The organism is Paenibacillus arenilitoris, assembly GCF_014705655.1.
GTDB lineage: Bacteria > Bacillota > Bacilli > Paenibacillales > Paenibacillaceae > Pristimantibacillus > Pristimantibacillus arenilitoris.
Window position 1 is genome coordinate 1 of sequence record NZ_JACXIY010000006.1, and the last position, 57,671, is coordinate 57,671.

Here is a 57,671-nt window from a genome sequence, read left to right on the forward strand (position 1 = left end):
GAAGAGCATCGGAAAGCCGTATGCGGGAAAACCGCACGTACGGTTTGATGAGGAGGGGCTGGTCACCCCAGCCCTTTACTCTACTAAAGTCGGCATAAGCCGCTCAGCTGAGCGGCGTTGTCAAACCTGGGCTTGCGATGGTGCGATGGTGCCGAAATGCCGGGTAAGTGAAGACTTTCTCCAATATTTCTGCCGTTTTCTGCCGTGACGAGCATAACTTCCGCCAGCTCGCATACGATTAGGCGAAGAACGCATGAGACGGGGAGGGTGCCAACATGGCTGTTTACGATCCATCGAAGCTGATGCAGCTGGCCAGCGCTCATTTGCCTGACGGGGCGAGGCTCATGATGCTGGGCGGGCGCTCGGCGCGCGCGGCGGTGATCGCCGCCGACATCGCCGGGGACAGGGTGCCGGAAGTTGCGGCAGCCTATTGCTTGAACGGCGAGCTTTATATGCAGGTGTTGAAATGCGTGGACGGCGCTTGGGCGGCGAAAGCGAATGCGAGAGGCTCTGGATGCGGCGTGACGCTGCTGGCGGCGGCTCCCGTAACGAGAGCCGGCCGGAACAATTTGATCGTCGGCTGGAAGACGGGCGAGGCGCGGTCGAAGCTGTCGGTGTACGAGTGGACGAGGAAGGGGCTGGAGGACGTTGCGCCCGCCGATTTGAGCTACACCTTCCTGGAAGCGGGCGATATGCCGGGCGCCGGCGGGCGCGACGGCAAAGCAGAGATCGCGCTTTGGTCCCGCGATGCGGGCGACGCTTACCGCATCGAGGTGATGCGGTGGAATAAGGGGGCGTTCATGACCGCGCCGGACGTCTATCCGTTTTATTTTCCGGGCGTCGTTCGCTACTACGAGCGGGTCATGCGCGGCAATCCGGACTTGACGGCTTACGGGGATTTGTTAACGGACGCGCGTAACCGTGCGGTGATGGGGCGGGCCGCCAGCCAGCTGATCGATCCGACGTCCGCGCCGCGCGTCGTGGGGCTGTTTCCGGCATCGGTGAAGACGGCGGAAGGGACCAAATGGGGCTACATCGACGAAGGCGGACGAATGGCAATTCAGCCCCGTTATGACGACGCCGGCGATTTTCAGGAAAACGGGCTCGCGATCGTCCGGGAGGACGGTCGTGCCGGCATCATCGATGCGACCGCGCATTACGTTGTGCCGCCGAACTACGAGTCGATCAACCCGTTCTCGGAGCGCCGGGCGGTCGTGATCGACGGCCAGGGCTTCCGGTTGATCGATGAAGCGGGAACCGTGCTGACGCGGAAAGCTTATTCGTATATTTCGAGCATGAAGGACGGAAGAGCGGTTTTCTATGTCGCGGGCAACGGCGAGGGCGGCGGGGACAGCCGGTACGGCTATCTGGACTCGGATGGGAATGAGGCGATTCCCGCGCAATACGAGGAAGCGAACGACTTCGAGGACGGCAAGGCCGTCGTCAAAATCAAAGACAAGGAGTACGCGCTCATCGGGCCGGACGGCAGCCGACTGGCGACCTATCCGCTAGCCTACGTCGGGCCTTTAGGGGACGGCCGGCTCGCTTTCCAGTCGGATATGGCCGGCAAATACGGCTACATCGACGAGCGCGGCACGGTCGTGCTCCAGCCGGCCTATACGTCGGCGTTCCCGTTTCGCGACGGCCGGGCGATCGTCAACACGGCAGAGGATTACAAATCGGCTTACGGCGTAATCGACGAGAAGGGCGAGTTCGTCGTCAAGCCGGCCTACAACGATATTCGGGACCTCGGCGAGGAACGCTTCGCGCTGGGCCGCGCGGTCGATCCCGAGCAGCCCTTCCTCGGGTCGATGTACGCGATTGCGGATCGGCACGGCAAGCTGCTGTCGGATTTCCTGTATAACGACGTGACCGAGTTTCGGGAAGACGGTCTCGCTTCGGCGACGGACGCGCGGGAGACGATGCTGATCGATCGAGGCGGCAAGCCGGCAAGAGGCTATCCGCGCGTGAACGGCAGCGGCGAGCTTACGCTGGAGGAAGGCGGCTTGATCAAGGCGTTCGTCGACCGACGGCTCTCTTACATGAACCGGGCGGGAGACGTAATCTGGAAGCAAAACACGATTATCCCGCTCCGGTCGCCTTATCGGGTGAAGGAGGAGAAATACAAGCCGAATCCGGATTACCTCGTTTATTATCCGCAGGTCGGAGGGATGACGGACCAGGCGGCGCAGCGGACGGTCAACAACCAGCTGAAGGAGCTGTCGCAGGTGAAGCCGATACCCGGAGACCGAAAGCTCGATTATTCGTATACCGGCGATTTCGACGTCGCCTTTTACAAGAATAAGCTGCTCGAGCTGCGGCTGGACGGCTATCATTATCCGTTCGGCGCGGCGCACGGCATGCCGACTCAAACGTACGCGATCGTCGATTTGGGAAGCGGCCGCATGTACGCGCTGAAGGACTTGTTCAAGCCGGGCAGCGATTACGTCAAGGCGCTCAGCGACATCGTCGGCAAGCAAATCAAGGAAGATCCGCAGTATTCGTACGTGTTCCCGGACAGCTATACCGGCATACGCCCGGATCAGCCGTTTTACGTCACGGAGGACGCGCTTCATCTGTATTTCGCGCCTTACGATATCGGTCCGTACGCGGCGGGCTTCCCGACCTTCACGATTCCTTTCGGGCAAATTATGGAGCTGATCGATACGGAAGGGGCGTTTTGGAGGGCGTTTCACGGGTAGAATGCAGGTGACATTTGAACAGGGAAGAAATTGCGGAAATTGCTATGGACGAATGAAGTGCGGTCGGCCTTGTAAAGCCTGAATGGCTGTGCAAGGCCGGCCGCTTGTTTCTTTAGGCGGAGCGCCTCCTTCTTGCGAAGTGGTAGGCCGATTTCCTCAGCAGACGGGATCTCCGCCTTTCGCATAAGCACGAGTCGAACATGGTTAAATAGTAATTCGGCTCCGGCCGGTCGCGATGCGCATTCACGTATACATAATGTTCGAACGAATTCGCCGATTTCAGTCTTTCGCTCATCGGTTCAGTTTATGAAATTCATTCCTGACAAGGAGAAACCGATATTAGCAAGAAACGGCGGCGCGGGGATCGTCCCTGCACCGCCGTTTCTTGCTATATTTACGATATCAAGCTCAAGCGAACGGATCTGACTTTAGAGACTTCCCGGCGTTCGCCGCGCTCTTGTCAGGCGAGCTCCATCCAAACCGGCGGAAGCTTAGGCTCTTGCAGCACGTCGACGAGCGAGAAGGCGTACGGAGCATATCGCGGACGAATGAATTGGCCGTTTAGGCCCATTCCATAGGGTTCAATGCGTCCGATAGAATAGGAGATAGCTTAGAGCAAAGGGGAAGATTACGTTTTGGATAAGAGAACCACACGCAGCAGCAGGCTTTCCAAAGGCAGCCGGGCATCGTTGAAGCAAACCAATCTCGTCATCTATCTGGCGGTCGTCATTATTCTTGCCGGCATTTGCGGAGCATTGTACGGCAACATTACGAATAAAGCCGATTCCGAGCTTCCGCTTGCCGGGAATGCCGAGCAGGCCGATGGGCAGAACGGAATCGGCGAGCCCTCCGATCCGGATTCCCTTCCTAACGGGAATGACGGAATCGAGCACTCGGCGGATGAACCGATCCCGGCCGGAACCGTTGACAGCGAGGAGGAACAAGCGTCTGCGGTGGATTACGGCGATGCGACGGAAGAGCCAGAGCCTGCTCCTTCCGCAACCGCCGGGCCGACAGAGACGCCTGAGCCGGAACGGACGGAAGAACCAACGCAAGCCCCTGCCGAGACGGTGAAGCTTCCAACTACCTACGTTGTCCGGAAAGGCGATACGCTGAGCTTGATATCGGAGAAGTTCTATCAATCCAAGGAATATTACGCGCTGCTGGCAAAGCATAATCAAATCGTGTTTGTCAACGATATGCAAGTCGGCGACACGCTTAACATTCCGGCATTGCCGTCAACGTCCGGCTCGAAAGACGGCGGCCGGCAGGAAGAGAAAGACTATTCGAGTATTAATTTGCCGGCTACCTATCTGATCCAAGCGGGCGATACGCTGTCGGGCATTTCGAGAATGTTCTTTAAATCGGCGGAATATGCGGATGATATCGCGAAAGAAAACAAGCTGGATAAACATGCCGGCTTGAAAGCAGGCACCAACCTTCGCATTCCGTCCTTGAAAAACGACAAGCCGGATGAAAAAAATGACGAAGCAGCGTCTTTGCCCGATTACGAGACATCCGATCATACCGTTAAAAGCGGCGAGACGCTCTATAGCATCTCCAAAATCTATTACGGCTCCGACAAGTACGTGAAGCTGATTGCGGATTACAATCATATCGATAATCGGGATGACCTGAAAGCCGGCACGGTGCTGAAAATTCCGAAAGCTTAGGACGGCGCAGCAAGGGCGATTCCGGCAATCGCATTTTGGAATAAAGCATCGGATGGGACCGCATCAATCAGCCGTCCCGTCCGGCATGCCGGTAATCCGAGGGCGAGCGGTCGGCAAAGCGCTTGAAGAAGATGCTGAAGGTGTGGATGGAAGAGAATCCGAGCTCATCGGCGATTTGCGTGACCGGCTTTGCCGTTCCGCGCAGCTCGGACTTGGCTTTGTCCATGCACAAATTGCGGATGTATTTGCCGATTGGGACGCCGACCGCGCTTTTGAACTCGCGCGCGAGATGGGAGCGGCTGATCGGGATGGAGCGGGCGAGCTCGTCCAGGTCATGGTCATAGCGGATATCGCGGTGAAGACGGTTGATGACGTCGGTGATGGCCGGCTGCAGCGGCTTAGGCTGCGCTTCGCCGGTCAGCACCGAGTCCCGAAGCAGCCGGAGCGTCTGAACGAGCAGCTGCCGGAACAGCCCCTCCGCCATGGCCCGTCCCAAATAATGAGGCTCCTGCACCTCGCCGATGATGCGATCGAATAGCGACTTGACCTGTCCGCCCGAGTCCTTGGCGACGCGGTGAAGGCCGACGCGGTAAAACTCGGCTTGCAGCTCGGGCATTCCCGTTAAGGCAAACCCGACGTAATACAGCTTGAACGGCGACTGCTCGCCGGCCAGTCCGAAATGCAGCTCGCCCGGCTTCGTGACGAGCAGCTCGCCGGCATGGACGTCGTAGAGCGTCTCGTCGATTTTGTATGGACAATCACCTCCGTCCAGGTAACAGAGCTCGTAATGATCGTGGTAATGCGTCGACGTGCTCCAATTTTGGGCATGGTTGATCCCGACGTAGAACAGGCTGCTCGGCTCCGGGCCGAAGGGCAGCTCGATTCGGAATTCCGTATCCGTATGAACAACATGCGTATGCTTCGGCGCGGGCGCGCGGGCGTGAAGCGTGTCGTTCTCGCTCAATCCGTCTCCCCCTCTTGATCAACATGATCGAAATGTTTAAATCTATGCGCGGAATCAACAAAGACAATGTCTTGTATCGCGCTTACAATGATCATAAGGTTAAAACAATCTAATGACAAGAGGTGCTGATCATGACAATGGGGAACGAAGTGCGGGAGCATGCGCTGCCGAAAGAGCAGGACGCTGCGTTGTTTAAGGAAAACGGTTATTGGGTGTCGCCCGTCATCTTCACGGAGCGGGAACTTACGGAAATTATTCGGCATCAGGACATGATGTACGGAGGCATTTACGAAACGGGAAGGGAGCCGGTATGCAACTGGCTGGAAGGGAAGGATAACCCGCGGGCGCTGCGCAAAACGGATAATTCCCACTGGTCGGACTTGACGCTTCGCCAAGTGGCGACCGACGCTACGATCGGGGCGATCGCGGCAAAGCTCATGGATGCGGAGACCATCCGCCTGTTCCACGACCAGCTTCTTTACAAGCCGGGCCGAGGCACGGGCAAGGAAACCGCGAACGTCGGCTGGCATCAGGACTACGTCTATTGGCAGTGCTGCCAGGAGCCGACGCTGATTACCGCCTGGGTGGCGTTCACTGACGTCGATCTGTCGAATGGCTGCATGCAGGCCGTGCCCCGCAGCCATCGATGGGGCCTGCTGAACGTGAACGACTTTTTCGAGCAAAACTTGGAGAAGCAGAAGGAAGCGATGGATATTCCGGACGACGAGAAGTTCGAGACCGTTCCGCTCGTCATGAAGGCCGGTCAAGTGAGCTTCCACCACGCGCTCACCATCCACGGCAGCGGAGCGAACGTAACGGACATGGCCCGCCGTTCGATGGCCGTTCACCTGATGACCGGCGAAACGAGATACAAATACGATAAGAGAGGGGACGGACATTTCAACGCCCAAATGATGAACGGCAGGGAAGGGGAGCGCTTCGAAGGCGAAGCATGGCCGGTGCTCTATCGCTCGCCGGCTGCGACCTGACGTTCCAAAGGATGACTCCGCGCCAAGGGAGTCATCCTTATTTTACAATGGCGCATTCATTCCGTGGCATGCTAAGCCAGCGATTTGCGGTCGACCGCTTCCGGTTGTTATTCCATCCAGCCATGTTCATCTCATCGTCTCAGCTCTGAGGGATGGAAATATCGTCACGTTGCCGCGTCATCGGATCCACAAAAAAAAGAACGTATTTCGGATGCCGCAGCCGTCCATATACGTTCTGAATTTGATTCCGTGTTTCCGCTTATCGTCCGCTCCTAGACCGGTTCCGGGCTGCGCCTTAATCGACCCAGGCGACCGATTGCTCCAGCGGCTGCCTTGTTTTCTCCCGAGGCTCCTTGATTCTATATCCGAATGCGACCATGCAGGCGACGCCAAATTCCGCATCATTCAGCACGCCCTCCTCCGTCAACAAGCTCTCGACCGCGGCTTTCTCGAATCCTTCAATCGGGCAGGAATCGATACCGATCTGCGCCGCGGCGGTCATCATATTGCCAAGAGCGATATAGGTCTGGCGCGCAGCCCAACCGAATACGGCTTCCTCGTTATCGGCGATTCGGAAATCATGCTCCAGAAATTTGCGATACATGGCTTTTTTTCCTTGCCCGACTTCCTCCGGCAATTGCTGGATATCGTTCATCATGTGCGCAATATGGCCGGAATCCGGCGCCAACGCTTGGGCTTCGCGGGCCAGAATGATGACGAAGTGGCTGGCTGTAGGCAAAGTCCGCCGGGCTCCCCAGGTAACAGGCAGCAGTTTCTGCCTCAGCTCGGCATTTTGCAATATAAGTAGCTTCCCGGGCTCGAAGCCGAAGGAGGTCGGAGACAGCCGCCACGTTTCCAGAATAAATCCGAAATCCTCTTCGCTGATTTTCTTCCCGCCGTCAAACTCCTTGCAGGCGTGCCTGAACCGGAACGCTTGCAATATTTCTTCTTTTGTGGTCATGTGTGCTTGCTCCTCTCCATAATCCGTCTGGTATATGTTCAACATCGATTATAACTTGTATGCTTGATTGAGAGTAGTACGGTTACTGCTTAGGAACTTACTTAATCATTTAACCGGCGGCAAACTGCCAAAGTGCAGGCTTTTTCTCGTCATTTCGGATAATGTAAGTAAATAGCTGCGAATGTGCAGCAATCTAGGCGTGACTCGGTAACAGCATGCCTATTAGGCTTCAAAAGCCTGTATTTACGCAGGCAGTACGGAATCGTCAGGCAAACGCTTTTCTGAAGATGCACAATTGCAGGCATAGAGAGCATTCCGGCTGATTGGCGCGTAAAGGATGATTCACGCGTAGGAATCGGACGAACGATTGTTTGGAGAACTAGAGGACGTTGGAATTAGCTGACGAGGGACCAGCAAGATAGGAGTTATACAGGTCGAACGATCGAGCGAATATCGAGGAAGAATCGAGGAAGAGCATCGGGCGCCAGGCTTTATAATCGTGGAGGGCGGCTGGGCGGTACCGGTTCGTTATTTTCACGAACGTCAAGAAAAAGGCGCAATTCTCGGCTGCCTAGTTCCGCGCAGACGGCCGACGTATTGTTAAGTAAAGAAAAGGAGGACCGGACGACAAGCAAGCCGTGACGAAGCCGATAGGGGAGCGCGGCTTCGTCACAACTGAATTTTGAATATCTCGCAGGATTAATTCCCAGAATGAAGGCTGCGCGCACCGACGCCCTCATGCGTCATGCGAACGGGCCGGATGCTTCCGTCTTCCTCGAAATAGAGCCGGTCGATGCAGACGACCCGGTGATTGGCGTCGGTCTCGGTCAGCGGGCGACGGTGATAGACGATATACCATTCATCGGTGCCCGGCACCTGCAGCATGCCGTGATGCCCGGCTCCGGTCGCCACCTCCGGGTCCTGCTGCAGGATTTTGCCGACGCGTTCGAACGGCCCGAGCGGCGAATCCGATCTCGCATAAGCGACGGAGTAGTGGGGCCCGCCCCAGCCGCCCTCGGCCCACATGAAATAATAAGAGCCGTTCCGCTTGATCATGCAAGGCCCTTCGACGAACTTGTCGGGTGTGACGGATTTGAACGTTTCCCCGTCCTCGAACGTCCCGATGCTGATCATATCATCGTTCAGCTTCACGACGTTGCAGTGGCCCCAGCCGCCGTAATAAAGGTAGGCGCTGCCGTCGTCGTCGATGAATACGTGGGGATCGATCGGCTGCGCGCCATGATGGAACTTGCCGATCAGCGGCTTGCCGATCGCGTCGCGGTAAGGCCCTTCCGGCCGGTCGGCGACGGCGACGCCGATCCCGCCGATTTCATCGTCGCTTTGAATGTCGTTCGCGGCGAAGTAATAATAATATTTGCCGCCTCGCTCGATCGGCGACGGGGCCCATAGCGCCCGCCATGCCCAAGCGATGCTCTTCATCTCCAATATCCGCTCCGCCTTCGTCCAGTTCACCAGATCGGTCGAATGGAAGGCGTCGAAGAAGGTTTGGTCGTTATAAGGCGCGGAATAGGTCGGATAAATCCAATACTTGCCTTCGAACACGCGGCCCTCGGGATCCGCGTACCATCCGGGAAACAGCGGATTCCCGGACGTCGATTTCTCGTTTACGGCGCTTTGTTCACTCACTTGCACGGCCTCCTTGGTTATGGCGAACTTGCAGCTGTCGCCGCAATCTTGCTTTTTCGATTATAGCAAACGGATGACGCCCCCGGTAGTAACCCGCTTTGCGAATAGAAGCGCCTCCGCTAGCGGCCGCAGACGGAGGCGCTCCTAGCTGACTTACGAGTTCGAGTAACGCTCGTACTGCGCTTTCTTGATTTCGAGGTAGCGGCCCGCGCCCATTTGCTCCAGCGTCTTGACGTAATCGTCCCACTGAGCGCCGTTAATGTCCCACTCGCCGGTAATGAATTTGACGCGGGATTCCGTAATGTACTGATTGATATCCGTCAAAATCGGAATCGTCTCGCCGCTTTCCTCGGCGGACGGCATGAACTTCGGCCAGCGCTCGCCGGTCGCGTATTTCTCGGCGTCCTCCGGCGTCTGCCGGAATTCGTCCATCATCGTCGCGCCCTTGACGACGCGGCGCATCACGGCATCCGGCTCCAGATACGGGTAGAAGCCGCCGTATACGTTATCGACGTACTGCAGCGCGCCGAGCTGCTGCCCGCCCTCGTAGTTCGCGATTTCGTCAATGTATTTCGGCTTGCCGTCGACCATATTGTACGTGACGCCTTCCTTGCCGAAGAAGCCGAAGTTCGCCCCTTCCTCGCCGTACCAGAAGTCGATCCACTTGATCGTTTCCTCCGGATGCTTGTTCTTGTCGGTGATCATGAACTGCGTCACGCCGCGCGCGGGATTGTCGATCCAGTTCAGCATCCTTCCTCCCGGTCCTTCCAGGGCGTGGACGCCGACATAGCTCTCGACCATCTTGTCGCCGATGTAGCTCGGCGATACCCATGAGAATACGCCGACCTGATTTTTGGCGCCGGCCGCAACCCAATTGCCGTACTCCATGTTCGTGAACGTCTCCGGATGCATCAGCTCCTCTTGCCAGAGCATCGCCATGTACTTCCATACTTCGCGGTACTTCCCGTCGGTGAAGATCAGCTTGATCTGATCGTCCGTATCTTTGTAGATCCACTGGGAAGCGCCTTGCAGGCCGCCGTTGCCCATGCCGAAGCTGCCGAACAGCTGCTGCTCGAGCATGCCGATATTGCCCGGATACGCAAGCGGATATTCGTCGCTTGGGTCGCCGTTGCCGTTCGCGTCCTTGTCGCGGAATTCCTTCAGCATCGCGGTGAATTCGTCGATCGTCTGCGGCGGCTCGAGGCCCAGGTTGGTCAGCCAGGTATGATTGACATAATAGCGAAGCGAAGCGTCCATTATGGAAGAATCGACGTAAGGGAGCGAATAAATATGACCGTCCGGCGCCGTGACGGCTTTTTTGATCTCCGGATATTTCGCGAACAAATCCGTGAGGTTCGGCGCGTTGGTTTCGATCAGCTCCTCAAGGGGCAGGAAGATGCCCTGCGCGCCGTACTTGACGACCTCGTCGATCGAGAAGCCCATCGAGCCGAAGAACGCCTCCGGATAGTCGCCCGACGACATCATCAAGTTTTTCTTCTCGCCCACCGTCGCGTCCGGAATGGCGACCCAGTCGACCTTGACGCCCGACATCTTCTCGTATTCCTTCCACATCCACAAATCTTGCGGCGCCGGCGCGATGTCCGGGAAGATGCGCTTGGCCATCTGGATCGTGACGGCTTCGCTGCCGCTCCCGTTTCCGCTTCCTTCGGCGTCGTTGCCGCCGTCCCCGTTGCCGCCCGAGCTGCAGCCGGCCGTAACGGCCGCAAGCGACAAGCCGACCGCGAATGCTTTCCACGCTTTCTTCTTCATGCGTTCAACCCCTCTACCATTATTGTGAAAACGGACATTTGCCTTGCATCTATTCGCAGCGGACGAGGCGGTACCGCGGACCGCGCCGCCGGCCTGGAACCGGTTATTCGCCGATCAGCCCTTGAGCGAGCCGATCAGTATCCCTTTCTTGAAAAACCTCGACATCATCGGATAGATGACGAGCAGCGGAAGGCTGGATACGATGACGACGGCGTACTTGATCCCTTCCATGACGGCCATCCGCTCCGAGAACCGCTCGTCGACCATCGTCGCCCCGACCATATCCTTGAACTGGTTCTGCACGAGAATTTCGCGGAGAATGAGCTGCAGCGGGAATTGGTCCCGCGTTTGCAGGTAGACAAGGGCGTGGAAGTAGGAATTCCAATGGCCGACCCCGTAGAACAGGACGAGAACGGCGATGATCGGGACCGAGAGCGGAAGGACGATTTTGTACAAAATTTGAAAGTCGTTGCAGCCGTCCACGTGGGCGCTCTCCTCGAGCTCCTGCGGGATGTTCGTCTGAAAATACGTTCGCATGATGACGGCGTTGTAGACGCTCATGGCCATCGGCAGCACCATGACCCAGAACGTGTCGAGCAGATGAAGCTGCTTGTTGATCAAGTAAGACGGAATGAGGCCGCCCGAGAAGAACATCGTGAACACGAAGTAAAAGGTAAATGCCGATTTGCCGTAAAAATCGCGCCGGGACAGCGGGTAAGCGGCCAGCGTCGTCATGACGATATTGACAAGCGTGCCGATCGTCGTGTACAGAATCGAGTTGAAGAAGCCTTGCCAGATGTCTTTGTTGTCGAAGACGGCTTTGTAGCTCTCGAAATTCACTTTGGCCGGCCACAGCCTCAGCGGGTCGTTGTAAATCGCGACGGGGTCGCTGAGCGAAGCGATGACGACGAACAGGAGCGGGTATGCGATAAGCAGGATGACGATGATCAACACCGCCGTATTGACGGCGTCGAGCGCTTGGTCCAAGCGGGTGCGCTTTACGTTTTCGAGCATGCCGGGGGTCACCTCCGTTAATGAATTACCATAGACTCGTATTGCCGACCCGGCGGGCGAAGGCGTTGACGAGAATGAGCAGAATGAACGTGACGACGTTGTTGAACAGGCCGATCGCGGCGGAGAAGCTGTATTGCGCCCCCTGGATGCCGCTCTTGTAGACGTAGGTCGAGATGACCTCGGAGGCCGACGCGTTCGTGCCGGTCTGGAGCAGCAATATTTTCTCGAAGCCGACGTTCAGGATGTTGCCCATGCTTAAGATCGAGATGATGACGATGGTCGGCAAAATGTTCGGGAGCGTCACGTTCCAGATGCGCTGCAGCTTGTTCGCTCCGTCGAGATACGCCGCCTCGTATTGATCCGGCGATATGCCGGACATGGCGGCAAAGTAGATGAGGGAGCCCCATCCGACGCCCTGCCAGACGTCCGACCAGACGACGATGTGCCAGAAATATTTCGCCTCGGCCAGGAAGTTGATCGATTCGCCGCCGAACGCTTTGACGATGGCGTTCAGCACGCCGGTCTCCGGGCGGATGAAAAATAAAATGATGCCTCCCGCGACGACGACCGAGATGAAGTTCGGCGCGTACGATATCGTCTGGGCGAGCCCTCTCAGCCGTTTGAAGCGAAGCTCGTGGAACATGAGCGCGAGGAGGATCGGGAGCGGGATGCCGACGAGAAGCCCGTACAGGCTGATGCCGACCGTGTTCTTGATCAGCCGCCAGAAGTAGAAGGAATTGAAATAGCGTTCGAAGTGATCGAAGCCGATCCACGGGCTGGCCATAATGCCTCTGGCGGGCATAAAATCCTTGAACGCGATTTGCACGCCGTACAGCGGCCAATAGTGCCAAATGAGGAAATAGACGACGGGCGGAAAAATGATGACATACAGCATCCAGTTCTTCTTGAGCTTTCTCTTCGCTTCGTGCAGCCGTCCCCGCTTGGGGAGCGGGCGGTTGTCCGGCTGCGGGCGGCCGACAATGGCTTGTTGTCGCATGGAAGCATCCTCCTTCGTTCGAATCGGTAGGGCGCGGAACGCCTATTTGTTAAAGCGCTTTCACTGGAATCGCTTTCACTGGAATAAAAATCTCCATTCAATTTGTTATATTAAATATATTGTTAACAATGTATAGTAAGTAATATAATTCAATTATCCTTATCTGTCAATTGCAGGGAAGAGAGAAGATGAAAGTTGATAGAATTGGCCTTCTTTGGGGTTTGAATGATACTGTTCGATGATGTGACGGTATGAATTTGTTGATAGCGGATCCTCTGAAATAGCAGTTTTTAGTCTAATATGTTTAATATGATATTATCAAATTATACCACGTATTGTAATCGGTCTTACTCCGTCAGTCAATCGCAGGAAAAACAAAAAACCGCCAACAGGATATGATCCTGTTAACGGTTCATCCGCTTCTCGGCGGCCCGACCGACTCCCCTTCCATCAACGTTACCGGAACGACCATCCTTTTCTCGACCGGCCGGCCCTCCATCAACTCCACCAGCGCGTCCGCCGCCATCTCTCCCATCTTGTACGGATCCTGCGCCACGCAGGCAAGCGCGGTATGGTGCAGAATCGGACTGCCCGGCTGATCGAACGTGATCATCGACAGATCGTCCGGGATGCGGCGTTCGAGCCTTCTCAGCGTATAGACGACGAGGAGGGCCGTCGACAGATTCAGCGTGACGACGGCCGTCACCTTCTCGTACTGCCTGAAATAGTGCTCGGCCTGGGCGACCAGCCCCTCATCCGGTACGGCTCCCTTGAGCGACGCCCAATTGCCGACGATGTTGCAGAGCGGATAAGGTGTACCTCCGGCGTCGTGAATCGCCTTAAGCGCGCCGTTCAGCCTGTCTTCGACCGTCTCGACTCCGCCGATATCGTGCGACAGAATGCCGATGTGGCGATGACCGAGGTCGGTCAGCCCGCGAACGGCCCGGTACGCGCCGTCGTAATTGTCGGAGCAGACGGAGTGATTGTCGATTCCCCGCAAATAGCGGTCGATGAGCACATGCGGGAATCGTTCGATTTTGAGCCGCAATATTTCTTCATTGTAAATTTCGCCGGTTCTAGGGAAGATGACGATCCCTTTGGCCCCGTTCCTCACGGCCTCGACGATGGCCCGCTTCTCGCGCTCCAAATCGATGTGGGTCAGCCGCAGCTCGACCCGCAGGCCGTGTTCCGACAGCCGGTCGCATAGCGATTCGGTGATCGAAGAGGCGTACCGCGACAACAGATCGGGCATGATGACCGTGACCATTGGCGCTGATGGCTCCGTGACGGATGGCGGATCCGCAGGAAGCGGGACTTTAGGCGCTTCTGCGGGGGCCGGGGACGGCGTATCGGGCTTGCCGTCCGCCGGGGAGAAGGAGGAAGGTCCCTCGGGCTGCGGCCTTTCCGCCGCGTCCGTATCGCGCGAACCATGCGGCGCCGCGCCGCCGGCCGGCGATAACGCCGCTTCGGCGCGGCTCGTCACGAAGGTGCCTTTCCCTTTGATCCGATAGATGAGATCCCGATCCACCAGTTCGGACAACGCCCGCTTCACCGTTAACCGGCTGACGCCGAACAGCTCCGCAAGCTGCGTTTCGGTAGGCAGTCTGGCATCCGGCGGCAATTCGCGGCTTGTGACGAGGTGTTCGACGTAGTTGCGTATTTTCATAAACAGATGTTCGGTCGGTATCGGTTTCTTCAAAGGCTCTGCTCCTTCTCCCGGTTCGTGGTTGGCGTTCTGGTGCTTAGTATATTCAGTATACAACCTAATTCCGGCGAACGGGAGAAAAATGTGCCCTTCGGATGCGGCGGCATGCATCGAAAGCCTCGCTTCGGCGCGGGAACTTGGGATTCCGCTTTATAACGGTTTTTTTGTTGTCATTGGCTTGTCAATCGAATGATTGAATAGGAAATTAAGACTATTATTATATAGGTCATCTGTCCCTGATTTATAAAACTTCCGTAAATTTGGTAAATTTACTGGTTAATTATTCCGATAACAAAGGTTGCCGACCTATTTTGCCTGCACAGACATAAGCGAGAACATAGAGAGAAAGGAAGAGAGAGAGCATGTTTAAGCGAGTGGAGAATGAGCTGGAATTGGCGATGTTTAACGGCATCTGGACGACGGTTTGGAAGGAGAAAGGGTTTGAGCTGGAATTTTCGGATCGGGCGCTTGAACGGTTCGTCGTCGTGACGGAGGAAGGGCATTACGTAGGGACGGCCGAAATTAAGCCGTACAGCGCAGCCGAAAGCCCGATTAACGAAGCGGCCCCGTTCCATGATCATCCGAAGGTCGTCCAGGCGGGAGGGGCAGTCGCGGAAATCGACAAAATGGCGCTTCTCAAGCCGTACCGCGGGCGCTATATTTCCGATCTGCTGTCCTCGGCCGTCTACTTCGCGGAAAAGCTGCAGTTCAAATTTTTCGTGTCGCTGCTTGAACCGGTATTTTTGCGGGCGCTGCGCGTTACGTTCCGGGTGCCGTTGGAGAAAATCGGAGATAAAACCTTTTATAAAGGCGACGACGTCATTCCGGTCTTATTCGATATGGAGCAAATGTACCGGAACAAGTCCCGTTACGCATGGCTTGCTTATTCGGATCCGGTAACCGCAACGGGCCGCGCGGGATCGTCGGGATAGCGTCGAGCCAAACCTACACAGTCCATGAAAAGAAGGCGGTAATGTCATGAAGAGAGAGCTAACGGAGATAGATAAACGCAATCGGCTGCTGATCAAAATCGTATGGAGCCTGCTGGCCCTTGGCATCGCGACGGATTTGGCCATAGGGCTTCCGGCGGAGATGATCCTGCTTCTGGCCGGCGTAGGCGTCGCTTCGTGCGGCGTCGCCACGGTCCTGACGTACCGGGGCATCCTGTCCGGTTATATCAAATATTTGATACCATGCATATTGACGGCGATCGTAACGCTGCTGATCGTATCCGATCCGAACCCGATCGTGAGCACGTATTTCCTGGTTTATATCAATTTGACGATCGTGACGCTGTACGCCGACTATAAGCCTATCATTTTTACGGGCATTCTCGGCGCGGCTCTGAGCACGCACTTATATTTGGACCCGGTTCTTCAGGAGAGGCTGTTCCCTGGAGAGTCGCTTGTCTATCTGTACCTGTACTTGATCTTCGCGACGGCCGCCCTCGGATTTTCCGCGAACTTCAGCCAGAGGCTTCAGGCGCAAGTGCTGGAGAAGCAGCGCGACGCGCTCGTCTCGAAGGATTTGGCCGAGGAGCTTCTTGCCAAGCTGAAGTCGTCCATTCTGGTTCTCACCGAGTTTAGCGGCAATCAGCAGCAGACGGTCCGCTCGACCGGAGACATCTCGAAGGAGGTTACGGCCACGTTCGCCGAAATGTCGGCCGCGATCGAGAAGCAGACGGGGACGATCATGAACGTCAGCGAGTCGACGCAATCGATCGATGCTTCCGTCAGGCAACTGCTTGACGGCACGGAGCAGCTGCAGCGGTATTCCGCGGACAATGCCGAATTGTCGGGGCAGAACCGCGAGCAGATGGCCGTGCTGGCCGCCGAAGTGGAGCGCGTACGCGAGATGATGGCGCGTACGGTGGCGATGATGACCCGGCTGAACGAGGAGAACGACAGGGTCAGCTCCATCGTCAGCACGATCGGCGACATTGCCGAGCAGACGAACCTGCTCGCGCTGAATGCGGCGATCGAGGCGGCGCGCGCCGGGGAGCACGGCAAAGGCTTCGCCGTCGTTTCCGGCGAGGTGCGCAAGCTTGCGGACAACGCAAGAAACGCGACGAACGAGATTTCGGACATTTTATCGGGCATCCGTTCGCAAATCAGCGCCGTTCACGCGCAGGTGGAAAGCGGACAAACCGCCGTTACGGCCAGCAGGGACGTGTCTCGTCAGCTGGAGCGGCTTATCGGGCGCATCAACGAAAATACGGAGCTGGTGAAGCGTCATTCGGACGCGGTCGGAGACTCGGCTGGCCATTTGCACGAGCGCTATGCGGCGATGGCCGATGAGATGACGAGCATCGCCGCGACGACGGAGCAAAATATGGCATCGGTTGAAGAGGTGCACGCCAGCATGGAAACGCAGGATATTAAGATCCATGCCATGGTGGAAGAGTATGCGCAGCTGGATCAATTGTTATCGGAGCTGAAGGAAATGGTGGCGAAGTATTGATTCATTAATGTATAGCACGCCAACGAATAAAGTTGTCATTTACGCAGGAGAAGCGGCGTAAATGGCAGCTTTCTTTTTTTTGAAATTCTGATCGTTCGAGGAGTCGGTTGGCGAAGACAGACTTGCCGGAATGTCGAAAAGAAGGACATTGCTTATGATGCGTCGTAAAAGGTACAGAACATTTCCGGGGCGATTCGAGAATCCATACCGTTCTCGATGGAAAGGAGCCGAGCCTTGATGAAACGAATCATACGGTCGAACCTGCACGTCTATCAAAAGGTCATTATCGTGTTCATGGCGATGATGATCCCGGTTTATTTGATTAATTTATGGATGAATGTGTCGGGACTAACGTTTATGAAAAAAGGCTTTGCCAATACAAGCCTGTCGAGTGCCGCCTTCTATTCCAGTCAGCTGGACGACCAGATTGCGTTTGTACGCAAGCAGCAGCTGCATCTTATGAACGATTCCGACCTGCAGAAGTTAAGCTTTCTGGGCGAAGAGCTTGACGGCTTTGAAGATTTCCAGCTCGTGAATCGAATCCGGGAGCGTCTTGTAACGATTCAAGATTCAAGCGATTACCTGGTAGATGTCGGCACGTATATCAAATCCCTCGGCAGAACCATTTCAACGAAGAACGGCGTCGAGGAAATCGCGAAGAATTCGCAGTTTTCCATAACGCCGAGCTACAGTCCCGCACAACCCGCACAGCCATACTATTATGACGACGGCAGATTGTATTTTATCGAATCCGGCAACAACGGCAATATCCTTGTATACATGGAGCTCTCCGTCCCGCAGCTCGTGGAGACGTTGTCGCATCTTATTGCGTTCTACGAGGATTCCGGCGCCCTGCTTGCAAATGACGGATTCGAACATGTAATTTCGGCGAAAGCCGACGATCCGGTGGAACAAATGAAAGCCATTCATGCGAAGCATGAACCCGGTCGGACGATGGACTTGCACCGGATGAAGATCGGCAATCACGACTATATGGTCACCAGCTCGAATATCCGAACCCTCGGATTGACGTTATATACGTACATGAGCGAGCGCGAAGTGACCGAGCCGCTCAAAAAATTCAATGTTTTGTTTATCCTCTTTTCCTGCGTTTCGCTTGCGATCGTCATTATGTTCTCGTTCTCCGTTAATTTGATGATCCATAAGCCTCTTAAAAAACTGATTCGGGCTTTCAAAAAATTAGAAACGGACAATCTGATCGCCTCGCACGGGAATCGGCAGCTCGATAATGAATTCGGTTATCTCTACCGGAATTTCGACCAGATGGTCGACAAGCTGAGGCAATCCATCAATGAGAATTACGAGCAAAAAATCGCTCTTCAGCATTCCGAATTGAAGCAGCTGCAGTCTCAAATCAACCCTCATTTTTTGTACAACAGCTTCTTTAATCTTTATATGATATGCCGGAGCGGCGATATGGAAGGCTCTGCGACATTGGCGCAGAAGCTCGGCGGCTATTATCAATTCATTACGCGCAGCGGCAAGGATACGGTAGCGCTGGAGGAAGAGTACCGGCATGCGCTTGACTACTGCGAAATTCAGAGCATCCGCTTCTCCAACCGGATTCAGGTGGAAGCATCCGAGCTTCCCGAATCCGTAAAAGCCGTGGAAGTCCCCCGCATCATCGTGCAGCCGCTTGTCGAGAACGCGTTCGAGCATGCCTTCGAAAACGGGATGCGCCGCGGGCATGTCCGTTTGGAAGCGGCCTTCCAGGATAATTATTTGACCATTGTCGTCGAGGACGACGGGAGTGCGCTAACGGAAGATTCGCTGCTTAAGCTGCGGAATAAACTCGACAACGCCTCTCATATTCCCGAAAAAACGGGACTCGTTAATGTTTGCCGGAGAATTCAGCTGCAATTCGGCGATCGCAGCGGCATCTCCGTCTCCCGAAGCGAAATGGGCGGATTAAAGGCGGAAATCGGCATTTATTTTGATGAAAAGGGGTCTGATGGGCATGTACCGATTATTGATCGTTGACGACGAGCCGGCCATTGTAGACGGCTTGCAGCAGCATTTCCAGGAAAAAGAAGAATGGGAGCTTGACCTGTGCAAAGCTTATTCGGCGGACGAGGCGCTGGAAATCGCGAAAAAAACAAAAATCGACCTTCTTATCAGCGATATCCGGATGCCGGGAAAAAGCGGGCTGCAGTTAATCGACGATGTTCTGTATTATTGGCCTGCCTGCAGAGTCATTCTGCTAACCGGTCACAGCGAATTCGATTATGCCTATAAAGCGATTCAAAAAAACGTCGATAGTTACATCCTGAAAATGGAAGGGATCGAAGTGATCCATAAAGCGGTAAGCGCAGTCCTCGATCAATTCGAGGAGGAGCGGCGGAACCTGAATATGCTGAAACGGGCCAGCCTGAAGCTGACGGTAGCGGAGCCTTTATTGAAAAAGGAGCTTTTTGAAGCGCTGCTGATCGGGGACGACGTCGCGGCGATCGGACGCAGCGAGTGGTACGACGGCCCATCCCTGCTTATCGACCTTGGCGAACCCTTGATTATGCTAGCGGGCATGGTCGATCACTGGCCGGAAAAAACGACTTATATGAGAAAGTTGGAGCTTTATTATTCGGTGCAGAACTTGTTCTCGGAGCTTCTGCCTTCGCAAATCAGATCGGAAACGGTTATCCATGACCGTAGCGTTCTCTGCTGGTTTGTCCAGCCGGCGGATGCAGACTTGCATAAATTTGCGGAGCAAGACGGCGGAACGGACTGGCAGGCGTTGGGCGATTATTTGAAGGGCATGCTGGAACCGTTGCAAAACAGCTGCCGCAGCGAGCTGGGCATATCGCTATCGTTTGTCGTGGGCAGGGGGGCGGTAAAAAGGCATGAGATCGGAAAAGAGTTCGATCTGATCAAAGCGGCGTTCAAGCAGAGGGCTGCGTTCGGACCGGAGATGGCCGTCATCGATCTGGACCAGTCGGACGAATGGTTCAAAGGGGAAGCCGGAAAATACGCCGCCCCTTCAGCCGGCGACTATCATAAAAAGCTTCATGCGTTAGAGAAGTGTCTGGATGATGGCGACGCGAAGGGAGCAAGCGCGTTGACCGGGTATTTGGTCGGCACGTTAAAAAACGAGACGAACCCCAACTACGTATTGGGGAAGGAGCGATATTATTCGCTTCTGTTAGTCTATTTGTCCGCCCTTAACAAAATGGATTTTTCCGATAAATCGCTGCATGAAGTCCGGCTCGCAAGCCTTTCCGTTTTTGAGTCGGAGGCGGAATGGGGAGCGATCGAAGAGCAGTTGATCCGGCTGTGCGAGCTGATCTGCCGGATGAAGAAGGAGCAAATCGAGAACAGCGAGCACCGGATCGTCGAGCGGGTCCACCGTTTCGTGAACGAAAATTTGGGCAACGATCTGTCGCTTGCCCGCATCGCGGAAGTCGTTTATTTCAACCCATCCTACCTTTCCCGCTTTTACAAGCAGCTGACCGGGCGCAATCTGTCCGATTACATCAACGAAGCGAGAAGGGATGCCGCGATCGACCTGCTTGTGCATACGCAGCTGAAGGTGAACGAAATCGCCCTTAGGCTTGGGTTTGAATCGCCGTCCTACTTCACCTCCTTCTTCCGCAAGATGACGGGATCCTCTCCGCAGGAGTATAGAGAAACCGCTATCATGAAAGGTAAATAGAACAGAAGCATGTAAAGATCTTAATATTGTCCCTCTGTTACGGCCGGACTTATGATGGATATGTAAAGACATTCGCCAGTTTTCGAAAGGGAGGAAAAGCATGAAGAGAAAGATGGCCGGCTATACATTAACGCTTGCTCTGCTATTTGCGTTTGTCGTGCTGCCCGCATGCTCTAGCGGGGATAGCGGCAATCAAAACCCGAATCAAAGCAACGCAAGCCCGGAACCGTCATCCGACGATACCGAAACGAATGAGACTGAAAATTTCGATCCATTGGGTAAATACGACGAGCCCGTAACGGTTACCCAAGTGCTCTCCTACCGGCCTCCGGAAGAGGCCGACGCCCTTCCCGGCGTCAAGCCGGAAACGAGCGGCTTCGTCAAGGATTTGAAGGAAATGCTTAACATCGAGCTCAAATACTTATGGAGCGTCCCGCAAGATCAGTTTGATCAAAAATTCAGCCTGTCGATCGCTTCGGGCGATCTGCCCGATGTGATGCAGGTCGATTTGACGACGTTCGAGAAATTCAGGGAGCAGGGCATCTTGGCAGATCTGTCGGACGCCTATGAGAACTATGCGTCTCCGGCACTGAGAAAGATCATCGAGAAGGACGATCGGTTTGCGCTGAACTCCCTTACCTATGACGGCAAGCTGCTCGGCGTTACGGGGAGCGGCACGGGCGGGACCCAAATCGTCTGGATCCGGAAGGACTGGCTGGACAATCTCAAGCTGCAGCCTCCCGCCACCTTGGAGGAGTTCGAGAAGGTAGCCGAGGCGTTCGTCAACGACGATCCGAATCTCAACGGCAAAGACGATACTTACGGGGTCATCTTGAACAAAAACTTGTTTGGCTGGGGATTTGATGCCAAAGGATTGTTCTACAGCCACGGCTCTTATCCGAACGCCTGGTTGAAGAGCGCAGACGGCAGCCTTGTCTCCGGAAATGTTCAGCCGGAGACGAAGACGGCGCTTTCCACGCTGCGGTCGTGGTACGAGAAAGGGATTCTGGACAAGGAGTTTATGCTGGCGGATGAAGACAAGATCAGCGAGGATATCGTGGTCGGCAAGGTCGGCATATCGTTTGGCGAATGGTGGTATCCGAACTGGCCGCTTAATTTGAACAAGGACAACGATCCGAAGGCGGAATGGATTCCTCTGCAGCTGCCGTCGTTCGAAGGCAAGCCGGGCAAGACCTTGAACCAAAGATCCATCAGCAGCATATTGGTCGTCCATAAAGACGCGAAGCATCCGGAAGCGGCCATCAAGATGGCCAACTACTTCCTTGAGACGACAAAACCCAAGTATACGGACAAGGAAAGTCCGGATTATAAAGGGGCGTCCAACGGATATATTTACCAATGGTATACGCCAAGATTTTATTATCCCGGCGTATTCGATCTGATTATGGAAACGGTCAGCGCCGCCGTGGAGGCGGGGCAGGAAAAGCTTGAGCTGCCCGAGGACTTCCCGAGCGCGGGCGAAGCGCAAGCCGTATTCGCAAACGCGAAGAAGTTCCAGGCAGATCCGACGGACAACGCGGCCTGGGGAATGTGGTACAGCCGCGGAGCCAGAGACGGCGGGGTCGGCTTCTCCAAGAAGGTGGTTGACGACGGCATGGTCGTATGGGACGAATATTTCGGTCCCCCTACGCCAACGATGATCGAACGGCGTTCGTCGCTCGACAAGATGAGAGACGAGACGTTTATGAAGATCATTGTCGGCTCCGCGCCTGTTTCCGATTTCGACAAATATGTCGAGGATTGGAAGAAGCTCGGCGGTGACGACATTACGGCCGAAGTCAATGAATGGTATGCCGAGAACGCGAATAAATAACCGAAGGATCCAACAGAAAAAGAAGGGGAATTTGGAGTGATCCCGCACCCCTTCTTTTTTTATGCCTAATTTCAATGAAAATCGGAGGTTTCCGGATGTGAAATTAAAGAAAGAGCTTCCCTTGCATTTGATGCTCATCCCCGGCGTCCTTGTCACGCTGATTTACGCTTACGGACCGATGTTCGGGATTGTGATGGCTTTTCAGAAATTTCAGCCCGCTCTCGGTTTTTTGAAATCCAAATGGATCGGCTTGAAAAATTTCGAATACGTGTTTCATCTTCCCGATTTTAATCAGGTGCTGTGGAATACGACCTTCATATCCGTCATGAAAATCGTTTTTGGCTTGGCCGTGCCGTTACTGATGGCTTTGCTGCTGAACGAGGTGGCGAAGAACTGGTTCAAGCGGATGATTCAGACGAGCATTTTTTTGCCGTTCTTTCTGTCATGGGCCGTGCTTGGCGGCATTATGATCGAGCTTTTCTCCCTCAAAGGTCCCGTTAACGCCCTTCTCTCCCTATTCGGCGTCGATCCGATCATGTTTATGGCGAGCAACAATTGGTTCGTAACCATCATTATCGCTTCCGACGTTTGGAAGGGGATGGGGTACAACATGATTATTTTTCTGGCGGCCATCGTCAGCATCAACGCGAATCTCTATGAAGCGGCGGAGGTTGACGGAGCGGGCAGATGGAAACAGGCGCTGCACATTACGCTGCCGGGAATGGCGTCCATTATTATTCTGATCTGTACGCTAAGCCTTGGCGGGGTGCTTAACGCGGGGTTCGATCAAATCCTGATTCTGTATAATCCGATCGTGTACGAGAAAGCGGACGTCATCGATACCTTCGTCTACCGGCTGGGCCTGTTCGACCAACAATACGCGCCGGCGGCGGCTATCGGATTGTTTAAGTCCGCGATCTCGGTCGTATTGGTTTCGCTGTCCTACTACCTGGCGTACAGATTCAGCAACTATAGAATTTTCTAGAAGGCGGTGAAACCTGTTGCATTTCTACAAACAGACGGCGGGGAGGAAGCTGTTCAATGTCGTTAACCTCTCCTTCCTGACCATCGTAACGTTCATGTGCGTCGTGCCGTTCATCCATCTGCTCGCCGTATCGTTAAGCTCGAATGCGGCTGCATCAGCCGGTTCGGTAAAATTGTGGCCGGTCGGATTTACGCTTGAAGCGTACGGCTTTCTTGGGCAAAAGCCCGAGTTTCTCCGTTCGCTCGGGGTGACGCTGCAGCGGGTCGTGCTGGGGACGGCGATCAATATGCTTCTCGTATTCCTTACCGCCTATCCGCTTTCGAAGACGCATGAGCAGTTCCGGTATCGCGTTTATTACGTATGGTTTTTCGCGATAACGATGTTTTTCGGCGGCGGACTCATTCCGACTTATATCGTCGTTAAGGAGACCGGTCTGATGAACAGCATATGGGCGCTCATTATTCCCGGCGCGCTCAGCGTATGGAACGCCGTATTGATGCTGAATTTCTTCAGAGGAATTCCCAGGGACATGGAGGAAGCCGCCTTAATCGACGGAGCCGGTCACTGGTCCATCCTATGGAAAGTCTATTTGCCTGTTTCCTTGCCGTCTATTGCCACGATTGGCCTGTTTACGCTGGTCGGGCACTGGAACTCCTGGTTCGACGGAATTTTGTACATGAATTCGCCGGATAACTATCCGCTGCAAACTTATCTATCGACATTGGTAACGTCTATCAATATTAAGATGATTACGGTCGAGGACCTGTCAACGCTGCAGAACTTAAGCGAAAGAACGCTCAGAACGGCGCAAATTTTTCTAGGCGCGCTTCCAATCATGCTTGTTTATCCGTTTCTGCAAAAATATTTTATCAAAGGCATGACCGTCGGCAGCGTAAAGGAATAAGCGAGGCGCGTCATCATTAATAGAGAGGGAGATTTCAACGATGAAACCGATTACCGTTGCGCTGATTGGCGCAGGGCTGCGAGGCGGCGTTTATACCGGCTATGCGCTGCACCATCCATTGGACATGAAGGTCGTGGCAGTGGCGGAACCGGATGCGGAACGCCGCGTGAGGCTGCAGCGCGACCACGGCATCGAAGACGAGAGGTGCTTCGAGAAATGGGAAGACCTGCTTGCCGGCGAGGCAATCGCGGATGCGGTGCTGATCTGCACGCAGGATAAAATGCATTTCGAACCGACGATGAGGGCATTGGCGGCAGGTTATCATGTGCTGCTCGAAAAGCCGATGTCCGCGAGCTACGATGAATGCGTACAGATGCAGGAACAGGCGGAGAAGCATCGCCGCGTGCTTACCATTTGCCACGTGCTTCGTTATACGCGTTTTTTCCAAACGCTTAAGGACTTGCTGGATGACGGCGTCATCGGGCGCTTAATGTCGATCCAGCATAATGAAAATGTGGGCTATTGGCATCAAGCGCACAGCTTTGTCAGGGGGAACTGGCGAAATTCGGGCGAATCGAGCCCGATGATTCTGGCGAAATCCTGCCATGACTTGGATATCTTGCTCTGGCTGGCCGGGGCCGATTGCACAAGCCTGAACTCGTACGGGGCGTTGTCGCACTTCAAAGCCGATCAAGCGCCGGAGGGAGCGCCGCTGCGCTGCCTTGACGGATGTCCGGCAGCCGACGACTGCGCGTATTATGCGCCGAAAGTGTACTTGACAAGCAATCCGGGCTGGATGGATATGGCCGTCAGCAACGATCTCAGCTACGAAGCCCGCTATCAGGCGCTGCTTACGGGTCCGTACGGCCGCTGCGTCTATCATTGCGATAACGATGTCGTAGATCATCAGGTCGTCAGCATGGAGTTTGCCAATGAAGTAACGGCCGTATTCACCATGACGGCTTTTACGGAGGAATGCAGCCGGACGATCAAGCTGATGGGCGCCAAAGGCGAAATCCGGGGGGCGATGGAGAAAAACGAGATCGAAATTTTGCATTTCGGCACAGGCCGAAGAGAACTTATTACGTTTACCGACCAGGGCGGCCATGCGGGTCATGGAGGCGGCGATTACGGATTGATGCGGGATTTTGTAAACGTCATTCGCCGGAACGGCAGCAAGGATGCGCTGACGTCCGCCGCCAAATCGGTGGAGAGCCACTTGATGGCTTTTGCCGCAGAACGCTCAAGATTGGAAAAACGGGTCGTCCGGCTGGATGAGTTCATGAAAGCGCGGGCGTAATATCGAAAAAAGGCAGGCGAGGAGCAATGCGGTTTCGACAGGTTCATCTTGATTTTCATACTTCCGAGGCGATTCCGGGCATTGGCGCCGATTTCTCCAAACGTCAATTCCAGGAAATGCTGAAGCTGGGACATGTGAATTCCATCACTCTTTTCTCCAAGTGTCATCACGGCTGGGCCTATCACCCGTCCGAAGCAAACGAGACGCACCCGGAGCTGAAATTCGATCTGCTTGGCGAGATGATCGAAGCGGCACATGAAATCGGCGTGAACACGCCGGTGTATCTGTCGGCGGGATTGGACGAGAAGCTGGCGAGACGGCGCGTCGAATGGTTAAGCCGCGATAAAGAAGACCGCACCTATCCTTTTATGGAGCCCGGCTATCATGGTTTCTGCATGAACACGCCTTACTTGGACGTTCTCGTTAGCCAAGTCGAGGAAGTTGTGCGGAATTATGACGCCGACGGAATCTTTCTCGATATTGTCGGGGTTCAGATGTGCTATTGCCAGTATTGCGTGTCGGCTCTTCTGAAGCAGGGGCAGGATCCGCGGAGCGATGCGGCGGTAAAAGCATTGGGTGAAAGCGTGTACGCGAATTATACGAACCGAATCAAGGAGGCTGTTCACGCCATTAAGCCGGGTATGAGCATCTTCCACAACGGCGGGCACATACGTCGCGGAAGGCGCGATTTGGCGCGGATGAATTCTCATCTGGAACTGGAATCGCTCCCGACCGGCGGTTGGGGCTACGATCACTTCCCGCTGTCCGCAAGGTACTCGCAGACGATCGGAATGCCCTTTCTCGGCATGACGGGCAAATTCCATACGACATGGGGCGAATTCGGCGGCTATAAGCACCCGAACGCGCTGCGCTACGAAACGGCGCTCAGCATCGCCAATGGAGCGGGTTGCTCGATCGGCGACCAGCTTCACCCGAAAGGGGCGATGGATGAAGCGACTTACCGCTTGATCGGTGCCGCTTACCGTGAAGTGGAAGCGAAGGAGCCGTGGTGTTCGGACGTTCGGAATGTCGCCGACGTTGCCCTCCTGTCATTGGAGGCGGTCTCTTATGCCTCGGGCGGCAGCAACCGCAAGGACGGTTTGTCCGCCGATCCGGACGCCGGGGCCGTAAGGATGCTGCTGGAAGGCAAAATTTTGTTCGACGTAATCGATGCTGAAGCGGATTTCTCCGGCTACAAAGTACTGATTTTGCCCGACGAGGTAACGCTTGATGCTTGGCTTGCCGGCAAAGTGAACGACTATCTCTCCAGTGGAGGCAAGATTCTGGCTACCGGCCGTTCCGGCATGAACGAAGCGGGCGACGCGTTCGCCGTCGACCTGGGCGTTGCGTGGCTGGAGGCGAATCCGTACAGACCCGACTATTTCCGGCCGCATTTTCATATACCGGAGCTTGGAGAAGCATCCTTCGTCTTCTATAGTCAGGGGCAGAAGGTAGCGCTACGCGGCGGGAAGGAGCTTGGCGTACGGGAGAATCCTTACTTTAACCGGGACGTCTTCCGCTTCTGTTCGCATTTCCACACCCCTTCGTCCGGCGAATACGGCGGACCCGGCATGGTCGAAAGCGAAAGCGGAATCTATCTGGCGTGGAATGTATTCGAGGAGTACGCCTCGAAGGGCAGCATCGTCTTAAAAGAAACGGTGCTGCATGCCTTGCGCCTCCTTCTTCCCGATCCTGCGCTGCGTACGAATCTGCCGGCCCAAGGCGTCGTCACTCTGCAGCGCCAAGACGCCGGCTCCAGATATATCAATCACCTTCTCTATGCCGTACCCGTGCGGCGCGGGAAGAACACCGAGGTGATCGAGGATATCGTCCCGATTCACGAGGTGGAGGTAGAGCTGCGGCTGCCGGAACGCGCGAAGCGGGTATACCTTGCGCCGCAGTCGGTGCCGCTTGCCTTCGAGCAGGCGGACGACAGGGTGAAATATAAGGTGCCCAGGCTCGAGTGCCATCAGATGGTCGTCGTCGACGTATAAGCTTGCGGAACTCAAGACGGGCAATAACCGGAACTGGAGGTTTGTGATGAGTGAAAATGATTACCGGCTTGAAACGAGATGTTTGAGCTCGCTCGTTAAAGTATTTGCCGATTCGGAGCTTGACGAACCGGCTTATCATCAAGCTTCGGCGCTCAGGAACGAAACGTTCGCGTTTCAGATTGCTTATAAATCCGACCGGGTGATGAAGGGAATCCGGGTTCATATCCAATCGGAGCTGTCCGAAATGATTTCCGTCCGCCAAGCAGGTCTCGTGCCGTCGGAATTGCCGGTGCACGGGGACCACGACGGCGTTATACTCCGGCAGACGCCCGGATTGTTTCCCGATCCGTTATATCCGGTCCGCGAAGGCGCGGGCGTGACGGCTTATCCAGGACAATGGCGCGCGATCTGGATTACGGTGGAGATGAGCGGCCAGGTCCGACCGGGAATCAAGGAAATAACGGTAAGTCTGGAGTCGGAGAGCGGCGGGAAGCTGGGCGAAGAACGGTTCCTGCTTGAGGTCATTCCGGCTCTGTTGCCGGAGCAGAGGCTTATTCATACCGAGTGGTTTCATGCCGATTGTCTGGCAAGTTACTACCGGGTCGAAATATTCGGCGAAGAGCATTGGAGGCTTATTGACGCATTCGTGCAAAATGCGGCATCGCATGGCATCAATATGATGCTGACTCCGCTCTTCACTCCGCCGCTTGATACGGCGGTCGGCGGAGAGCGGCCGACCGTACAGCTCGTCGACGTTGAGAAGGATGGTCCGCATTACCGGTTCGGTTTCGACCGATTGAAGCGATGGACCGAGCTTTGCAACGGCAGAGGCATCAAATATTTTGAATTTTCCCATCTCTATACGCAATGGGGGGCTAAGCGCGCTCCAAAGATTATGGCGGAGGGGGACGGCGGCTTACAGCAAATTTTCGGATGGGATACGGACGCCGCCGGAGAAGAATACAGGCTGTTCTTAGCGCAGTTTTTGCCCGAGCTTGTCGCTTTTATCGAAAAAAACGATTTGTCCGGACGTTGTTTTTTTCATCTGTCGGATGAACCCGGTCTCGATCATTTGGAAGCCTATCGAAGCGCGAGCTTGTTTGTTAAGCCGTTGCTCGGAGGCATGCCCGTTATCGACGCGATATCAGATTATTCCTTTTACGAACAAGGATTGATCGATCAGCCGGTATGCGCAAGCAATCATTTGGAAGGATTTTTTGACCATTCCGTGCAGAATTTATGGACATACTACTGCTGCGTTCAGTATAAGGAGGTGGCGAACCGCTTCTTCGCCTTTCCATCTTTCCGCAACCGGATTGTTGGCATGCAGTTGTATAAATTCGATATTAAAGGATTTTTGCACTGGGGCTACAACTTCTGGTATTCGCAATATTCGTTGCGGCAGTTAAATCCCTACCAAACGACCGATGCGGATGCCGCATTTCCTTCGGGCGACGCTTTTCTCGTATATCCCGGGGAGAGGGGGCCGGTCGAATCGATCCGTTTGGAAGTTTTCTGCGAAGCGCTTCAGGATTTGCGGGCTCTTGAGCTGCTCGAAAGCTTAATCGGAAGAAGCCGTGTGCTGGAGCTGCTGGAAGGAGATCTGGAGGAACCTTTAACCTTCCGCACATACCCGAGAGAAAGCGGGTGGTTGTTGGAGAAAAGAATGGAAATCAACCGGCTCGTCAAAGAGCATTTGATGAAGTAACGCACGATCAATAATCGGAATGAAAGAGAGGGAATAAAATTGCGAATGAAGATGCTGTCCGTCTTTCTTGTCACAAGCCTGCTCTTGACCGTTATGCCCGTCGCCAATGCGGAAAGCGCCGATGCCGAAAGCAATAAGATGGACCTGTGGGTGGAGAATGCGTTAAAAACCGTATACCGGACGAGCGCCATTCCCGAAAACCCCTTGCTGAACATCAGCATCGTATCGGCCAGAAACGAATACGAAAGCGCGCAAATCGCCGTAAGAAGCGATCAGTCGTTTGAAATCACCGCCGTACAATTTTCCGATCTTGTTTCGGCGGAAGCCAATGAGATCGCCGCCAGCAATCTTTCCTATCATTTTGTGGAATACGAGGAGAAGGAAACGTCCAAGGCGAATCCGTTCTGGCCGGAAAGAGAGGGTCTTGCGCTCTATCCGCTGTCCGAAGTTCCCGATCCGCTATCCAACGAAAGCTCCGCAGAAGTCGCCGCCAATGAAACGCAGCCGATCTTCATTACCAGCTACGCGCCTTCCGATGCCGCACCCGGCCTGTACGAGGGACTCGTTACGGTCCAAACCACTTTGGGAGATTATGCCGTTCCTATCCGCGTCGATCTGTACGATGCGGCCATCCCCGAAGTTTCGAATACCGATTTTGTCAACTACCATTGGAACATGACCAACGGCTTCACCTGGGACGGCGTCAAATGGGAAGGCAGCGGGAGCGAGGCCTATGACGTCGGCCGCTATTATTACGGCGTGGAAACCTACAGCGACGAATGGTTCGAGCTGATGAATGAATTCGCCAAAGTCATGACCGAATACCGGACGAACATGGTCTGGGTCCGAACCGACTTATTCTTGAACGCGACCGGCACGGACATGTCGGAATTCGTCGACGGGATTCCCGAAGACCTCGATTGGTCATTATTTGACAGATACGTCGAGACTTACAGAAATAACGGCGTCACCCGCTTCGCCAACCAGCATCTCATCCATTACTTGAACAAAATGCCGGATGAAGAAAAACCTACGGCGGCGTGGAATACGGCGCTTCCGGAATCGCTGCCGGCAACCGACGCATTTCTGACAAATTATCTAACCGCGCTGCACAACCATTTGAAGGACAAAGGCTGGCTGGGCGGAGCCGGAATGACCTGGTATCAGCATATACTCGATGAGCCCAACAACGATGATCACAAAAATTGGTGGACGTATGTCGCCCGAGAAATAAAAGAAATCAATGCGGCAATCGGTTCGGAATTCAAAACGATGGACGCGGATCCCGGCGCTCTGCTTATAGGGGATAGACCCAAGCCTTATTTGGACGTCATGGTGCCGTATACGACGAAATTCCATGAATTGAAGGATCAGTATAAAGCCGAGCAAACCGCCGGAAAGGACCTGTGGGTCTATACGATGGAAGTGAATCAGCCGCCTTGGCTGAACCGGTTCTGGACGCAGCCGACGTTAACCGGAAGGCTGTTGTACTGGAATATCAGTCAAGAAAACGTCACCGGTCATCTGCACTGGGCATGGAACGCCTGGTATGTGGGACCGTGGAACGGCGATTCTTATATTGTCTACCCGGATAAGGACAATAGGACGGTTAAGAGCACGCTGCGTCACGAAGCCATGAGGGACGGAATTGAAGATTACGAGCTGCTGAACATCATCAAGCAAACGAATCCGGAGCTTGCCCGGAAGCTTGCCGATGCGGTAGTGAACCGGGACGACCCGAGAAAGTATACCCTGGATCCTGCTTATGTCAAGACGCTTCACGATTATTCGGTCAAGGCGGCGGCAGGCGAGGAGGTCGGCGAAATTCCTCAAAGCCCCAACCCTTATATCGGACAGGAACTGCCATTGGTGCACATGGTTGATAATACGGAAAGCGACATTCATTATTCGGGAAGCTGGTTTGCCAAGAACCGGCAGTTCGCTTACCTGGGTACCACTCAGGAAACATCGGGTGCCAATGCTTATGCGGAATACACGTTTATCGGCTCCGGAATAGACGTCATCGCCGAGAAGAACCAAATGTCCGGTAAAGCTGCCATTTCCATCGACGGGGCGGAGCCGGTTATCGTGGATCTGTACGAGAAGGTTCAGCATGATTACTTCACGATCTTCAGCGTCAACAATCTGTCGGAAGGCGAACAACATACCGTTAAGGTCGTAAATCTGGAAAATAAAGAGCTGAATATTGACGCCTTCAGGGTGCATATGTACGAGGGGCAGCAGATTTACGATGCGACGCTCTCCAATCTCGAGATGACGGGCGTGCCTGCTTTTACATTCAACAGCAGCGTAACGGATTACCAAATCATGCTACCAGGAGATGTCGACACCATTGCCCTCACTCCGACGCTTAAGGATGAAGGAGGCGCCATTGCGATTAACGGCGAGAGCCTTGGCGACGGTATGACGGCGACGGCCAGCATTCCGTTCGGCAAGAGCAGCATCAGCTTGTTGAGCACCGCCAGCGACGGCGTTACGACGAAACGGTACACCTTGAACTTTTTGAAGGGAAATGTGAACGAAGCAGGCGCGAATGCCGCTAGAAACTATGCTGAAATTACGGCATCGGCTGCGCGTTCGGGCGACGCCGGCGTTACCTACGGTCCCGCCAAAATGGCCGACGGCAATTACGGCACCATGTTCGCCAGCTTGCAGGGTTATAACGATACGCATCCGTTCCCGCACGAGATCGTGATAGCATGGGATGAGCCTCAGTCGTTTAACACCATTGTTATGGCGACAGCCTCTGGCCTTATTCAAGGAATCAACGATATCGACGTGCAGGTTTCCAAGGACGGGGAAAACTGGGAGACGGTCGCGCAGAGAGTTCCGCTCATTTGGAAGAGCGACAAGGACGACGGCGTGATGGAGCACACCTATGCCAACATTCCGGCGGTAAGCGACGTTTTGAAATTGAGAATACAGATTAACGACGCTTACTTCAAATCCTGGAATATGTACGCCGTCTACGAATTGGAGCTGTACAGCCTGCCGGATAACGGCGAGATTGAAGAGATAAACATAACGAAGGAAGCCAAGCTGTCCGGCTTGAAAATTACCGACTGGACAAGCGGCGAGCCGATCGAGCTTCCGTTCGATCCAAGCGTCAGAGACTATTCGGTTGCGCTCGGAATGGAATCGGACAAAATCGCGATTAAGCCTTCATTGGAAGGGAATTACGGCGAAATCGAGATTAACGGCGTTTCCGCGGCGCCCGGGAAGATCGTTGTCGCGACGATACCGGAAGGCTTGAACGAATTAATCATAAGGGCTATTGGAGACGAAGGAGTCTTCAAAGAGTATAAAATCTCGGTCAAAAGAGTCCGCAATCTGGCGTCTGCCGCTTCTTCCATCGCCTTGGATAAGACAAGGGAAGGAGCGACCGATGTCGCCAATCTCATTGACGGCGATTATTCCACCGTATTTACCAATGGAACGGGCACGGCTTGGAGCGATTTTCAATTCCCGCACACCATTGATTTAAAATGGGATACGCCGCAAAGCTTCAATGCGGTTACGATGGTCGTTCCCGACGGGGCAGTCGACCGCAAGCCGTCGGTACTCGCAATCAAAGTGAGGAAAAGCGAAGAAGACCCTTGGACCCAGATAATGTCCGACAACAACGCATGGTACTGGGAAGAGGGCGGCGATTTGGTTTTCTGGCCGCTTTATGAAGGTATCAACCCCGATAACGAGGGAGGTTTCCTTCAAGAACCTCTGCCGGTTCTGGCGCAGGAAGGCATCGCCGAAATGCAGATCGTCATTTACGACGGCCGATTTTACAGCTCGCCTTCCTATTATGAGGTAAACGAAATCGAGATTTCGAACGTACAGTCCGATCGTCAAATCGAAATCGAATTGGTTGATGCAAACCCGGGCGGTCCGATTTCGGGCGGAGACTCCGGCGGCAATTCCGGAGACGTTGAGCCGGGCAGACAGATCATTAAGCCTGAACAATTCATGGAATCGGCAGCAGACGGCCAGGTTTCCGTCTCGCTCTCGGGAGACGTGCAGCAAATCGTGCTTCCTTCCAATACTGCCGAATTGCTTGGGCGCAATCAACTGGCGGTCCAAACGGAGAAGTGGACGGTTGTATTGCCCTCTGCGACCGTCAAACAATTGTCCGATCAAGCTTCAATGGATGAGCTGAAGGACAGCGCCATCGTATTGTCCGTCATTCCGTTGTCTGCAGCGGGTGCGAAGGAGCTGCTTGCCAAAGGAGAGGCATTGAGCCATGCGGAGCTCAAGCCTTCCGGTGAAATCTACGATTTTAGCCTGGCAATCGTGACGAAGGACGGCCAATCGATCGAACGATCGCAGCTCGATCCTCCGATTACCATCCGCTTGAAGACGGACGCGTCGTTGAACGCGGATTTGGCGGGCATCTATTATATTGCCGATAATGGTACTTTGGAATATATCGGAGGACAGTATGGCAATGGGGAAATGGCCGCGGAGGTCCGACATTTCAGTCATTATGCGGTCCTTGAGTATAAAAAGCTTTTTGAGGATGTACCCCGATCGCACTGGGCAGCCGACACGATTCAAGCTTTGGCGGGGAAGCATATTATGAAAGGAACAAGCGTCGCCGCCTTTGAACCCGACCGCGCGATAACCCGTGCTGAATTTACCGCACTGCTCGTTAACGCATTAAAGCTTACGACGCCAGCCGAGATCAAGTTCACGGACGTAGCGGCCGGCGCATGGTATAGGGAAGCGGTTTCGCTTGCCGTACATGCGGGTATCGTAAACGGAAGAAGCGAATCGGTATTTGATCCGAACGCCAGCATCGCGAGGGAAGAGATGGTCACGATGATGATGAAAGCTTATGAAGCGCTGACAGGCAAGGAACTTGAGGCCTACTCGGATTCCAGATTCATCGATATGAACCAAGTTTCATCTTGGGCCGTTCATTATGTGAATGCGGCGGGAGAGTTAGGTCTGATCCATGGACGCGATAAGGATCGATTCATGCCGAAGGAAACGGCTGAACGCGCGGAAGCCGCGCAAGTCATTTATAATTTGTTGATCGGTGCCGATGCAATCGGCGCCAGCTAGAAATATGGAGGCGCACGGCCGCGGAGCAACGCTCCGCTGACCGTGCGCTTATTTTTTGCCGATATTGTCATTCTGCGATATATCGTATAGAATTGGGATTAATACGATATATCGCAAAATGGAGGCGAGCTTGAATGAGCGAAGGTTGGCGGCAGGAGGAACGATTGTTTTTGCATTTGGGCGGCGAGCGTGAGACGTATGGGCCGGGACGGCGGTATTTCAACCGCGGCGGCGTGAAATACGCCCTGCTGGAGCTGCTGGAGCAGGAGAATATGCACGGCTATCAAATGATGAAAGCGCTCGAGGACCAATCGGGCGGCACGTATAAACCGAGCGCCGGATCGATCTATCCGACGCTGCAGATGCTTCGCGACCAAGGGTTTGTCGAGTCCTCCAAGCTGGACGGGAAGAAGATCTTCAACATTACGGACGCCGGGCGGATCTACCTGCAGGAGGAGAAGGACCGGCCGGAGCCGTCCGAGCCCGCCGAGCCGGAGTGGGAGCGGCGCGAACAAAACGCCGACGAGCATGAGAACGGGCCGCCGGACGGCGTCAGGCGGAACCGGAGGCTTACGCCGAAGGGCAAGGAACTGATCCACTTGATGAAGGCGGCGGAGCGGGCGGCGATGGCCGACACGTCCAAAGCCGCGCAGCTGCGGGTCATTATCGCGAATCTTCGCGAATCGCTGGGCAGGTTGACTTCGGATCCGGAAGGCGGCGCCGAATAACGGCATAAGCTCGATAGTAAACCATCGCGATTGGAAGTGATCGTTTTTTGAAGTCGAAACGACTATTAACCGATTTTTTTCGGAAAACGTGGTATATTTACGCATTCTCGCTCAGCTTTCATTTGATTTCGAACTTGATCAACGTTTTTTATCCGAAGGTGTTAGGCGAATTTACCGACAGCTTGCAGCTGGGGGAGCTGACGCGAGCGATCATTATCGATTACAGCGTGCTGCTGCTGCTCATCGGCGTCGGCCACGTGCTGTTTAACGGAGCGGCCATGTATCTGGTCATGTACGTCGGAAGAAAATTCGAATTCATCGTTCGGGGCGGCCTGTTCCGGCATTTCACGCAAATGAGCGAACGGTTTTATTCGAAGAACGGCGTAGGCAAGCTGCTCAGCTACTTTATGAACGACGTCACGGCGGTCCGCGAGTCGATCTCGATGGGCTTCAACCAGACCGCGAACGCGACGATGCTGTTCATCGCGGCGATTACGATGATGCTCGCGAGCGGCATCCCGTATTACTTGATTCTTGCATCGGTGCTCCCGCTATTGTTCATCCCGTTCATCGTCGTCTACTTGGGGCCGATTATCCGGAAGCGCTCGCTGGAAGTGCAGGAGGCGCTTGGCAAAATGACCGAAACGGCGGAGGAGCAGTTCGGCGGCATCCGCGTCACGAAAAAGTTCGCCGTCGAAGGCATTATGCAGCATAGGTTCGGCAGGACGGTCGATCAAATCCGCCATAACCAGCTCAGGCTCGTCCGGGTATCGTCCTTCTTCCAGGCGCTCATCCCGTTCCTCGGCACGATCGCGCTGATCATCGCGCTCGCCTTCGGCGGGTATTTGACGATTACGAAGCACATTACGCTCGGCAACTTCGTCGCTTTGACGCTTTACGTGCGCATGCTGATGAACCCGCTGCAGCAGATCGGCAACGTCATCAACTCCATCCAGCGCTCGCGCGCTTCGCTGCACCGGCTCGACGAGCTGCTGTCGCAGCAGTCGGATATCGTGGAGCTGGACAACGCGAAGGCGATCGATCTGTCGGCGGGCGGCATCCGTGTCCGGGACCTGTCGTTCTCGTACGGCAAATCGTCGCACCAAGTCCTGAAAAACATCGATTTGGACATTAAGCCCGGAACGACGCTCGGCATTATCGGCCGGACGGGCAGCGGCAAGACGACGCTCATGAAGCTGCTGCTCCGAACGTACGATCCGCCGCCGGGCGCGATTCTATACGGAGATACCGACGTCCGCGAGCTGACGCTGGAGAGTCTGCGCAGCCAGATCGCGTACGTTCCGCAGGACGGCTTCCTGTTCAGCACGACCATTAGGGAGAACATCGCCTTCTTCAAGCGGGACACGGAAATGAAGAAGGTCGAAAGCGCGGCGCGCAACGCGCAAATCTACAATAATATCGCGGACTTGCCGAACAGCTTCGAAACGAGGCTCGGGGAACGCGGCTTAACCTTGTCCGGCGGACAGCGGCAGCGGACCAGCCTCGCCCGCGGGCTGATCAAGAACGCCCCGGTCATGATTCTCGACGACAGCGTCAGCGCGGTCGACGCCGTGACGGAGAAGGATATTATCGAATCGATTCAAAAAGAACGAAAAGGAAAAACGACGATTATTATCGCGCATCGGATCAGCGCGATTAAGCATGCGGACGAAATCGTCGTGCTCGACGAAGGCGTGATCGTGCAGCGGGGCACGCATGCGGAGCTGCTGCTCGAGGAGCAGGGGCTCTACGCCACGCTTCACGCCATACAAGAGGAGGGAAGCCAGCATGCGACCGGCACAAGCCATTCATAACTGGCAGGCGGATCAGAAGGCCGACCCCAACATGCCCGAGCAGAAGCCGCAGTACGTCTCGGCCTTCCGGGCGCTATCCGGCTATATTAAGCCCCATATCTGGGCGTTCGTCGGCGTGTTCTTCTGTACGCTGATCGCCATTTTATCCGATTTGCTGCAGCCGTTTCTGATGAAAATCGCGATCGACGATAACCTGATGGCGGGCAAGAACGACTACAGAGGGCTGCTGATCATCTGCGCCGTCTATTTGGGATTATCGGTTTCGAGCTTCGCGTTCACTTACGTGCAGAACAATTTGCTGCAGCATATCGGCCAAAGCATCGTCTCCCGCATCCGCAAGCAGCTGTTCGGACACATCATGAAGCAATCGATGCGGTATTTCGACCGGATGTCCAGCGGAAGCCTCATCACGCACGTGTCGAGCGACACGGAAGCGCTGAACCAGTTTTTCAACCAGGTGCTGCTCAGCCTGTTCCGCGACGGCTTGACGCTGATCTTCATCATCGTGATGATGTTCCAGCTCGATACGACGCTCGCGCTGTACTGCTTGATTCTGCTGCCGATCATTGCGATCATCGCCATCGCGTTCCGCTCGTTCATGAGGGCGACCTACCAGCTCGCGAGAACGCGGCTGTCCCGCATGGTGGCGTTCGTGGCCGAAAATTTATCCGGCATGAACCTCGTTCAGGTGTTCCATCAGCAGAAGGAGCAGCAAAAGCAGTTCAACGAGCGCAACGGCCTCTATTTCAAGGCGAATCTGAGAGAAATCCGGACGAACGTCCTGTTCGGCCGGACCTTCGATATTTTAAGCAACCTCTCGATCGCGCTCGTCACCTGGATCGGCGGGAACGCCGTCTTGGGGCAAAATTTGGAGTTCGGCGTCCTGTACGCCTTCATCACGTATATCCGGCAATTTTTCCAGCCGATCAACACGATTACCCAGCAGTGGAACACGCTGCAGTCGGCGACCGTCGCGGTCACCCGGATCTGGACCGTGTTCGAGAGCAAGCCGGACGTCACCGACCGCGAGTCAGGCCGGCCGGCGTTAACCCCGGAGAAAGTGAAGGGAAGGATCGATTTCGACCGGATCTCCTTCAGCTACGAGGAAGGCGTCCCGATTATCCGCGAGCTCGACCTGCACATCCGGCCGGGCGAGCTGATCGGCGTCGTCGGCACGACCGGTGCGGGCAAGAGCTCGCTTATCAGCCTGTTATGCCGCTTCTACGACGTGCTCGACGGACGCGTCCGGATTGACGGCACCGATGTGCGCGACATTCCGCAAGCCGAGCTGCACCGGGTCGTCGGACTCGTTCAGCAGGAGCCTTACCTGTATTCGGGCAGCATTGTCGACAACGTTCGAATGTTCGATGAATCGATCTCCCGCGAGGAGGTTATCGAAGCGTGCAAATTCGTCGGGGCCGACGCCATTATCCAGAGGCTGAAGCAGGGCTACGACACGCACCTGTCCGAGCGGGGCAGCGGGCTGTCCGCCGGCGAGCGCCAGATGATCTCGTTCGCGCGGATCATCGTATTCAAGCCGAAGGTGCTCATCCTGGACGAAGCGAGCGCGAACCTCGACTCTCAAACCGAGCAGCTTATTCAGAACGCTCTACACGTCGTCTCGCGGAATCGGACGACGATCGTCATCGCCCACCGGCTGTCGACGATCATGCAGGCCGACCGGATCATCGTCATGAGCCGCGGCGAGATCGTCGAGCAGGGCAGCCATCATCAGCTGCTCGAGCGCGGCGGCCATTACCGCGAGCTGTATGAGCATTCCCAAGGGCATGTCGCGGTGTGACCGCGGCATGCTCCCTCCCGTTCGACGGTACGCGCCGGCCTCTGCGCTCTATCAGCAGGAGCAGCAGCTTTAAGAGATTAACCGCCATAAATGCTTGCCTAATCCGCTCAAAACCTATTAAACTGAGTGAAGCGGTTTACGAGGATGCTGCTTCGCGCACATTTTCAATCACGTACAGAAAGAAGCAGATGCGGCAATGGGTATATTTGTTCACATTTTATTGACGAACGTGCTGCCGATGGGGATCATGATCGCGCTCGGCATTACGCTTCAGCGGGCGTTCAAGCTGGATATCAAGACGCTGTCGAAGCTGAACTTTTATTTGTTTTCGCCGGCGGTTATTTTCGATTTGCTGTACAAAACGGAAATATCCGCGCAGACGGTCGGCCTGATCTTGTTGTTCTTCGTTCTCTTCATGGTCGCCCAATCTATCATCGTGGAGACCGTCATCCGGCTCAGAGGCTACGGGCCCGGCATGAAAAGCGCGATGCGCAACAGCGTTCTGTTCTACAACAGCGCCAATTACGGCATTCCGCTGAACCAGCTCGCCTTCGCCGGCAACGAGAAGACGCTGGCCATCCAAATTCTGATCATGATGACGCAGTCGCTCATTCCGAATACGTACGGCATCTATAACGTCAACGCGCACAAGGCCGATCCGAAGGCGATCATGCGCACGATTCTGTCGATGCCGGTCATCTACGCGATCCCGCTCGCTTTCCTGATGCGGGGGTTCGAGGTGCCGATCCCGCAGCCGCTTGCGACGCCGCTCGGCTACTTGTCCGACGCGTTCATCGGCACGGCGCTCATTACGCTCGGCGTGCAGCTCGGCAATATGGAGTGGCGGATCAAGCGTTCCCTGCTCGTCGACGTCAGCCTGTCGGGGATGCTAAGGCTCGTCGCGGGACCTTTGCTCGCCTGGCTGATCGTCTGGCTGATGGGGCTCGACAAGCTGACGGCAGCCGCGCTGATCGTATCGTCGGCGGTGCCTACGTCGCTTAGCAGCGTGCTGCTTGCGGTGGAATTCGACAACGAAGCGGAATTCGCGTCGCAGTCGGTATTCGTGTCGACGATATTGAGCATCGTGACGGTCACCGCCGTCATCTTCTTCCTGCAGATCGAAGTCTAAATTTCGTTGCGAAAGCAGGCGCCTAGGATTACCCGGCTCCTGCTTTTGCTCCAAATATAAGCGAATTTATAAGTTTTGCACTTATTAATTCGCTTATATTTCATCGCGAAACGAGCTTATCCCGCCAAAGGACGGCACAGAACCGAGCTGCGCAAGATGCAGCTAGCGGTTCGTGCGTGGCGTCAGCCGTTTACAGATGGGTTTTGGTTTTACCGATAAAGCGATTGGTCTGACGCGCAACCTTTTGCTTGTGCATACCGGTGGACGGGGTTAAAATAGGGAAAGCAAAGCAACCGCTGTAAAAGTTTTACTGGGACATTGTCGGAAACGGAGGTCGGGCCTTACATGGAGCCATCTGCGCACGATATCATTCGTGCAAGCGCTTTAAAGAGAACGTTCGGACGGGGGGGCGGCGCCGTTACGGTACTGAAGGGCGTCGACCTGTCGATTCCCGCGGGCAGGCTGATCGCCCTGAAGGGAAGGTCCGGGTCGGGGAAGACGACGCTCATTAACTTATTGAGCGCGCTCGACCGGCCGACGGAGGGGCAAATCACGTTTGCCGGGCGCGAATTGACAGCGCTGTCAAATCAAGAGAGAGATATGGTAAGGCGCAAGGAAATGGGACTGATCTTTCAATCGTTCGCGCTTATTCCGCTGATGTCGGCTTATGAGAACGTGGAGTTCATCCTGCGGGTTGCCGGCGTGCCGGCGGCGGGCCGCAAGGAAGCGGCCGTACAGGCGCTCGAGCAGGTCGGGCTGAAGGCCAGGATGCACCATCGGCCGTTCGAGCTGTCGGGCGGCGAGCAGCAGCGGACGGCCATCGCGAGGGCGATCGCCCATAAGCCGAAGCTGCTGCTCGCCGACGAGCCGACGGCGGAGCTGGACAGCCGGACCGGGCTGCAAATCATGAAGGTGTTCCGGGAGTTGGTGGAGACGGCGGGAATGACCATCATTATGACGACGCACGATCCCGCCATCATGGAAATCGTTGACCATGTGTATGAATTGGAGGATGGACAAATTGTCGCACAAGCTTAAACAGATGCTCGGCTTATCGCTCGCCATTATGATCGGCGCATCCCTTACGGGCTGCTCCTTGCTTCCCGCCGAGGAAGCGCCGCTTAAGCCGCCCCTTGTCAAGCCGGCCCAGGAAAACTACCGCACGGTGACGGTGGAGAAGGGAACGATCTCACAGGAAATTAACGGCAGCGGCTCCCTGGAGTCGACGCAGACGGAAGTCGCGCAGTTCACCGGCCAAGGCGGCCGCATCGCAAAGATGCTCGTCGCCTCCGGAGACCAGGTGAAGAAGGGCGACGTGCTCGTGCAGCTGAACGTGGACGGGCTCGACATTCAGCTCAAGGAGCAGGAGCTCGCGACCGCGAAAGCGAAGCTGGCGTACAAGCAGGCGAAGCTCGCGGGGGACGCCGACGCGATCCATATCGCGGAGCTTCAGATGGACATCGAGGAGCTGAAGCTGGAGAGGCTGTCGGCGACCTTCAACAGCAAGCAGCTGGTCGCGGGCATGAACGGGCAGGTCACGTTCGTCGAGGACCTGGAGGAGGGCGATTTCGTCGAGCCGTACCAGACGCTCGTCATCATCTCCGATCCTTCGCGGCTGCGCGTGGCGCTTCGCGTCGAGACCGGCGCCGAGATCGGCGGCGTCGACGTCGGTTTCCCTGCGCTCGTCAAGTTCGGCTCCGCCGAGCTTGCGGGCAAGGTCGTGCAGACGCCTTCCTCGGCGCCCGTTACGATGAACGAGCAGCTGCAGGACCGTTACTCGAAGACGCTGTACATCGATGTGCCGAAGGTGCCCGCCGACGCGTCGATCGGCGCTTTCGCGGACGTGAAGATCATTTTGCAGCAGAGAGACGACGTATTGAAAATTCCGCGCAGCGGCGTACGGAACTTTCTGGGACGGACGTTCGTCCGGACGCTCGAGGACGGCAACAAAATTCGCGAGATCGACGTGGAGACGGGCATCAAGGGCTCGACCGAAATCGAAATCACGAAGGGCTTGGAAGAAGGCGCGGTCGTCGTACTGCAATAATTGAAGCTTCGGTCCGTCCGGGCTAGTCAAATCTGGCGCCGGCCGTTTACGCTTGGGAGGTTATCGAGTGGCTTTGTTTGTCATGATTATTCGCAAAATGGTGCAGAACAAGTGGCTGGTCGCCAGCTTGTTCGTCGGTCTGGCCATATCCGTCGCCTTGGTCAGCAGCATGCCGATTTATTCCGAGGCCGTATTGTCGCGGATGCTGGTGAAGGACCTGGAGAAGATGCAGACCGACCGCGGCGTCTATCCGGGCTCGCAGTACAGCAAGCTTTTTTATACGAAAGAAACGCCCGAGGAAATGAACCGAATTTTCGAGCGGGTAGACCGGTACGCCCATAACACGGCGCAGGCAAGCTTTCAAATTCCGGTGCAGGAGCTTGTCAACGACTATCAATCGAAATCGATGAAAATCCGCGCGGTGAACGACCCGAATCCGGAGTCGAAATCGTCGCTGAAAACGATGACGATCCGCTCCTTCTCCGAGCTGGAGGATCATATCAAGCTCACGGACGGAAGGATGCCGGCGGAGACGCAGCCGGTGGACGGCGTGTACGAGGTGCTCGTCACCGAGCGGGCGCTCGTCCAATTCAAGGCCGTGATCGACTCGGAATACGTCGTCGCCGACGAGAAGATAGCCGGGGAAATGAAGTTCAAGCCCGTCGGCGTATTCGAGAAGAAGCAGGACGACGATCCTTACTTCAGAGATTCGGATTTAAGCGAGCTCAGCGCGAGCTTCGTCATGAACGACAAGGTGGCCAAGCAGGCGCTGCTGCAGGAGAGCCGATTCCCGATCGCGTCGGTCGGCTGGTTTTTCGTGCTCGACTACTCGAAGCTCGAGCTGCGGTTCATCGACGATTTTATCGATACGACGAACAAGCTCCGCAACGTCCTGCTGAACCAGGTGACGATGTACCAGACGGTGTCCGAGACGCCGGCGCTCGACACGATCGCCAAATATATGGACCGCGCCGACCAGCTCCGCACGCTGATGTGGTCGCTTAACGTTCCGGTGCTCATTATGCTCGGCTTCTACATGTTCATGGTATCGAACCTGATCGCCGACCGGCAGAAGAACGAGATCGCCGTCCTGCGCAGCCGCGGCGCGGCGCGCTGGCAGATCGTGACTTCTTACGCGGTCGAGGGCGTCATTCTGTGCGGCATCGCCTTAGGCGTAGGACCGCTGCTCGGCGTCGTGCTTACCGAGGTGCTCGGCGCGTCGAACGGCTTCCTTGCATTCGTGCAGCGCGTTGCCCTGCCCGTGCGCCTGACGGCGGAAGCTTACCGCTACGGCGCCATCGCCGCCGGCGCATGCTTCGTCATTATGATCATTCCGATCATAATGGCTACGCGCGTAACGATTGTCGGCCACAAGCAGCAGATGGCGCGGTTAATCAAATCGCCGCTCTGGCACAAAATGTTTCTCGACGTGATCGCCCTGGCGCTAGCCATTTACGGGCTGTACACGTTCAGAAAGCGGCTGGCCGACCTGCAAAGCCTCGGGCTTAACGCCACCGACCTGAACATCGATCCGCTGCAGTTCGTGGTGCCGGCCTTGTTCGTCATGGGCGGCGGGCTGCTGCTGCTCCGGCTCTATCCTTGGGTGCTTCGGCTCGTTTACTGGGTCGGCAAGAAGTGGTGGCCGCCGTCCGTATACGCGACGCTCATCCAGGTCGGCCGGTCCAGCACGCAGTACCAGTTTCTGATGATCTTCCTCATCATGACGATCGCAACCGGCGTATTCAGCGCTTCGGCGGCGAGGACGATCAACAATAATACGGAGGACCGCATCCGCTACGGGAACGGCGCGGATATCGTCCTGAAGGCGGAGTGGATCAACGACGCGCCGCCTCCGCTGCCGCCGGGAGCGCCCGGCGGGGAGACGGCCGCCGTGCCCGACGTCATCCATTATCTCGAACCGGCGTTCGAGCCGTTCCGGACGCTTCCGGGCGTGGAGTCCGCGGCCAAAGTGTTCACCAAGGAAGCATCGTTCAGCGTGAACGAAGGCAGCGGCGCGGCTACCCTTATGGGCATCGACACGGACGAGTTCGGCGCTTCGACGTGGTTCCGGGACAGCCTGCTCGATTATCCGATCAACGATTATTTGAACCTGATCGCATCCGATTCCCAGGCGGTGCTTATATCCAAGACGCTTGCCGACCAGCAGAAGGTGAAGGCGGGCGACACGATATGGGTCGGCTGGAGCGACGTGCCGCAGCAGCCGTTCAAGGTGTATGGCGTCATCGACTATTTCCCGACGTTCAATCCGAATCCGCCCGTCGGCAGCGTCAACGTAAGCGAAGAAGACTCGACCGGCAGAGCTCCGATGCTGATCGTCGGCCATTTGCCGCGCATCCAGGTGCAGCTCGCGCTTGAGCCGTACGACGTCTGGATCAAGCTGAAGCCGGAGGCGACGACGGCGCAATTTTACGAAGGACTGACCGAGTCGAACCTGCCGATTACGAGCATCGTGAACACGAGGGAGCAGCTCGTCGAGGCGAAGAACGACCCGTTCCTGATGGCGCTTAACGGCATTTTGACGCTCGGCTTCGTCCTGTCGATTCTCGTCAGCTTCATCGGCTTCCTCTTGTATTGGGTGCTGTCGCTGCGCGGGCGCACGCTGCAGAACGGCATTTTGCGCGCCATCGGTCTCTCGTTCGGGCAGTTGATCGGGATGCTGGCGGTCGAACAGGTGCTGACGTCGGGCGTCGCAGTGCTGATCGGCATTCTGGTCGGCAATATCGCGAGCTTGCTGTACGTGCCTAATTTCCAAATCGCGTTCAATCCGAGCAGCCTCGTTCCTCCGTTCCAGGTCATGTTCGATCCGGACGACCTGACGCGCATCTATACGCTTGTCGGCTTCATGCTGGCGGTAGGGCTCGGCATTCTGGCTTACATGCTCTCGAGACTGCGCATTCATCAAGCGATCAAGCTGGGGGAGGATTGACGGATGATCCATTGCGAAGGGCTTGTCAAAATATACAAAACGGCCGATTTGGAAGTATTCGCCCTGCAAGGCCTCGATCTTCACATCGAAAGCGGCGAGCTGATGGCCATCATCGGCAACAGCGGCAGCGGCAAGTCGACGCTGCTGAACATGCTGGGCGGCCTGGACCGGCCGACGGCCGGCAAGCTGACGGTGGACGGCCGGGACATGCTGAAGTTCACGGAGCGCGATTTTGTCCGCTACAAGCGGGAAAGCGTCGGCTTCGTCTGGCAGAACAACGCTCGCAACCTGATCCCGTATCTCACCGCGCAGGAGAACGTGGAGCTGCCGATTCTGCTCACGGGAAGCCGCAAGCGGTGGCGGGCGAAGGAGCTGCTGGACGCGGTGGGCCTCAGCCATCGGGCGAAGAACAAGCTGTACGAGCTATCGGGAGGCGAGCAGCAGCGGGTGGCCATCGCGATCGCGCTCGCCAACCATCCGAAGCTGCTGTTGGCCGACGAGCCGACCGGCTCGGTCGACTCGCGGATGGCGAACCAAATTCTCGACCTGTTCCGCGAGCTGAACCGGACGATCGGCATTACGGTCGTCATCGTGACGCACGATCCGGAGCTTGCGAAGAAGGTCGACCGCGTCGCGGCGATCCGGGACGGCAAGATCTCCTCGGAGATGCTGCGCAGGCGGTCGTACGCCGAGGAGCTCGCGGAGCTTGAGGAGGAGGAGGAAGAGAGCTCCCACGTCGAATATGCGATCCTCGACAAAGCCGGCCGCCTGCAGGTGCCGTCCGGCTACCTGGAGTCGATCGGCGTGAAGAACTCCAACAAGCTCCGCGTCGAGCTGGGCGACGGCCGCATCGTGCTGCTGCCGCCGGAGGAGAAGGAATAGGGGCGGAAAGGGCCGGCCCGCAGGCATTGCCGCCTGCGCGGCCGGCCCTTCGCCGTATCCAAATAAAGGAGAGACCGCGATGGAAGCACTGTACATGCGCAAAGATGGAACTTCACGCCGTCAGTCGAGCTGGGATACGACAGGCGGCAATCGGGATTTTATCGTCATCGGAGCCGGTCGGACGGCTACGATCGCGCAGATCGAGGGCTCCGGGGTCATTCAGCACATTTGGATGACGATTGCCTCGAGGGACAAATATGCGTTCCGAAAGGTGCTGATCCGCATGTTCTGGGACGAGGAGAACGAGCCGAGCGTCGAATCGCCGGTCGGGGATTTCTTCGGCGTCGGGCACGGCGTAGCCAGCCACTACGTCTCGATGCCGCTGAACATGATTACGACGCAGGGCGTCATCGAAGATAAAGCGGCGATGAACTGCTTCTTCGAAATGCCGTTTCAAAAGAGCGCCAAGCTCGAAATCGTCAACGAATGCGAGAATGATATCGTCTTGTATGACTACGTCGATTACGTGGAAAAACCGGTAGCTGGCGATTCCTTCTACTTCCATGCCTCCTGGCGCAGGGAAAACCCGACGAAAGGGCTCGCGGACCTGGCCAAGCTGAAAGCCGAGCATGACCTGCAGGACAAATCCGATTACTCCGACCAAAAAGTATACGAGCTGAAAAACTTGACCGGCGACGACAATTACGTGCTGCTCGACGCGGAAGGCGAAGGGCACTACGTCGGCTGCAATCTGAGCATCGACCATCTTAATCCGATGCCCGGCTTCAGCTGGCCCGGCGAAGGGGACGATATGTTCTTCATCGACGGCGAGCCTTGGCCGCCGCGCCTGCACGGGACGGGGACGGAGGATTACTTCTGCGCGGCATGGGGGTACCCGTCCGGCAAATACGACAGCCCGTACCACGGCGTATCGCTCTATGCGCCGATCCGGCAGAACGGCGACGCATGGAGGGAAAGCAACACGATCTCGTTTAACGACTATTCCGGAAAAATAACGCAGTACCGGTTCCATATCGTCGATCCGATTATTTTCCGCAAGTCGCTCCGCTTCAGCATCGAGCACGGCCACGGCAACGCGCAATCCAACGATTATTCGTCGGTCGCTTATTGGTACCAGCGGGAGCCGCATAAGGCGTTTCCGCAAATGCTTCCGGTCCTGCAGCGGCTGCCGATTCCGGAGAAAGACAGCGCAACAATGTTCTATCGCACGTTTTAGTCCTATCGATTGACTTTTTGGCCGCATCATTAATAATGAAATAGATTACAAATTCATGGATAAGAAGAAAGGTGACGGATGGCATGCAAATCGACTTGTCGAATAAAACCGCCCTCATTACCGGAGCGACCGGCGATCTGGGCCGCGTCATGGCTCGTACGCTGGCCGCGTGCGGCGCCAACATCGTGCTTCATTACAACCATAACGAAGCGAAGGCGAACGAGCTGCGGCAGGAAATAACGGCGCTCGGCCGCAACGCGATCATCGCGCAGGCGGACGTGACGAACGAGCAGCACATCCTGGCGATGAAGGAGAAGGCGGCGAAGGAGCTCGGCCACGTCGACATCGTCGTGGCGAACGCGGTCATTCAGTACCAGTGGACGAGCGTCCTGGAGCAGTCGCCCTCCGATTATTTCAGCCAATTCGAATCGTGCGTCATGCAGAGCGTCTACTTGGCCAAAGCGTTCATTCCGGCGATGATCGAGCGGGGGGGCGGCCGGTTCATCGGCATCAACACGGAATGCGCGATGCAGAATTTTCCGAACCAGTCCGCCTATACGGCCGGCAAACGCGGCATGGACGGCGTCTACCGGGTGCTGGCCAAGGAAGTCGGCGAGCATCAAATTACGGTGAACCAGATCGCGCCGGGCTGGACGATCAGCGACCGCGACCGCGCGAACCATACGGAGGAGAATGCCGGCTATTCGCAGCACGTGCCGCTTAAGCGGAGAGGCACCGATCAGGAGATCGCGAACTCGGTCGCTTTTCTCGCTTCGGATCTGGCGAGCTTCATTACCGGGGCGTACATTCCGGTCAACGGCGGCAACGTCATGCCTGCCATATAGGACGGGGAAGGGACCCTGCAATCCATCTATTACTTGATTAGCATGAAGAACAGCTCCAAGGCGGCTTAACGGCTACCTTGGGGCTGTTTTTTTTGTGCGGAGATGTTCGGTCGTTATTGGGCAAAAATGGTATTGTCCTGTGCTATAATGGTCTAGTATTCGGCGCTTTTTGAGTGCGAGGAGGGAAATCAAATGGCTATTTTTTCTGTAATCGCCTTTTCGGCCTTGGCGATCGCAATCGTAACCTTCCTGTTAGCTGTCATCGGCAGACCTCGTTTTTACTGGATTTCCGCTATTTCCATTTATGTTTTCAGTTTTATGGCAGGCTTTTCGATCGGGCAGCTGACGGTTGGTTTAACCTTTATCCCATTAGCGTTGGCAATCGGTTTTTCTTCGGGCCGGATAAATAGGAGAGCGCATACTTATTGGTTTGCAGGGGTTGGCGCTTTAATCGGAATCGTAGCAGTCGTCTTCGTGGACGACTATTGGACGTTTTGGCCATTTTGGTTGTTTTCCTGGTAACGCTGTCTTCGGTTTCTCGCTTCGAATGGACATTACATATCCTCCGAGTAAGCTGTATTTCCCCATCACACGTTTTCTGGTTCGATTATCTGTCGTTCCCGAAGAGTCGATCGATTGCTCGATTGCTTGCGCTTTCACGGGATTTAATTTCAAAAATTGAACCTAAGAGCAAAGGAAGAAAGCAAATTGGGCATCTAGTTTCAAATTTTGAAACTAAAATGGTTAGTTTCGATCGGAATGGCTCGAAATTTACCGTATAATTTCAAATATTGAAACTAAATTGTGATGGATAGGAGCTAAGCTCGATTTTGTTTCAAATTTTGATATTAGTATCGCCGATTTGTGGCGAGGTGCCGAGGAAGGGGGAGCCACAGATTGTCCCATTGTTACACGTTATATGTAGCGGCAAGGCCGGGCGTTACCGTCAGGAAAGCCGCCAATGCTTCGCAGCTAACCAGACGCTTCAATCGCTTGTTCATGGGCTCTCCCCCTTCGGGGAATGTTGGCGGCAGTCGGTCCGGCAAGGGCCTATCTACCTTTTTCGGATGTGAAAATTATTATAGAAAATATGAAAATTATATCATTAAATACGGGATCGGCTTGTATTATAATATGAATATCGTGATCATCATTTTCCAGTGAGGTGCTTATCCATGCGACAGAAGCTTGTCTATTCGCCGCCGGCCAACGGCTATCCGGAGTGGAACAATAACCCGGAAATTTACCAACTGAACCGGATGGAAGCGCATGCTACGCTGATGCCTTTCGATACGGTCGACGAAGCATGGGAAGGAGACCCGCGCCGGTCGCCCAATTACTTATCGCTTAACGGGATGTGGAAATTCGCCTTCGCCCCGAACGCGGAAGCGCGCATCGCGCAGTTTTATGAAACCGGTTACGATAGCAGCGGCTGGGACGAGATCGCGGTTCCCGCCCATTGGCAGCTGCAGGGCTACGATTATCCGCAATATACGAATATTACGTATCCGTGGGTCGGCAAGGAGGAGCTGAAGCCGCCCTTCGCACCGACGGAATATAATCCGGTCGGCTCTTATATCCGTACGTTCGCGGTGCCTGAGGGCTGGGAGGAGAGGCCGGTCTTCATCAGCTTCCAAGGCGTGGAGTCGGCCTTCTACGTATGGCTGAACGGCGAGCTCGTCGGCTACAGCGAGGATACGTTCACGCCCGCGGAGTTCGATCTTACGCCGTATTTGATTGAAGGCGAGAACAAGCTGGCCGTCGAGGTGTACCGCTGGTGCGACGCGAGCTGGCTGGAGGACCAGGATTTCTGGCGGATGAGCGGCATCTTCCGCGACGTCTATTTGTACACGGTGCCGGAGGCGCATATTTACGACTTTTTCGTAAAGACCGAGCTGGACGAAGCTTACCGGGACGCCGAGCTCGTCATCGACGCGAAGCTTCTGAACTACTTCGGACGCGAGCTTGGCGGCGTCACGGTCGAAGCGGCGCTGTACGATGCCGGGCGCCGGGCGGTGTTCGAGTCGCCGCTGTCGGTCAAGACGGCGGCGGCAGGGGAAGAGCTGACTTCGGTGCGGCTGCGGGGCGCCGTAAGCGATCCGCTCAAGTGGAGCGCGGAGCAGCCGAACCTGTACACGTTAATTTTGAGCGTCGTCGCGGAGAACGGAGAGCTGCTCGAAGCGATCGGCTGCAAGGTCGGCTTCCGCAAGTTCGAGATCAAGGACGGCCTGATGCGGATTAACGGCCGGCGCGTCATGTTCAAGGGGGTGAACCGCCACGAGTTCTCCTGCGATACCGGCCGGGCCGTTACCGAGGAGGACATGCGGGAGGATATCCGCCTGATGAAGCTGCACAACATTAACGCGGTGCGCACCTCCCACTATCCGAATCATCCGATTTGGTACAAGCTTTGCGACGAATTCGGCTTGTACGTCATTGACGAGACGAACCTGGAGACGCACGGATCGTGGTCCTACGGCCAGCAGGAGGAAGGCGACACGGTGCCGGGCAGCAAGACGGAGTGGACGGAGGCTGTCCTTGACCGGTGCAACTCGATGCTTCAGCGCGACAAGAACCATCCTTCGATCGTTATCTGGTCACTCGGGAACGAATCGTTCGGCGGGGACAATTTTATCAAAATGCATGATTTCCTCCGCGAAGCCGACCCGACGCGCGTCGTTCATTACGAGGGCGTCTTCCACTTCCGGCCTTCCGAAGCGGCGTCGGATATCGAAAGCCAAATGTATACGAACCCGCAGGGCGTCGAGCAATATGCAAGGAGCAATCCGCAAAAGCCGTTCATCCTGTGCGAATACAGCCATGCGATGGGCAATTCCTGCGGCGGCCTGCACGTCTATTGGGAGGTTTTCGAGAAATACCCGATTCTGCAGGGCGGCTTCATCTGGGATTGGATCGATCAGGCGATTCGCGTGACGGAGGAGGACGGCACGGTCAAAATGCTCTATGGCGGCGATTTCGGCGATTCGCCGAATGACGGGAACTTCTGCGGCAACGGCCTTATTTTCGCGGACCGCGCCGTATCGCCCAAGCTTCAGGAGGTCAAGAAAGTATACCAGAACGCGAAGTTCGAAGCGGCCGACCTTGCGGGGGGAGCGATCAAGGTGACCAACCGTCATCTGTTCACCCCGCTGGATAGCTACGCGCTTGCCTGGGAGGTCGCGATCGACGGCGCGGTCGTGCAGGAAGGGACGACCACCGCTTCGGCGGCGCCGGAATCGGAAGAAACGGTAAGCCTGCCTTACTCGCTGCCTCTGCTTGAGAGCGCGGACGAAGAAGCGGTATTGACCGTGCGGCTCCTGCTGAAGGAGTCGACGGGATGGGCCGAGGCGGGACATGAGATCGCCTTCGGGCAGTTCGTGCTGCCGGCGCCGGTCCGTGCTTCCGTTCGCCGGGCGGAGACGAAGCCCCAGGTGCGGGCGGAGGAAGCCGCCGATGCGATCGTCGTGACCGGCGAGCGCTTCGCGGTCCGGTTCGACAAGGCGAGCGGAAGCTTGACGTCCTACGTCTGGGACGGCGTGGAGCGCCTCTCGCAAGGCTTGGCGCCGAACTTCTGGCGGGCTTACACCGACAACGATCGCGGTAACAAGCAGCATGAACGGTGCGCGACTTGGCGCGAAGCGGGAGCAGGACGGCTGCTGCGAGGACTCGCTTGCGAGATCGGGGCGGACCGGGTTACCGTACGCGCGGATTACAGTCTGCCGACGACGGCCGTCTCCTTGCTCACGGTTGTCTACACCGTTCAAGGCGACGGCGAAATCGGCATCTGCGAGGAGCTCCAGCCGGGCGCCGGGCTGCCGGAAATTCCGGAAGTGGGCATGCTGTTCCAGATGCCTGCGCAGTTCGATCGGCTCAGCTGGTACGGGAATGGACCGGACGAGACGTATTGGGACCGGCAGTCGGGCGGCAAGCTTGGACGATATGCCGGCACGGTTCGGGATCAGCTCGTGCCTTACATCCGTCCGCAGGAATGCGGCAACAAGACCGGCGTTCGCAGCGCCGAGGTAACCAATGCGCAAGGAGAAGGCATCCGGCTTAAGGGCGCGCCGCATTTTGAGCTTAACGCGCTTCCTTATACGCCGTTTGAACTCGAGGCGCACGACCATGTGCACAAGCTGCCGGCAAGCGGCAAGACGGTCGTCCGCGTAAATTTGAAGCAGACGGGCGTCGGCGGGCACGACAGCTGGGGCCAGCTCCCCGAGAAGGATTACATTCTTTACGCGAATCAAACCTATACGCATCGTTTCTCGTTCAAGGGGATTTAACGAAGAAGCGGCCGGCCTCCGTCGTCGACGGCAGGCCGGCCTCTCTTTTTTATTTGATGTATATGCCCCCAAAAGGGAGCAGTTCACGCAGTATCCGCTTCACGAAGCCGCCGCTTTGCAGCTGCTCCTCCAGCTCCGCGTCGCGCGAGCCGGTTTGGATCAATACGGGGCCGCGTCCGCGGATTTCCCACTGCACGTTCATATGCTGGCTCGCGAGCTTGTTGCCGTAAACGGACAGCCGAATCGTCGCATGCTCGGGATAGGCGACGAGCGCGCCGGTCTCGACGTAGAGCGGACGGTCCGGATGAAGCTGGATGGCCTTCATGTCTCCGGCCGTAATGAGGCCGAGCCTGCCCGGCCCGGAGAACCGCATGCGCACCAATTCCTTCGTGATCCAGACGTTCTTCAGCTTCTGGATGACCGGCTTCAGCCGCATGCCTTCGGAGAAAAAAATGACGTGGCGGAAATCGAACAGCAGGTCGCTTTGCTCGCCGATGTCGACCGTCTCGAGCGTGCAGCCCGCGGGCAGGCCGAGAATGAATTCGGAAGGACCGGTCAGCAGGGAACGGATCCAGCGCCGCTTGCGGTACATGCCGGCCAAATCCATGAACCGGTCCTCGCGGCTTAGCGGCTCGCCTTGATAGGCGATGATCGATTTCGGATGGAGCACGTGAAGCTTGTCCGCTTCTTCGAGCGCAACGTGAACGTGCCCGGTCTGAACGGGGACGGTTATGTTCATCCGCCAAGTCCCTGACCGCCGGCGGCGGCGCGCTGCTTGCGCCATACCACATAACGCCAAATGCGAATGGATAAAATATAAGCGATCAATAGGACGGCGACGATGACGCCGATTTGAATCAGCCTCGTGATCCAGGCGCCGCGATCTTGCTTCATTTGCTCCATCTCGGCCTGCAAGCTTGCGTTCTGCGCCATAAGCTGCTCGTTCTGCTGCATGAGCTCCCGCTGCCGGCGCTCGGCTTCCGCAAGCGACGCTTCCATCTGCCGCTGCTGCTCGGCGAGCGCGGCCTGCGCCTCCAAATATTGCGCCTCCAGCTCGCTGATCTTATCCGGCGTATTGTAAATGTCCTTCACCCGGTCGAAGAAGCCGGCTTCCGCAACGGGAGACGCCGCCGTCATTGCGATGATCGTCATCATGGCGAAGGTTATTATGGCTTTCCAATAAGGCTGTCGCATCGTCGTCTCCTCCCGGTTCGACCTATTGCGTGTGATGCTTCCATTTTAACTTGTTTCTCGACAATAGTCACGGTTTGAGGCGGGCCGAGTGAAGGATTCTTACAGTAAAAAAGAAATAGCGGCCAGGGGCCGCTATTCCTTCTCCGGCGAAGCCGATTAAGCTTGTTTTCTAACGTACAGACGGCTGGTCTCTTCCCAGATGCCGCCCGGCTCGAGCGCGACGAGGCCGATCTCGTCGGCCGGCAAGTCCACGTTCGGAGCGTTGACGAGGTTCAGCTGCGGCTCGGGGCAGAAGAAGCCCGGCGTCGCGTTGTTGTTCCAGATCATCCACTGCTTGTAAGCGGTGCCGATATCGTATACGAGCGTTACGCCGATGCGCGTGTCGGTCAGCTCCATTGCGTTGCGGCCGTTCTGCGGCTGGGTCGTATAATGGTTGTCCATCGGCTCCCAGAACGGCGAGATGCCGGTCGTCTTCATCGCTTCCTCTTCGGGCTTCAGCGGCTGATGCTTGCCCGTCGGCAGCATGCGCTCGCTGAGCTCCCAGCGCTTGCCGGTCGTGAGCGTGAAGCGGCAGTCGTCGGACGTGCTTCCCGGCGCGAACGGCGCGTTGACCGTCGTGTGGAAGGCGATCATGCACGGCATGGCGTCCGTGCCTTCGTTATGTACCGATACATGCTGGAGCAAGCCCGTCTCGTTCAGCGCGTAACGAAGCTTGATCGTAAAGCGATGAGGCAGGTATTGATAGATCGGATGCGTCTCGTCGATCGAAATTTTGAGCGAGACGTAGCTTTCCGATTTGTTCGTGCCGAAATCCTCGACGCTCCAAACCGCCGTATGGAAAAAACCGTGCAGGTGGTTGCCGGTTTTGGCTTCGTTGACAGGGAAAGTATAAGTGCGGCCGTTCCACGTAAAGGTGCCGTCCTCGTAACGGTTCGGCGGGAACAGGACCGGAATGCCGTGAATGCCCGGATTCGCCCGGAAGCCGTTCATCTCTGCGGCCGAAGGCTCGCGAAGAAAACGAAAGCCGCTTGCGTTGTCGCGGAACGCGATAAGGTTCGCGCCTACGTTCGGCAGTACCGCCGCTTCGTAATCGCCCCACCGCAGCCAGACGGCTTGCTCGTCATGAAATGCTTGTTCGAATGCTTGCGCTTGCGTTGCCATGATCATCCTCCTAATGAAATCATATTCCACCTAAGAATAGCAGGACGCGGACAAACAAACAACCGCCCAAATTCCATCGGATGGAATCGGGCGGTTGTTTTGTTCACGCAGACTACATTACGGCGTAATGCGCAAATCCTTGTTCGAGGAGCGCTGGGAGAACAGCTGCTGAATGACGTATTGCTTGCGGCGGTTGACCGTTACCCGCTTCGATTCGGCGATGTCGGAGCCGAAGTAGATCGTTCCGTCTGCGATCGATTTGATTTTTGCGATATTCACGTAGCAGTTCGAGCTGATTTGGAAGAAGCCTCTCTCGGTTGTCAGTTGCTGAAGCTGCTCGGCAGTCATTCTTTTCTTTATATTATAGTTCCTGCCATGGAAGCTTACGAGTCCTTGAACTCCGGTTTTGAAGTACAGCACATCCGACTCCAGATCAAAATCCTCATACACGTTGCGTTCGCTCTTAACCACATTCACCATCTCAAAACTCCCCTTTCAGAAAAGTGAACATTTGTTGTTAGCGCTTACATTGTAACATATCACAAAAGCTTTTGTGAAGTATTTTATTTTTGGCCCGAAAAAAAGACATTGTGGGGTGAACCGGCTTGTGCTATGGTCGACTTAATGCCAAATTAATCGAGGAAAGGTCGGAAACTAATGAGCCAAGCAAATGAACGACCGCCGTTCAGCGGGCTATTGTATGCCGGGTCGTACGGCGGGGCGGACGACGAGACGATTCACGTCTGCGCCTTCGACGGGGAATCGGGCAAGCTGAGCGTGCTGCAGCGCGTCTCGGGGCTGGAGAACGCCTCCTTCCTGGCGCTCCATCCGGACGGCCGCCGCTTGTACGCGGTCAGCGAGACGGGAACGACGGAGGGCGCGGCCGGGGGCTCCGTCGTCGCATACGACATCGACGACGCCACAGGACTGCTCGGCGCGCGGAGCGACCGCTTCTTGACGCATGGCGCACATCCCTGCTACATAAGCGCGGATGCCGAGGGCCGGGCTTTGTTCGTCGCGAACTATACCGGCGGCAACGTGGCCGCGCTTCCGCTTACGGCCGAGGGCATGCCTGAGGCCGCTGCCTCCGTTCATGCGCATGAAGGCGAGCTTGGACCGAACACGGCCAGGCAAGATACGGCGCATGCGCACAGCATTATGCCGCTTGGGGAGACGGGCTGGCTTGTCGCGGCGGATCTGGGCCTCGACGCCGTCGTCGTCTATCGATACGACGCGGAGAGCCGCGAGCTTGCGAGGAAGGGCAGCTGCAAGGTGCGTCGCGGCGCCGGGCCGAGGCATCTGGCTTACCATGGGGAGCTCCGCACGGCATACGTCCTGAACGAGCTGGATTCGACGGTAACGGTGCTGAAGCTGGACGCCGGGCAAGGGACGTTGACGGCAGGACAGACGGTGCCGGCTCTGCCGTCCGGTTATAACGGCCGCAACGACGCGGCGGATCTCCATCTTGCGCCGTCTGGCCGTTTCTTGTACAGCTCGAACCGCGGCCATGACAGCATCGCCGCGTTCGCGGTCGACCCGGCAAGCGGGGAGCTGACGCCGATCCAGCACATCCACTGCGGGGGAGAGACGCCGCGCAACTTCGCGATTACGCCGGACGGCCGGTACCTCTTGGCCGCCCATCAGAAGACGGGAACGGTGGCGACGTTCCGCATCGACGGGGACAGCGGGCTGCTTTCGCCGACGGGACAGGCGCTCAAGCTGCCGAGCCCGGTATGCTTAACGTTCGGAAGAGCCCATTCGCCTGCGTGATCCGCTCTGCGGACGCGAGGTATTTTTTCGCATATTTGAAAGGCAGGTCCTGTTAACATGTCCACACAACTGAAGGCCGTCGGCGCGAGGACAGAAGCTTTACGATCGGCGACCGTATACGCGATATTGATCGCCATTAGCTCGGTGCACTTGATGAACGATATGATGCAGTCGGTTGTAACGGCGCTGTTCCCGGTGCTCAAGGACTCGCTGAGCCTGAGTCTGTCGCAGATCGGCTGGATCGCTTTTACGCTGAATATGACGTCTTCCGTCATGCAGCCCGTCGTCGGGTTGATTTCGGATAAGAGGCCGTCGCCGTGGATGCTGCCGGTCGGCATGTTCTCCTCGATGATCGGCATGGCGGGCCTTGCGGTCGCGCCGAATTTTTATTTGCTGCTGCTCGCGGTCGTCTTCGTCGGCCTCGGCTCGGCGGTGTTCCATCCGGAAGGCTCCCGCGTCGTCCATCTGGCGGCCGGCAACCGTCGCGCGTTCTCGCAGTCCATTTACCAGGTCGGAGGCAACTTCGGGCATATGCTCGGCCCGCTCATGACGATGGCGATCTTCATCCCGCTCGGCCAGAAGGGCGCGGCTTGGGGGATGGCGCTTGCGGCTACGGCGATCATCATCTTAATGAAGGTCGTTCCGTGGTACAAGGAATCGCTGGCCGCGCATGACGGCAAGCTGAAGAAGAAAGCGGCGGGTGCCGCCAGACCGCCTCTTGCGTCCAAGGTCGTCGCCATGGCGCTCGGCATCCTCGTCTTGATCGTATTCGCCCGCTCTTGGTATGGGGCGGCCATCGGCAATTTTTATCAATTTTACGTGGAAGAGACGTACGGGCTATCCATTAAGGCCGCACAGGTGCCGCTGTTCCTGTTCTTGGCGGCGGGCGTGGCCGGCACGTTCTTCGGCGGCATGCTGGCCGATCGGATCGGGCGCAAGAAGATGATGCTGATCTCCATTGTCGGAGCGGCGCCTTTCGCGCTTATGCTGCCGCATTTGCCGCTGGAGTGGGTGTATCCGATAATCGTGCTGCTCGGCTTTATTTTGCAATCGGGCTTCTCGGTGAGCGTCGTCTACGCGCAGGAATTGATGCCGGGCAAGGTGGGCACGGCTTCGGGCCTAATAACCGGCCTCGCGTTCGGCATGGGCGGCCTTGGAGCCGTCGTGCTCGGCTACTTGGCGGATGCGCATACGCTGACCTATGTGATGGGGCTGTGCAGCGCGCTGCCGCTGCTGGGCTTGCTGGCCATCCTGCTGCCGAAAGACAGGCGGGAGGCGGCTTAATTGGTGTCGATACGGCTGCTTGGAGGTTCCGGGCGGCTTTTTTTATTGCGATCTAATGTTATTTGTAATTTTGGAAGTTGAATAATACCAAACAATATTGTATTATGTCTATAAATTAAATAAACAATATATTGAGGTGTTTGTGTTATGGATATAAGCGAGCGATTCTGGTCGTCCTCTATAGATGATTTGAAGC

Annotated in this window: 40 protein-coding genes and 1 pseudogene (1 of these 41 running past the window's edge); 30 read left to right on the plus strand and 11 right to left on the minus strand. The window is 56.0% G+C overall.

Annotated features, from left to right (window positions below; genetic code table 11):
- The 3 genes from IDH41_RS31205 to IDH41_RS04680 all read left to right on the plus strand — a co-directional run.
- On the plus strand, positions 1 to 208 hold a 208-nt coding region (locus IDH41_RS31205), incomplete at its 5' end, for a hypothetical protein (protein WP_223829453.1).
- A gap of 67 nt (positions 209 to 275) precedes the next feature.
- Positions 276 to 2,702, plus strand: coding sequence for a WG repeat-containing protein (locus IDH41_RS04675; protein ID WP_190858748.1), 2,427 nt, complete (start codon positions 276 to 278; stop codon positions 2,700 to 2,702).
- 635 nt (positions 2,703 to 3,337) lie between these two features.
- Positions 3,338 to 4,375 carry a LysM peptidoglycan-binding domain-containing protein gene (locus tag IDH41_RS04680; protein WP_190858750.1) on the plus strand — a complete coding sequence of 346 codons (1,038 nt, stop codon included), beginning with the start codon at positions 3,338 to 3,340 and terminating at the stop codon, positions 4,373 to 4,375.
- 67 nt (positions 4,376 to 4,442) lie between these two features.
- Here the strand turns inward: IDH41_RS04680 and IDH41_RS04685 are convergent, their stop codons facing one another.
- Complete coding sequence (locus IDH41_RS04685) at positions 4,443 to 5,339, minus strand: helix-turn-helix transcriptional regulator (RefSeq protein ID WP_190858752.1); 897 nt, start codon at positions 5,337 to 5,339, stop codon at positions 4,443 to 4,445.
- Between the two features lie 131 nt (positions 5,340 to 5,470).
- On the opposite strand from IDH41_RS04685, the gene IDH41_RS04690 reads away from it, so the two are divergent.
- The gene (locus tag IDH41_RS04690) at positions 5,471 to 6,328 is read left to right on the plus strand and encodes a phytanoyl-CoA dioxygenase family protein (protein ID WP_190858754.1); all 858 of its coding nucleotides are present in this window, start codon (positions 5,471 to 5,473) and stop codon (positions 6,326 to 6,328) included.
- Positions 6,329 to 6,623: 295 nt separating this feature from the next.
- On the opposite strand, the gene IDH41_RS04695 is transcribed toward IDH41_RS04690, so the two are convergent.
- The 6 genes from IDH41_RS04695 to IDH41_RS04720 all read right to left on the minus strand — a co-directional run bounded on the left by IDH41_RS04695 (position 6,624) and on the right by IDH41_RS04720 (position 14,416).
- Complete coding sequence (locus IDH41_RS04695; protein WP_190858755.1) at positions 6,624 to 7,289, minus strand: NAD(P)H-dependent oxidoreductase; 666 nt, start codon at positions 7,287 to 7,289, stop codon at positions 6,624 to 6,626.
- 699 nt (positions 7,290 to 7,988) lie between these two features.
- Complete coding sequence (locus IDH41_RS04700) at positions 7,989 to 8,936, minus strand: glycoside hydrolase family 43 protein (protein WP_317890679.1); 948 nt, start codon at positions 8,934 to 8,936, stop codon at positions 7,989 to 7,991.
- A gap of 153 nt (positions 8,937 to 9,089) precedes the next feature.
- Positions 9,090 to 10,706, minus strand: a complete 1,617-nt coding sequence (locus tag IDH41_RS04705) for an extracellular solute-binding protein (RefSeq protein ID WP_190858759.1) — start codon at positions 10,704 to 10,706, stop codon at positions 9,090 to 9,092.
- A gap of 114 nt (positions 10,707 to 10,820) precedes the next feature.
- The gene (locus IDH41_RS04710) at positions 10,821 to 11,720 is read right to left on the minus strand and encodes a carbohydrate ABC transporter permease (protein WP_190858761.1); all 900 of its coding nucleotides are present in this window, start codon (positions 11,718 to 11,720) and stop codon (positions 10,821 to 10,823) included.
- A gap of 25 nt (positions 11,721 to 11,745) precedes the next feature.
- Positions 11,746 to 12,717: an ABC transporter permease gene (locus IDH41_RS04715; RefSeq protein ID WP_190858763.1), complete on the minus strand. Its 972-nt coding sequence runs from the start codon at positions 12,715 to 12,717 to the stop codon at positions 11,746 to 11,748.
- 412 nt (positions 12,718 to 13,129) lie between these two features.
- Entirely contained in the window at positions 13,130 to 14,416 is a 1,287-nt protein-coding gene (locus tag IDH41_RS04720) for a GntR family transcriptional regulator (protein ID WP_190858764.1), read from the minus strand.
- A gap of 368 nt (positions 14,417 to 14,784) precedes the next feature.
- Between IDH41_RS04720 and IDH41_RS04725 the strand changes: the two genes are divergently transcribed.
- From IDH41_RS04725 to IDH41_RS04835, 23 genes are all read left to right on the plus strand, one after another.
- Positions 14,785 to 15,354 carry a hypothetical protein gene (locus IDH41_RS04725; RefSeq protein WP_190858766.1) on the plus strand — a complete coding sequence of 190 codons (570 nt, stop codon included), beginning with the start codon at positions 14,785 to 14,787 and terminating at the stop codon, positions 15,352 to 15,354.
- Positions 15,355 to 15,400: 46 nt separating this feature from the next.
- Positions 15,401 to 16,882, plus strand: coding sequence for a methyl-accepting chemotaxis protein (locus tag IDH41_RS04730; protein WP_190858768.1), 1,482 nt, complete (start codon positions 15,401 to 15,403; stop codon positions 16,880 to 16,882).
- Positions 16,883 to 17,119: 237 nt separating this feature from the next.
- Positions 17,120 to 18,883, plus strand: a complete 1,764-nt coding sequence (locus IDH41_RS04735; RefSeq protein ID WP_190858770.1) for a sensor histidine kinase — start codon at positions 17,120 to 17,122, stop codon at positions 18,881 to 18,883.
- Positions 18,861 to 20,549: a response regulator gene (locus IDH41_RS04740; protein WP_190858772.1), complete on the plus strand. Its 1,689-nt coding sequence runs from the start codon at positions 18,861 to 18,863 to the stop codon at positions 20,547 to 20,549. Before IDH41_RS04735 ends, IDH41_RS04740 begins: the two co-directional genes overlap by 23 nt.
- Before the next feature lie 100 nt (positions 20,550 to 20,649).
- Positions 20,650 to 22,383 (plus strand): extracellular solute-binding protein, encoded by a 1,734-nt coding sequence (locus tag IDH41_RS04745; protein ID WP_190858774.1) that lies wholly within the window; start codon positions 20,650 to 20,652, stop codon positions 22,381 to 22,383.
- A gap of 130 nt (positions 22,384 to 22,513) precedes the next feature.
- Positions 22,514 to 23,368 carry an ABC transporter permease gene (locus IDH41_RS04750; protein WP_397327482.1) on the plus strand — a complete coding sequence of 285 codons (855 nt, stop codon included), beginning with the start codon at positions 22,514 to 22,516 and terminating at the stop codon, positions 23,366 to 23,368.
- Positions 23,369 to 23,384: 16 nt separating this feature from the next.
- Positions 23,385 to 24,272, plus strand: a complete 888-nt coding sequence (locus IDH41_RS04755) for a carbohydrate ABC transporter permease (protein ID WP_223829454.1) — start codon at positions 23,385 to 23,387, stop codon at positions 24,270 to 24,272.
- Positions 24,273 to 24,312: 40 nt separating this feature from the next.
- On the plus strand, positions 24,313 to 25,572 hold the full coding sequence (locus IDH41_RS04760; RefSeq protein WP_190858778.1) for a Gfo/Idh/MocA family protein: 1,260 nt from the start codon (positions 24,313 to 24,315) through the stop codon (positions 25,570 to 25,572).
- 26 nt (positions 25,573 to 25,598) lie between these two features.
- A complete protein-coding gene (locus tag IDH41_RS04765; RefSeq protein WP_190858780.1) occupies positions 25,599 to 27,566 on the plus strand; it encodes an alpha-amylase family protein in 1,968 nt (655 codons plus the stop codon).
- 46 nt (positions 27,567 to 27,612) lie between these two features.
- Positions 27,613 to 29,274, plus strand: a complete 1,662-nt coding sequence (locus IDH41_RS04770) for a DUF4091 domain-containing protein (protein WP_190858782.1) — start codon at positions 27,613 to 27,615, stop codon at positions 29,272 to 29,274.
- A gap of 45 nt (positions 29,275 to 29,319) precedes the next feature.
- On the plus strand, positions 29,320 to 34,353 hold the full coding sequence (locus IDH41_RS04775) for a glycoside hydrolase domain-containing protein (protein ID WP_223829462.1): 5,034 nt from the start codon (positions 29,320 to 29,322) through the stop codon (positions 34,351 to 34,353).
- A gap of 134 nt (positions 34,354 to 34,487) precedes the next feature.
- Positions 34,488 to 35,081: a PadR family transcriptional regulator gene (locus IDH41_RS04780; RefSeq protein WP_190858786.1), complete on the plus strand. Its 594-nt coding sequence runs from the start codon at positions 34,488 to 34,490 to the stop codon at positions 35,079 to 35,081.
- A gap of 47 nt (positions 35,082 to 35,128) precedes the next feature.
- A complete protein-coding gene (locus tag IDH41_RS04785) occupies positions 35,129 to 36,895 on the plus strand; it encodes an ABC transporter ATP-binding protein (protein ID WP_190858788.1) in 1,767 nt (588 codons plus the stop codon).
- Positions 36,870 to 38,696, plus strand: a complete 1,827-nt coding sequence (locus IDH41_RS04790) for an ABC transporter ATP-binding protein (RefSeq protein WP_190858789.1) — start codon at positions 36,870 to 36,872, stop codon at positions 38,694 to 38,696. Before IDH41_RS04785 ends, IDH41_RS04790 begins: the two co-directional genes overlap by 26 nt.
- Positions 38,697 to 38,892: 196 nt before the next feature.
- Entirely contained in the window at positions 38,893 to 39,825 is a 933-nt protein-coding gene (locus IDH41_RS04795; protein ID WP_190858791.1) for an AEC family transporter, read from the plus strand.
- Between the two features lie 345 nt (positions 39,826 to 40,170).
- Positions 40,171 to 40,863 carry an ABC transporter ATP-binding protein gene (locus IDH41_RS04800; protein WP_190858793.1) on the plus strand — a complete coding sequence of 231 codons (693 nt, stop codon included), beginning with the start codon at positions 40,171 to 40,173 and terminating at the stop codon, positions 40,861 to 40,863.
- Entirely contained in the window at positions 40,847 to 41,872 is a 1,026-nt protein-coding gene (locus IDH41_RS04805) for an efflux RND transporter periplasmic adaptor subunit (RefSeq protein ID WP_190858795.1), read from the plus strand. The genes IDH41_RS04800 and IDH41_RS04805 overlap by 17 nt, the downstream gene beginning before the upstream one ends.
- A gap of 67 nt (positions 41,873 to 41,939) precedes the next feature.
- Positions 41,940 to 44,819: an ABC transporter permease gene (locus IDH41_RS04810; protein ID WP_317890680.1), complete on the plus strand. Its 2,880-nt coding sequence runs from the start codon at positions 41,940 to 41,942 to the stop codon at positions 44,817 to 44,819.
- A 3-nt stretch (positions 44,820 to 44,822) separates the two neighbouring features.
- A complete protein-coding gene (locus tag IDH41_RS04815) occupies positions 44,823 to 45,701 on the plus strand; it encodes an ABC transporter ATP-binding protein (protein ID WP_190858797.1) in 879 nt (292 codons plus the stop codon).
- A gap of 79 nt (positions 45,702 to 45,780) precedes the next feature.
- Positions 45,781 to 46,938, plus strand: a complete 1,158-nt coding sequence (locus tag IDH41_RS04820) for a glycoside hydrolase family 172 protein (RefSeq protein WP_190858799.1) — start codon at positions 45,781 to 45,783, stop codon at positions 46,936 to 46,938.
- Positions 46,939 to 47,021: 83 nt separating this feature from the next.
- Entirely contained in the window at positions 47,022 to 47,783 is a 762-nt protein-coding gene (locus tag IDH41_RS04825) for an SDR family NAD(P)-dependent oxidoreductase (protein WP_190858801.1), read from the plus strand.
- Between the two features lie 192 nt (positions 47,784 to 47,975).
- Positions 47,976 to 48,305: a hypothetical protein gene (locus tag IDH41_RS04830; protein ID WP_190858802.1), complete on the plus strand. Its 330-nt coding sequence runs from the start codon at positions 47,976 to 47,978 to the stop codon at positions 48,303 to 48,305.
- Between the two features lie 653 nt (positions 48,306 to 48,958).
- On the plus strand, positions 48,959 to 52,066 hold the full coding sequence (locus tag IDH41_RS04835; RefSeq protein ID WP_190858804.1) for a glycoside hydrolase family 2 TIM barrel-domain containing protein: 3,108 nt from the start codon (positions 48,959 to 48,961) through the stop codon (positions 52,064 to 52,066).
- Between the two features lie 49 nt (positions 52,067 to 52,115).
- Here the strand turns inward: IDH41_RS04835 and IDH41_RS04840 are convergent, their stop codons facing one another.
- From IDH41_RS04840 to IDH41_RS04855, 4 genes are all read right to left on the minus strand, one after another.
- Positions 52,116 to 52,805 carry an AIM24 family protein gene (locus IDH41_RS04840; protein WP_190858806.1) on the minus strand — a complete coding sequence of 230 codons (690 nt, stop codon included), beginning with the start codon at positions 52,803 to 52,805 and terminating at the stop codon, positions 52,116 to 52,118.
- Positions 52,802 to 53,260, minus strand: a complete 459-nt coding sequence (locus tag IDH41_RS04845) for a hypothetical protein (RefSeq protein WP_190858808.1) — start codon at positions 53,258 to 53,260, stop codon at positions 52,802 to 52,804. The genes IDH41_RS04840 and IDH41_RS04845 overlap by 4 nt, the downstream gene beginning before the upstream one ends.
- Positions 53,261 to 53,416: 156 nt before the next feature.
- Complete coding sequence (locus tag IDH41_RS04850) at positions 53,417 to 54,421, minus strand: aldose 1-epimerase (RefSeq protein ID WP_190858809.1); 1,005 nt, start codon at positions 54,419 to 54,421, stop codon at positions 53,417 to 53,419.
- 117 nt (positions 54,422 to 54,538) lie between these two features.
- Positions 54,539 to 54,901 (minus strand): LytTR family transcriptional regulator DNA-binding domain-containing protein, encoded by a 363-nt coding sequence (locus IDH41_RS04855; RefSeq protein WP_190858811.1) that lies wholly within the window; start codon positions 54,899 to 54,901, stop codon positions 54,539 to 54,541.
- A gap of 177 nt (positions 54,902 to 55,078) precedes the next feature.
- Between IDH41_RS04855 and IDH41_RS04860 the strand changes: the two genes are divergently transcribed.
- From IDH41_RS04860 to IDH41_RS31210, 3 genes and pseudogenes are all read left to right on the plus strand, one after another.
- On the plus strand, positions 55,079 to 56,191 hold the full coding sequence (locus tag IDH41_RS04860) for a lactonase family protein (RefSeq protein WP_190858813.1): 1,113 nt from the start codon (positions 55,079 to 55,081) through the stop codon (positions 56,189 to 56,191).
- 57 nt (positions 56,192 to 56,248) lie between these two features.
- Positions 56,249 to 57,475 carry an MFS transporter gene (locus IDH41_RS04865; protein WP_190858814.1) on the plus strand — a complete coding sequence of 409 codons (1,227 nt, stop codon included), beginning with the start codon at positions 56,249 to 56,251 and terminating at the stop codon, positions 57,473 to 57,475.
- 147 nt (positions 57,476 to 57,622) lie between these two features.
- Positions 57,623 to 57,671, plus strand: a pseudogene (locus tag IDH41_RS31210) (DUF2087 domain-containing protein); its annotated part runs 716 nt beyond the window's last position; the annotation flags it as partial.

Coding starts and splice junctions, on each gene's coding strand:
- IDH41_RS04675 (WP_190858748.1), top strand. CDS start 276: ATGGCTGTTTACGATCCATCGAAGCTGATGCAGCTGGCCAGCGCTCAT.
- IDH41_RS04690 (WP_190858754.1), top strand. CDS start 5,471: ATGACAATGGGGAACGAAGTGCGGGAGCATGCGCTGCCGAAAGAGCAG.
- IDH41_RS04695 (WP_190858755.1), bottom strand. CDS start 7,289: ATGACCACAAAAGAAGAAATATTGCAAGCGTTCCGGTTCAGGCACGCC.
- IDH41_RS04705 (WP_190858759.1), bottom strand. CDS start 10,706: ATGAAGAAGAAAGCGTGGAAAGCATTCGCGGTCGGCTTGTCGCTTGCG.
- IDH41_RS04710 (WP_190858761.1), bottom strand. CDS start 11,720: ATGCTCGAAAACGTAAAGCGCACCCGCTTGGACCAAGCGCTCGACGCC.
- IDH41_RS04715 (WP_190858763.1), bottom strand. CDS start 12,717: ATGCGACAACAAGCCATTGTCGGCCGCCCGCAGCCGGACAACCGCCCG.
- IDH41_RS04725 (WP_190858766.1), top strand. CDS start 14,785: ATGTTTAAGCGAGTGGAGAATGAGCTGGAATTGGCGATGTTTAACGGC.
- IDH41_RS04730 (WP_190858768.1), top strand. CDS start 15,401: ATGAAGAGAGAGCTAACGGAGATAGATAAACGCAATCGGCTGCTGATC.
- IDH41_RS04735 (WP_190858770.1), top strand. CDS start 17,120: ATGAAACGAATCATACGGTCGAACCTGCACGTCTATCAAAAGGTCATT.
- IDH41_RS04740 (WP_190858772.1), top strand. CDS start 18,861: ATGTACCGATTATTGATCGTTGACGACGAGCCGGCCATTGTAGACGGC.
- IDH41_RS04745 (WP_190858774.1), top strand. CDS start 20,650: ATGAAGAGAAAGATGGCCGGCTATACATTAACGCTTGCTCTGCTATTT.
- IDH41_RS04750 (WP_397327482.1), top strand. CDS start 22,514: ATGCTCATCCCCGGCGTCCTTGTCACGCTGATTTACGCTTACGGACCG.
- IDH41_RS04760 (WP_190858778.1), top strand. CDS start 24,313: ATGAAACCGATTACCGTTGCGCTGATTGGCGCAGGGCTGCGAGGCGGC.
- IDH41_RS04765 (WP_190858780.1), top strand. CDS start 25,599: ATGCGGTTTCGACAGGTTCATCTTGATTTTCATACTTCCGAGGCGATT.
- IDH41_RS04770 (WP_190858782.1), top strand. CDS start 27,613: ATGAGTGAAAATGATTACCGGCTTGAAACGAGATGTTTGAGCTCGCTC.
- IDH41_RS04775 (WP_223829462.1), top strand. CDS start 29,320: ATGAAGATGCTGTCCGTCTTTCTTGTCACAAGCCTGCTCTTGACCGTT.
- IDH41_RS04780 (WP_190858786.1), top strand. CDS start 34,488: ATGAGCGAAGGTTGGCGGCAGGAGGAACGATTGTTTTTGCATTTGGGC.
- IDH41_RS04790 (WP_190858789.1), top strand. CDS start 36,870: ATGCGACCGGCACAAGCCATTCATAACTGGCAGGCGGATCAGAAGGCC.
- IDH41_RS04795 (WP_190858791.1), top strand. CDS start 38,893: ATGGGTATATTTGTTCACATTTTATTGACGAACGTGCTGCCGATGGGG.
- IDH41_RS04800 (WP_190858793.1), top strand. CDS start 40,171: ATGGAGCCATCTGCGCACGATATCATTCGTGCAAGCGCTTTAAAGAGA.
- IDH41_RS04815 (WP_190858797.1), top strand. CDS start 44,823: ATGATCCATTGCGAAGGGCTTGTCAAAATATACAAAACGGCCGATTTG.
- IDH41_RS04820 (WP_190858799.1), top strand. CDS start 45,781: ATGGAAGCACTGTACATGCGCAAAGATGGAACTTCACGCCGTCAGTCG.
- IDH41_RS04825 (WP_190858801.1), top strand. CDS start 47,022: ATGCAAATCGACTTGTCGAATAAAACCGCCCTCATTACCGGAGCGACC.
- IDH41_RS04830 (WP_190858802.1), top strand. CDS start 47,976: ATGGCTATTTTTTCTGTAATCGCCTTTTCGGCCTTGGCGATCGCAATC.
- IDH41_RS04835 (WP_190858804.1), top strand. CDS start 48,959: ATGCGACAGAAGCTTGTCTATTCGCCGCCGGCCAACGGCTATCCGGAG.
- IDH41_RS04840 (WP_190858806.1), bottom strand. CDS start 52,805: ATGAACATAACCGTCCCCGTTCAGACCGGGCACGTTCACGTTGCGCTC.
- IDH41_RS04845 (WP_190858808.1), bottom strand. CDS start 53,260: ATGCGACAGCCTTATTGGAAAGCCATAATAACCTTCGCCATGATGACG.
- IDH41_RS04850 (WP_190858809.1), bottom strand. CDS start 54,421: ATGGCAACGCAAGCGCAAGCATTCGAACAAGCATTTCATGACGAGCAA.
- IDH41_RS04855 (WP_190858811.1), bottom strand. CDS start 54,901: ATGGTGAATGTGGTTAAGAGCGAACGCAACGTGTATGAGGATTTTGAT.
- IDH41_RS04860 (WP_190858813.1), top strand. CDS start 55,079: ATGAGCCAAGCAAATGAACGACCGCCGTTCAGCGGGCTATTGTATGCC.
- IDH41_RS04865 (WP_190858814.1), top strand. CDS start 56,249: ATGTCCACACAACTGAAGGCCGTCGGCGCGAGGACAGAAGCTTTACGA.